The organism is Stenotrophomonas sp. YJH_SMC_133 (genome assembly GCF_059370655.1).
The window spans coordinates 57672-113317 of sequence record NZ_JCAFTW010000010.1 but is presented as its reverse complement, the minus strand read 5'-3'; the positions used below and the strand labels follow the sequence as shown (position 1 = coordinate 113317).

The 55646-nt window shown below is 61.8% G+C and carries 58 protein-coding genes, 1 tRNA gene and 1 pseudogene (2 of these 60 cut by a window edge); 49 read left to right on the top strand and 11 right to left on the bottom strand.

Annotated elements, in window-relative coordinates; all coding sequences use genetic code 11:
- The 13 genes from AC5P78_RS15475 to AC5P78_RS15415 all read left to right on the top strand — a co-directional run.
- Positions 1 to 477, top strand: partial view of a fimbrial biogenesis chaperone gene (locus AC5P78_RS15475; protein WP_107432833.1) — the 3' portion only. It extends 183 nt beyond the left edge of the window; the window shows 477 of its 660 coding nt (coding positions 184-660); its start codon lies beyond the left edge, outside the window; its stop codon occupies positions 475 to 477.
- 3 nt (positions 478 to 480) lie between these two features.
- Positions 481 to 2673 (top strand): fimbria/pilus outer membrane usher protein, encoded by a 2193-nt coding sequence (locus AC5P78_RS15470; protein WP_495217278.1) that lies wholly within the window; start codon positions 481 to 483, stop codon positions 2671 to 2673.
- A 197-nt stretch (positions 2674 to 2870) separates the two neighbouring features.
- Positions 2871 to 5651: a class I SAM-dependent DNA methyltransferase gene (locus AC5P78_RS15465; RefSeq protein ID WP_495217277.1), complete on the top strand. Its 2781-nt coding sequence runs from the start codon at positions 2871 to 2873 to the stop codon at positions 5649 to 5651.
- Entirely contained in the window at positions 5648 to 7753 is a 2106-nt protein-coding gene (locus AC5P78_RS15460; RefSeq protein ID WP_495217276.1) for a DEAD/DEAH box helicase, read from the top strand. Before AC5P78_RS15465 ends, AC5P78_RS15460 begins: the two co-directional genes overlap by 4 nt.
- Positions 7746 to 8939, top strand: coding sequence for a GIY-YIG nuclease family protein (locus AC5P78_RS15455; RefSeq protein ID WP_107432826.1), 1194 nt, complete (start codon positions 7746 to 7748; stop codon positions 8937 to 8939). The genes AC5P78_RS15460 and AC5P78_RS15455 overlap by 8 nt, the downstream gene beginning before the upstream one ends.
- 44 nt (positions 8940 to 8983) lie before the next feature.
- Positions 8984 to 10222: an abortive infection family protein gene (locus AC5P78_RS15450; RefSeq protein WP_495217275.1), complete on the top strand. Its 1239-nt coding sequence runs from the start codon at positions 8984 to 8986 to the stop codon at positions 10220 to 10222.
- A 538-nt stretch (positions 10223 to 10760) separates the two neighbouring features.
- Positions 10761 to 11567 carry a hypothetical protein gene (locus tag AC5P78_RS15445; protein WP_495217274.1) on the top strand — a complete coding sequence of 269 codons (807 nt, stop codon included), beginning with the start codon at positions 10761 to 10763 and terminating at the stop codon, positions 11565 to 11567.
- A 332-nt stretch (positions 11568 to 11899) separates the two neighbouring features.
- On the top strand, positions 11900 to 12115 hold the full coding sequence (locus tag AC5P78_RS15440; RefSeq protein ID WP_495217273.1) for a hypothetical protein: 216 nt from the start codon (positions 11900 to 11902) through the stop codon (positions 12113 to 12115).
- A gap of 30 nt (positions 12116 to 12145) precedes the next feature.
- Entirely contained in the window at positions 12146 to 12559 is a 414-nt protein-coding gene (locus AC5P78_RS15435) for a hypothetical protein (RefSeq protein WP_495217272.1), read from the top strand.
- A 105-nt stretch (positions 12560 to 12664) separates the two neighbouring features.
- Positions 12665 to 13183, top strand: a complete 519-nt coding sequence (locus tag AC5P78_RS15430) for an H-NS family nucleoid-associated regulatory protein (protein ID WP_495217271.1) — start codon at positions 12665 to 12667, stop codon at positions 13181 to 13183.
- 2 nt (positions 13184 to 13185) lie between these two features.
- On the top strand, positions 13186 to 13605 hold the full coding sequence (locus AC5P78_RS15425; RefSeq protein WP_495217269.1) for a hypothetical protein: 420 nt from the start codon (positions 13186 to 13188) through the stop codon (positions 13603 to 13605).
- Positions 13606 to 14036: 431 nt separating this feature from the next.
- Positions 14037 to 14456 (top strand): hypothetical protein, encoded by a 420-nt coding sequence (locus tag AC5P78_RS15420; protein WP_495217268.1) that lies wholly within the window; start codon positions 14037 to 14039, stop codon positions 14454 to 14456.
- 28 nt (positions 14457 to 14484) lie between these two features.
- Complete coding sequence (locus AC5P78_RS15415) at positions 14485 to 16227, top strand: YeeR family protein (protein ID WP_369969262.1); 1743 nt, start codon at positions 14485 to 14487, stop codon at positions 16225 to 16227.
- Positions 16228 to 16374: 147 nt separating this feature from the next.
- Here AC5P78_RS15415 and AC5P78_RS15410 read toward each other — a convergent pair whose 3' ends face one another.
- The 5 genes and pseudogenes from AC5P78_RS15410 to AC5P78_RS15390 form a co-directional block, all read right to left on the bottom strand.
- Positions 16375 to 16689, bottom strand: a complete 315-nt coding sequence (locus AC5P78_RS15410; protein WP_495217267.1) for a hypothetical protein — start codon at positions 16687 to 16689, stop codon at positions 16375 to 16377.
- Between the two features lie 111 nt (positions 16690 to 16800).
- Positions 16801 to 18033, bottom strand: a complete 1233-nt coding sequence (locus AC5P78_RS15405) for an HNH endonuclease (protein ID WP_197613578.1) — start codon at positions 18031 to 18033, stop codon at positions 16801 to 16803.
- 637 nt (positions 18034 to 18670) lie between these two features.
- Positions 18671 to 21421 (bottom strand): annotated as a pseudogene (locus AC5P78_RS15400) (UvrD-helicase domain-containing protein); the annotation flags it as partial.
- Between the two features lie 56 nt (positions 21422 to 21477).
- On the bottom strand, positions 21478 to 21843 hold the full coding sequence (locus AC5P78_RS15395) for an HNH endonuclease (RefSeq protein ID WP_495217266.1): 366 nt from the start codon (positions 21841 to 21843) through the stop codon (positions 21478 to 21480).
- Positions 21844 to 21997: 154 nt separating this feature from the next.
- Complete coding sequence (locus tag AC5P78_RS15390) at positions 21998 to 23119, bottom strand: COG3904 family protein (protein WP_495217265.1); 1122 nt, start codon at positions 23117 to 23119, stop codon at positions 21998 to 22000.
- Between the two features lie 774 nt (positions 23120 to 23893).
- Here AC5P78_RS15390 and AC5P78_RS15385 point away from each other — a divergent pair.
- The 3 genes from AC5P78_RS15385 (at position 23894) to AC5P78_RS15375 (ending at position 25008) form a co-directional block, all read left to right on the top strand.
- Complete coding sequence (locus AC5P78_RS15385) at positions 23894 to 24103, top strand: hypothetical protein (RefSeq protein WP_164263281.1); 210 nt, start codon at positions 23894 to 23896, stop codon at positions 24101 to 24103.
- A 50-nt stretch (positions 24104 to 24153) separates the two neighbouring features.
- Positions 24154 to 24348, top strand: a complete 195-nt coding sequence (locus tag AC5P78_RS15380; protein ID WP_495217264.1) for a hypothetical protein — start codon at positions 24154 to 24156, stop codon at positions 24346 to 24348.
- Between the two features lie 126 nt (positions 24349 to 24474).
- A complete protein-coding gene (locus AC5P78_RS15375; protein WP_495217263.1) occupies positions 24475 to 25008 on the top strand; it encodes a hypothetical protein in 534 nt (177 codons plus the stop codon).
- Between the two features lie 87 nt (positions 25009 to 25095).
- Here the strand turns inward: AC5P78_RS15375 and AC5P78_RS15370 are convergent, their stop codons facing one another.
- The gene (locus AC5P78_RS15370; RefSeq protein ID WP_447610550.1) at positions 25096 to 25395 is read right to left on the bottom strand and encodes a hypothetical protein; all 300 of its coding nucleotides are present in this window, start codon (positions 25393 to 25395) and stop codon (positions 25096 to 25098) included.
- Positions 25396 to 25457: 62 nt separating this feature from the next.
- Between AC5P78_RS15370 and AC5P78_RS15365 the strand changes: the two genes are divergently transcribed.
- From AC5P78_RS15365 to AC5P78_RS15350, 4 genes are all read left to right on the top strand, one after another.
- Positions 25458 to 26072 carry a hypothetical protein gene (locus tag AC5P78_RS15365; protein WP_495217262.1) on the top strand — a complete coding sequence of 205 codons (615 nt, stop codon included), beginning with the start codon at positions 25458 to 25460 and terminating at the stop codon, positions 26070 to 26072.
- 223 nt (positions 26073 to 26295) lie between these two features.
- On the top strand, positions 26296 to 26664 hold the full coding sequence (locus tag AC5P78_RS15360) for a hypothetical protein (RefSeq protein WP_197613575.1): 369 nt from the start codon (positions 26296 to 26298) through the stop codon (positions 26662 to 26664).
- The gene (locus tag AC5P78_RS15355; RefSeq protein ID WP_495217261.1) at positions 26645 to 26833 is read left to right on the top strand and encodes a hypothetical protein; all 189 of its coding nucleotides are present in this window, start codon (positions 26645 to 26647) and stop codon (positions 26831 to 26833) included. The genes AC5P78_RS15360 and AC5P78_RS15355 overlap by 20 nt, the downstream gene beginning before the upstream one ends.
- Positions 26830 to 27027 carry a hypothetical protein gene (locus AC5P78_RS15350; protein WP_049419577.1) on the top strand — a complete coding sequence of 66 codons (198 nt, stop codon included), beginning with the start codon at positions 26830 to 26832 and terminating at the stop codon, positions 27025 to 27027. Before AC5P78_RS15355 ends, AC5P78_RS15350 begins: the two co-directional genes overlap by 4 nt.
- A 162-nt stretch (positions 27028 to 27189) precedes the next feature.
- On the opposite strand, the gene AC5P78_RS15345 is transcribed toward AC5P78_RS15350, so the two are convergent.
- The gene (locus tag AC5P78_RS15345) at positions 27190 to 27582 is read right to left on the bottom strand and encodes a hypothetical protein (protein WP_495217260.1); all 393 of its coding nucleotides are present in this window, start codon (positions 27580 to 27582) and stop codon (positions 27190 to 27192) included.
- A 358-nt stretch (positions 27583 to 27940) separates the two neighbouring features.
- Here AC5P78_RS15345 and AC5P78_RS15340 point away from each other — a divergent pair, with 358 nt between their 5' ends.
- Entirely contained in the window at positions 27941 to 28438 is a 498-nt protein-coding gene (locus AC5P78_RS15340) for a hypothetical protein (protein WP_141098664.1), read from the top strand.
- 46 nt (positions 28439 to 28484) lie between these two features.
- Here AC5P78_RS15340 and AC5P78_RS15335 read toward each other — a convergent pair whose 3' ends face one another.
- Positions 28485 to 28844, bottom strand: a complete 360-nt coding sequence (locus tag AC5P78_RS15335; RefSeq protein ID WP_495217259.1) for a helix-turn-helix domain-containing protein — start codon at positions 28842 to 28844, stop codon at positions 28485 to 28487.
- A 106-nt stretch (positions 28845 to 28950) separates the two neighbouring features.
- Here AC5P78_RS15335 and AC5P78_RS15330 point away from each other — a divergent pair, with 106 nt between their 5' ends.
- The 13 genes from AC5P78_RS15330 to AC5P78_RS15270 all read left to right on the top strand — a co-directional run bounded on the left by AC5P78_RS15330 (position 28951) and on the right by AC5P78_RS15270 (position 37045).
- On the top strand, positions 28951 to 29811 hold the full coding sequence (locus AC5P78_RS15330) for a hypothetical protein (RefSeq protein ID WP_495217258.1): 861 nt from the start codon (positions 28951 to 28953) through the stop codon (positions 29809 to 29811).
- A complete protein-coding gene (locus tag AC5P78_RS15325; protein WP_495217257.1) occupies positions 29808 to 30170 on the top strand; it encodes a hypothetical protein in 363 nt (120 codons plus the stop codon). Before AC5P78_RS15330 ends, AC5P78_RS15325 begins: the two co-directional genes overlap by 4 nt.
- Before the next feature lie 59 nt (positions 30171 to 30229).
- Entirely contained in the window at positions 30230 to 30712 is a 483-nt protein-coding gene (locus AC5P78_RS15320; RefSeq protein ID WP_495217256.1) for an ABC transporter permease, read from the top strand.
- 291 nt (positions 30713 to 31003) lie between these two features.
- Positions 31004 to 31402 carry a hypothetical protein gene (locus AC5P78_RS15315; RefSeq protein ID WP_495217255.1) on the top strand — a complete coding sequence of 133 codons (399 nt, stop codon included), beginning with the start codon at positions 31004 to 31006 and terminating at the stop codon, positions 31400 to 31402.
- Positions 31403 to 31724: 322 nt separating this feature from the next.
- Positions 31725 to 32228 (top strand): hypothetical protein, encoded by a 504-nt coding sequence (locus AC5P78_RS15310; RefSeq protein WP_495217254.1) that lies wholly within the window; start codon positions 31725 to 31727, stop codon positions 32226 to 32228.
- Positions 32229 to 32249: 21 nt separating this feature from the next.
- The gene (locus AC5P78_RS15305) at positions 32250 to 32609 is read left to right on the top strand and encodes a hypothetical protein (protein ID WP_495217253.1); all 360 of its coding nucleotides are present in this window, start codon (positions 32250 to 32252) and stop codon (positions 32607 to 32609) included.
- Entirely contained in the window at positions 32602 to 33090 is a 489-nt protein-coding gene (locus AC5P78_RS15300) for a hypothetical protein (protein ID WP_495217252.1), read from the top strand. Before AC5P78_RS15305 ends, AC5P78_RS15300 begins: the two co-directional genes overlap by 8 nt.
- Positions 33091 to 33333: 243 nt before the next feature.
- On the top strand, positions 33334 to 33660 hold the full coding sequence (locus AC5P78_RS15295) for a hypothetical protein (protein ID WP_495217251.1): 327 nt from the start codon (positions 33334 to 33336) through the stop codon (positions 33658 to 33660).
- Between the two features lie 161 nt (positions 33661 to 33821).
- Positions 33822 to 34076: a hypothetical protein gene (locus AC5P78_RS15290; RefSeq protein ID WP_495217250.1), complete on the top strand. Its 255-nt coding sequence runs from the start codon at positions 33822 to 33824 to the stop codon at positions 34074 to 34076.
- 25 nt (positions 34077 to 34101) lie between these two features.
- Positions 34102 to 34575, top strand: a complete 474-nt coding sequence (locus tag AC5P78_RS15285) for a hypothetical protein (RefSeq protein ID WP_495217249.1) — start codon at positions 34102 to 34104, stop codon at positions 34573 to 34575.
- Positions 34576 to 34838: 263 nt separating this feature from the next.
- Complete coding sequence (locus AC5P78_RS15280) at positions 34839 to 35279, top strand: DUF6573 family protein (protein ID WP_495217248.1); 441 nt, start codon at positions 34839 to 34841, stop codon at positions 35277 to 35279.
- Positions 35280 to 35369: 90 nt separating this feature from the next.
- Positions 35370 to 36287 carry a hypothetical protein gene (locus AC5P78_RS15275; RefSeq protein WP_495217247.1) on the top strand — a complete coding sequence of 306 codons (918 nt, stop codon included), beginning with the start codon at positions 35370 to 35372 and terminating at the stop codon, positions 36285 to 36287.
- Positions 36284 to 37045, top strand: a complete 762-nt coding sequence (locus tag AC5P78_RS15270; RefSeq protein WP_495217246.1) for an AbiU2 domain-containing protein — start codon at positions 36284 to 36286, stop codon at positions 37043 to 37045. Before AC5P78_RS15275 ends, AC5P78_RS15270 begins: the two co-directional genes overlap by 4 nt.
- Before the next feature lie 103 nt (positions 37046 to 37148).
- On the opposite strand, the gene AC5P78_RS15265 is transcribed toward AC5P78_RS15270, so the two are convergent.
- Entirely contained in the window at positions 37149 to 38723 is a 1575-nt protein-coding gene (locus tag AC5P78_RS15265; protein WP_495217295.1) for a type 4 pilus major pilin, read from the bottom strand.
- A gap of 295 nt (positions 38724 to 39018) precedes the next feature.
- Here AC5P78_RS15265 and AC5P78_RS15260 point away from each other — a divergent pair, with 295 nt between their 5' ends.
- From AC5P78_RS15260 to AC5P78_RS15245, 4 genes are all read left to right on the top strand, one after another.
- Positions 39019 to 39192 carry a hypothetical protein gene (locus AC5P78_RS15260; protein WP_495217245.1) on the top strand — a complete coding sequence of 58 codons (174 nt, stop codon included), beginning with the start codon at positions 39019 to 39021 and terminating at the stop codon, positions 39190 to 39192.
- Positions 39183 to 39647 (top strand): hypothetical protein, encoded by a 465-nt coding sequence (locus AC5P78_RS15255; RefSeq protein WP_495217244.1) that lies wholly within the window; start codon positions 39183 to 39185, stop codon positions 39645 to 39647. Before AC5P78_RS15260 ends, AC5P78_RS15255 begins: the two co-directional genes overlap by 10 nt.
- A gap of 114 nt (positions 39648 to 39761) precedes the next feature.
- On the top strand, positions 39762 to 40358 hold the full coding sequence (locus tag AC5P78_RS15250; protein WP_046272106.1) for a ParA family protein: 597 nt from the start codon (positions 39762 to 39764) through the stop codon (positions 40356 to 40358).
- Positions 40359 to 40393: 35 nt separating this feature from the next.
- Entirely contained in the window at positions 40394 to 40963 is a 570-nt protein-coding gene (locus AC5P78_RS15245; RefSeq protein ID WP_235318840.1) for a hypothetical protein, read from the top strand.
- A 224-nt stretch (positions 40964 to 41187) separates the two neighbouring features.
- On the opposite strand, the gene AC5P78_RS15240 is transcribed toward AC5P78_RS15245, so the two are convergent.
- Both AC5P78_RS15240 and AC5P78_RS15235 read right to left on the bottom strand, forming a co-directional pair.
- A complete protein-coding gene (locus tag AC5P78_RS15240) occupies positions 41188 to 42069 on the bottom strand; it encodes an HNH endonuclease (protein ID WP_495217243.1) in 882 nt (293 codons plus the stop codon).
- A 44-nt stretch (positions 42070 to 42113) separates the two neighbouring features.
- Positions 42114 to 43169, bottom strand: a complete 1056-nt coding sequence (locus AC5P78_RS15235) for a hypothetical protein (protein ID WP_495217242.1) — start codon at positions 43167 to 43169, stop codon at positions 42114 to 42116.
- Between the two features lie 766 nt (positions 43170 to 43935).
- Here AC5P78_RS15235 and AC5P78_RS15230 point away from each other — a divergent pair.
- From AC5P78_RS15230 to mobF, 11 genes are all read left to right on the top strand, one after another.
- Positions 43936 to 44337 carry a hypothetical protein gene (locus AC5P78_RS15230; RefSeq protein WP_049419591.1) on the top strand — a complete coding sequence of 134 codons (402 nt, stop codon included), beginning with the start codon at positions 43936 to 43938 and terminating at the stop codon, positions 44335 to 44337.
- A 28-nt stretch (positions 44338 to 44365) separates the two neighbouring features.
- Positions 44366 to 45001, top strand: a complete 636-nt coding sequence (locus AC5P78_RS15225) for a hypothetical protein (RefSeq protein WP_495217241.1) — start codon at positions 44366 to 44368, stop codon at positions 44999 to 45001.
- A gap of 61 nt (positions 45002 to 45062) precedes the next feature.
- Entirely contained in the window at positions 45063 to 46250 is a 1188-nt protein-coding gene (locus AC5P78_RS15220) for a hypothetical protein (protein ID WP_495217239.1), read from the top strand.
- 65 nt (positions 46251 to 46315) lie between these two features.
- Complete coding sequence (locus AC5P78_RS15215; protein WP_049398270.1) at positions 46316 to 46648, top strand: hypothetical protein; 333 nt, start codon at positions 46316 to 46318, stop codon at positions 46646 to 46648.
- 23 nt (positions 46649 to 46671) lie between these two features.
- Positions 46672 to 49665, top strand: a complete 2994-nt coding sequence (locus AC5P78_RS15210; protein ID WP_308304141.1) for a TraM recognition domain-containing protein — start codon at positions 46672 to 46674, stop codon at positions 49663 to 49665.
- 86 nt (positions 49666 to 49751) lie between these two features.
- The gene (locus AC5P78_RS15205; protein WP_495217238.1) at positions 49752 to 50276 is read left to right on the top strand and encodes a hypothetical protein; all 525 of its coding nucleotides are present in this window, start codon (positions 49752 to 49754) and stop codon (positions 50274 to 50276) included.
- 137 nt (positions 50277 to 50413) lie between these two features.
- Positions 50414 to 50617: a hypothetical protein gene (locus AC5P78_RS15200; protein WP_005410159.1), complete on the top strand. Its 204-nt coding sequence runs from the start codon at positions 50414 to 50416 to the stop codon at positions 50615 to 50617.
- A 151-nt stretch (positions 50618 to 50768) separates the two neighbouring features.
- Positions 50769 to 50855 (top strand) — tRNA-Tyr (locus AC5P78_RS15195).
- 113 nt (positions 50856 to 50968) lie between these two features.
- Complete coding sequence (locus AC5P78_RS15190) at positions 50969 to 51727, top strand: ankyrin repeat domain-containing protein (RefSeq protein ID WP_262098907.1); 759 nt, start codon at positions 50969 to 50971, stop codon at positions 51725 to 51727.
- Positions 51705 to 53591, top strand: a complete 1887-nt coding sequence (locus AC5P78_RS15185; RefSeq protein WP_197654167.1) for a helicase HerA-like domain-containing protein — start codon at positions 51705 to 51707, stop codon at positions 53589 to 53591. The genes AC5P78_RS15190 and AC5P78_RS15185 overlap by 23 nt, the downstream gene beginning before the upstream one ends.
- A 64-nt stretch (positions 53592 to 53655) precedes the next feature.
- Positions 53656 to 55646, top strand: the 5' portion of a protein-coding gene (gene mobF / locus AC5P78_RS15180; protein WP_495217237.1) for a MobF family relaxase. 844 nt of this gene lie beyond the right edge of the window; only the first 1991 of its 2835 coding nucleotides appear in the window; it begins with the start codon at positions 53656 to 53658; the stop codon falls past the right edge of the window.

Below are 55646 nucleotides of genomic sequence, written 5' to 3'. Positions count from 1 at the left end.
TGGGATCAGGCCACAGGGCAGAACGTGTTTTCACCCACCACGGAGATCGTGGGGGCGCCCACCTTCGTGGACGTCCCGCCCCAATCCAAACGCACCGCCCGATTGATGCGGGTGGGCGCACTGGGCGAGCGGCGCTACTACCGCGTGCTGCTGATGCAGCTCAAAGACCCCAACGCCCAGGGCGTCCAGTTGCTGGTCAACCAAGACTTGCCCGTGGCCTTTGAAGCCGCCAACGCGCCCGTCCCCCAGGTGACCGTCCAAGCGGTGGCCAAGGGCTACCGTCTGACCAACCACGGCCAAACCGCGGCCCGCGTGTCGTCCATCGGCCCGGCCGGTGGGAAGCCGTGGCGCGACGGTGCATTGGGTTGGACGCTACCAGGGGCCTCGATGATTTATGAGACCCAGCCTGGCCAGCGCGCCGAAGTGCTTTCGATCACCGTCAACGGCCAGTCCGTCACCGTCCCCGTGGGGCGGTGATCCATGCGTGGCCAAGCCTTGGCGTTGTTGTTGGCTGCATCGTCGGCCAGCGCAGCGGTGCCCGATGGCGTGGCGCCCGCGTTTCTGGTGCCGGTCATCGGCGGTAAGGCTAAGGCGGATCCGCTCACGTTCTGGCAGCAAGGCGGTCAGTGGTTCGCCGAGCCGGCCACGTGGCGCGAGGTCGGACTCCAGCTTCCACCGGGTCAAACGGAACCGATGAGCGCCCAGGCGCTGGACGTGGGCTTTGCCGTTGACGAGGCCAGCGCCACGGTCGCTCTGGACCTGCCGGCTGACCGGCTCAAGGCCCAACGCGTGGCCCGTGATCGCACCGAGCGCGGGCCCATCGCGCCGCCCGCTCCCGGGGTGCTGGTGAACTACAGCGTGGCAGGCATGGTGTCCGAGCAGCAGCAGGCGCTTTCCTTGGGGCACGAGGTCCGCAAGGCGGGGCGGTGGGGCGTTGTCAGCACCAGCGGACAGGTCAACACCGACACGGCCGGCACCGGCTACGTTCGCGGCGTGACGCGCTGGCAGAAAGATGATCCCAACCGCTTGGTGACTTACCAGGCCGGCGATGTGTTCGCTGGTCCGTCGTCCTCGCCGATCAACCTGGGTGGGGTGCGCGTGGCCAAGGACCCGCGGGCCTTGGACCCGTTGACGCCCACGTATCCGGTCCCGATGCTCGGTGGCGTGGCGCTCGATCCGGCCACGGTCGAAGTCCTGGCCAACCGCGCCCGCGTGCTGCAGGGCCAGGTGGGGAAGGGGCCGTTCACCGCCGATGGCAGCGCCTTGGGCGCCGGTGCGCAGCAAGCCCAAGTGGTGGTGCGAGACCCCTACGGCCGCGAAACGGTGGTGAGCGATCAGCGTTTCTACGTTGCCCCCACGTTGCTGCGCAAAGGGCTCACCACCTGGGAAGTCGCCGCCGGGCGAGTGCGCCAAGGGGAGAGCGATTACGGAACGTTGGGCGCGACCGGGTCGGTGGCTTGGGGCCTTAATGACCGGTGGACCCTGCGCGGCACCGCCCAAACCTCAACGGATGGGAAGGCGAACGTGGCGGTGGGGGCCACCACGGTGCTTGGCACCTACGGCACCCTGGATCTGGAAGTGGGCACGTCCACCCAAGGCGGCCAACGGCAGGCCATGGCTTACGACTACCGCGGCCCGAGGTTTGGCGTGCGCCTGGAGCACGAGCGCCAGCAGGACTATTGGCGCCTGCGCGCCCCCGATGCGTTGGACGTGGAGCAGCGCACCCGGGGCTCGGTGTTTTGGCGACCCACGCCCCAGTGGTCCCTCCGAGCAGGGTTCTCCGACGTGCGCACGCCGCGCTTTCGCACCGCTTACGCCGACGCCGGGCTGACCTGGCGTGGCAACGGGCACACCGTGGCCGTCTCGGCCTTGCGGGATCTGGAGCGCAAGGAAACCCGGGTGGAAGTGGGCTACAGCTACGATTTCGGCGGGGGCAAGGGCGTGAGCGTTCGGGCCCGGCAAGCCCCCGATGCCACCGCCTGGGCCGTCCAAGGACGCGCCCGTCCCACGGTGTTGGGAACCCCGGTCGGCTTGTCCGCTTCGGTGGACGAGGGAGCGGCTGGCGAGACGGCCAGGGCCAACGCCAACTGGACCACCCGGGCAGGGTGGGCCCAGGTCAACGCCGAGCACGGGCCCAGCAGCACCTGGGCTTCCGGTTCGATGGCCGGCGCTGTCCATCTGGACCGCCAAGGCGTGACGTTCCTGGGTCCGACCGAATCCTTCGCTGTCGTGGACGTCCCGGGCCAAGCCGGGGTGTCGGTGAGGGTGGGCGGCCGCTTGGTGGGGAAGACCAACGCCCAGGGCCGCCTGGTGGTGGGCGAGGTGACCCCAATGGTGCCCACCGAGGTCCGAGTAGACGATCGGGCGCTGCCACTGGGCACGCAGTTGGCCGAGATCGAGCGAACCGCCACCGCTGGCCGCCAAGCCGGCATGCACCTCACCTTCCCGGTCCTGACCGAGACCGCGCGCACCTTCCGCCTCACTGGCCCAGCCATCGAAGCGGGCACGGTGGCCAAGACGGCGACCGAGACCACCCAGGTGGGCTACGACGGCGTGCTCTACCTGGAGCAGCCGCGCCCCGGCCAGACGGTGGACGTGGAAGGGGTCTGCAAGGCCCAGCTGCCTGCGGACCTTGGGGCTGCGCAAACGGTGGCCGAGGTGGCTTGCCGCTGATGGGGAGAGCCTTTGGAAACAAAGGCTTGCTATGTCGCAGGTGCTGCGACAGTGGCCCTGTCTCATGCGCCTGGCCGATACTAGGTGCCTGCCTTACGAGATCGCCGGATGCCACGTTTTTGCCCACCCTTGGGACAGTCCCTCCTCCCCATTGGACTTGCCGTTGACGGCACGGTAGTCCAAACAGGTCGCGTCGCATGAATGCGGTTGAGATTGAGGAGGCCATCTCCGAGTTGGCCATCGCCGACTTTGACCCTGTTGAGTTCCCGTTCCAGTTCCTCGCAGCTTTCGGCAACAACGAAGTCACCCTCAAGCGCCTGCGGAAGGTTGGGTCCGGAGGAACCAACTTCTCCGACCTTCCCGGCGCAGTTCTTCAGCGGAACCACATCCATTTGGCCGTGTGCGAACCCGGCCGCGTGCGCGAAACCCTGGCTGCCTTGAAGGTCAGTCCCAAGAACCTGTCAAACAAGGTCAAGTTGGTCCTGGCCACCGATGGGGACACTCTGGAAGCCGAGTATCTGGACACCGAGGAGCCTTTGTCGTGCTCCGTATCGGAGCTGGCCGAACGGTTTGGCTTCTTCCTTCCGTTCGCTGGCATCACGACAATCCAGGAGATCAAAGAAAACCCGATCGACGTTCGGGCAACGGGCCGGTTGAACAAGCTCTACGTGGAACTGTTGGCCAACAACAAGGAATGGGACACGGAAGAGCGGCGTTCGGACATGAATCACTTCATGGCCCGCCTCATCTTCTGCTTCTTCGCTGAGGACACCGGCATCTTCGACGGGGATGGCCAGTTCACACGCACCGTGGACAAGATGACCGAGCCGGACGGTTCCAACACTCATGACGTATTAAAGACTCTGTTCGACGCGATGAACCTGCCGGCGTCCGATAGGGTTGCGGCCAAGCTTCCGGTCTCGGCTCAGGTCTTCCCCTACGTCAATGGCGGCCTGTTCTCGGGTAACACTGATGTGCCCAGGTTCACTCGCGCTGCACGCTCCTACCTGCTGCGTGCGGGTGAGCTCAACTGGCGTCAGATCAACCCAGACATTTTTGGGTCGATGATCCAAGCGGTGGCTGATAAGAATGAGCGCGGTTCATTGGGGATGCATTACACGAGCGTTCCCAACATCCTCAGGGTATTGAATCCGCTGTTTCTGGATGATCTGCGTGGTCAGCTGGAGGCCGCGGGGGGCAACAAAGCTAAGTTGCTTAACTTGCGCAAGCGCATGGCCCGTATTCGCGTGTTCGATCCGGCGTGTGGATCAGGGAATTTCCTGGTCATTGCCTATAAGGAAATGCGCAAGATCGAGGCGGAGATCAACCGTCTTCGAGGTGAGGAGGATCGAAAGTCCGATATTCCGATTAACAATTTCCGCGGTATTGAGCTCAACGACTTTCCGGCCGAAATCGCACGCCTGGCACTCATCATCGCCGAATTTCAATCTGACGTGCTTTACAGGGGGCGCCAGCAAGCCCTCGCAACGGTTCTTCCACTGGACAGCAAGAACTGGATTCTCTGTGGGAATGCCCTTCAGGTTGACTGGTTGTCCGTCTGTCCGCCTGACGGAGTGGGGGTAAAGCTCCAGGGTAGCGATCTGTTCAGTGGCATAGAAGAGAAGCCTGAAGTCGATTTCATGAACGAGGGTGGCGAAACTTATATTTGCGGGAACCCTCCTTATTACGGTAGCCGTAAGCAGGAGGATCAGCAGAAGCAGGACATGAAGTCAGTGTGTGGTGACTTCATCAAGAAGTGGAAGTCGCTGGACTATGTGGCCGGTTGGTTCCTTTTAGCGAAACGTTACATGGAGTCTGCCGAGGCTGCGTGCGCTTTCGTTGCGACTAGCTCAATCTGCGAAGGCTTGCAGGTGGGGGTGCTATGGCCGCATGTCCTCAAGGATGGCGTGGCAATCCGCTTCGGTGTCCGTCCGTTCAAGTGGAGCAATCTCGCGGCAAAGAATGCCGGCGTTACGGTGGTTGTGGTTGGTATCGCAAACAAGGAGGGGGCTGGCGGGCTGCTCTATACCGATGAAACGGTGCGTCAGGTGGAGGAGGTCAGTCCATATTTGACGGCTGGAAAGTCGACGTTCGTTGATGCGGCGCCTTCGCCAATTTTCGATCTTCCTCGAATGGTTACTGGCAGTATGCCGCGCGATGGTGGGGGCCTAATTTTGAGCCGGTCTGAAGCTGATGATCTGCTGCATAAGCATCCAGAAGCCGCCAAATACGTTCGGCCATACGTTGGCTCAGATGAGTTGATCAACGGTGGGGATCGTTCTTGCCTGTGGATTGACGATTCGGAGTTGAATGGGGCGCGCAAGATACCAAGCATAGAGAAGCGGTTGTTGGATGTTGAGAGGTTTCGAAATGAAAGCCCACTCGACTCAACGCGTGAGTATGCGAGCAAGCCCCATCGTTTTGTCTACCTGGCAGGTCAGTCGCGGGTTCAAACGCTAGTCATCGGGGCTGTTTCATCCGAGCGCAGAGAATATTTGCCAGTCGGCCTCTTAGGCCGCAATACAGTCGTCAGCAATCTAGCGCTCGCCATCTACGACAGCCCGCTCTGGTGCCTCTCTTTGATTGCATCGAAGCTTCATTTGGCCTGGATTGCCGCAGTTTGTGGAAAATTGGAGACGCGATACCGGTATTCGAATACGCTGGGATGGAATACGTTTCCGATACCCATTCTGACCGATCAGAATAAATTGGACCTTACTCGTTGTGCCAAAGAGATCTTGTTGGCGCGAGAGGCAAGCTATCCCAGGACAATTGCCGAGCTCTACGATCCAGATGACATGCCTGATGACCTGCGGCGGGCACATGAACGCAATGACGAGGTTGTGGAACGGATTTACATCGGGCGTAGGTTCCGTAACGACACTGAACGGTTGGAAAAGCTGTTTGATCTCTACACAAAAATGACGGCCGTGTCAGTCAAGCAGGCCAAGCCGAGGAAAGGGGCAAGAGCAAAATGACCATGGAAAACAATCCGAGCAATCGGCACACCGTGCCGTCCGTCTCCATCGCGGTCGCTCGAACTGGCGGGTCTAACAAGGTCAACGTGCTGGGCATGCGGCCCATGCAGGAGAGAGCTTTTGCCAGCCGTGGTGCGCAATTTTTGCTCATCAAGTCGCCTCCAGCCTCGGGCAAGTCGCGAGCCCTGATGTTCATTGCATTGGACAAGCTGGAGAACCAAGGGCTCAAGCAGGCCCTCATCGTGGTGCCCGAACGCTCGATCGGGGGCAGCTTTGCCGACGAAGAGCTGAGCAAGCATGGGTTCTGGAGCGATTGGGTGGTTCGGCCACAGTGGAACTTGTGCAACGCACCGGGCGAAGACAACGGGAAGGTCGCCAAGTCCAAAATCAAAGCCGTTGGCGAGTTTCTGTCCAGCGATGACCGGGTGCTGGTCTGCACCCATGCGACCTTCCGCTTCGCCGTGGACGAGTTCGGTATCGAGGCCTTCGACAACCGTTTGATCGCCATCGACGAGTTCCATCACGTCAGCAGCAACCCGGACAACAAGCTGGGCAGTCAGCTGGGTCAGCTCATCGCGCATGGACAGGTCCACGTGGTGGCGATGACCGGTTCCTACTTCCGTGGAGACACCGTGGCGGTGCTCTCGCCCTCGGACGAGGCACGCTTTGAAACGGTGACCTACACCTACTACGAGCAGCTCAACGGCTACACCTACCTCAAGTCCCTGGACATCGGCTATTTCTTCTACACCGGCCGCTACCTGGACGCGATCATGAAGGTGCTGGATCCTGGCCTGAAAACCATCGTCCACATCCCCAACGTCAATGCCCGGGAGAGCCTCAAGGACAAGCACCGTGAGGTCGAGGAAATCATGTCCCGCTTGGGCACCTGGAAGGGATTGGACCCGGCCACGGGGTTCCATCAGGTCGAGCTGGCCGACGGACGCGTGCTCAAGGTTGCCGACCTGGTGGACGACACCGACGCTGCACAGCGCACCAAGGTCCTGTCGGCGCTGAAGGATCCGGCGCACAAGGACGATCGAGACCACGTCGACATCATCATTGCCTTGGGCATGGCCAAGGAAGGGTTCGACTGGATTTGGTGCGAACACGCGCTGACCATCGGCTACCGCAGCAGTTTGACCGAAATCGTTCAGATCATCGGCCGCGCGACCCGCGATGCACCCGGCAAGGAGCGTTCCCGCTTCACCAACCTCATCGCCGAACCCGCTGCCGACGAGGCCGCGGTCGTGGACGCCGTCAACGACACCCTGAAGGCCATCGCGGCCAGCTTGCTCATGGAGCAGGTCCTGGCCCCGCGGTTCGAGTTCACGCCCAAGAACGCCGGCAAGATGGACGGCTTTGACTACGGCGAGGACGGCTACCAAGAGGGTGGTCACAACGTGGGCGTTAATCCGACCACGGGCCAAGTTCACGTGGAGATTGGGGGGCTGGCCATGCCGACCTCGCCCGAAGCGGCGCGCATCTGCCGTGAGGATCTGAACGAGGTGATCACCACCTTCATTCAAGACAAGACGGCGGTGGAACGGGGGCTGTTCGACAAGGAAAACACCCTGCCCGAAGACCTGACCCAGGTTCAGCTCGGCAAGATCGTGCGTGACCGATACCCGGACCTGACCGCGGAAGACCAGGAGGCCATCCGTCAGCACGCCATCGCCGCGCTCAACGTGACCCAACAGGCCAAGCAGCGACTGGCGGAAGACGATGCCCAGGGGGAGCAGGGCAACACCTCGCTCATCGACGGGGTGCGAAAGTTCGTCAACGTGCGGGATTTGAACATTGACCTCATCGACCGGATCAACCCATTCGATGCCGCTTACGCGGTGTTGGCCAAGGCCATGGATGAGAAAATTCTCCGTCAGGTCCAGGCCAGCATTTCAGCCAAGCGGGTGGCTATTCCTTATGACGAAGCCAAGGCGTTGGCCCTGCGTGCCCGCGCGTTCAAGGCAGAGAAGCTGCGAGCCCCCGACATCAACTCGCCGGACCCGTGGGAGCGAAAAATGGCCGAAGGCGTGGTGGCCTTGGCCAAGCACGTCCAGCAACGCAAGGCGGCAGAGGCTCGAGGCAGCGATCATGGCTGATTGGGACGAAGACGAGGCCTTGTTGGCCGAACTGGGGCAAGATCTGGCCCCGATCAAGGCCGCTGCGCGAACGCCCCAGGAAGAACGGCTGATCGCCGGTTTCGAAGAAATCCTCCGGTTCGTGGACGAGCATGGGCGTTCTCCGCAGCATGGAGAGGAGCGCGACATCTTTGAACGCCTGTTCGCCGTGCGCCTGGACCGCCTACGGTCGCTTGCCGATGCACATCCGTTGCTCATGCCCCTGGACACGCACGGATTGCTCCAAGAACCCCCCACCCTTGCTGCCACCGGGCAAGGTGAATCGGTGGACGATGACGCCCTGTTGGCCGACTTGGGTGTGAGTGAAGGAGGAGCCGAGGACGACATCACCCAGCTGCGTCACGTTCGGTCCTATGAAGATCGCAAGGCCTTGGAAGACATCGCTAGCCGCACGCCTTGCGCAGACTTTGAACGCTTTGCGCCGCTCTTTGAGCGCGTGGAGGGCGATCTCAAGTCGGGGCTCCGGAAGACCTTGCGGTTTGGCCGCGACGCCAGCGTGGAGAAGGGCAACTTCTTCATTCTCGGCGGGCAGATGGCTTACGTCGCCGAGGTGGGCGAGCTGGTGCGCACGCCCAATGGGGAATCCAACGCCAGGCTGCGGGTGATCTATTCCAACGGCACCGAGAGCGATTTGCTCGAGCGCTCCTTGCAGCGGGCTCTCTACAAGGACGACACCGGCCGACGCATCACCGACGACGATTACGGCCCCCTGTTTGGGGATGCTTTGGAAACGGACGACGTGGTGAACGGCACCATCTATGTGCTGCGGAGCCTTTCCCGCAATTCATACGTCCAGGAGAATCAGCAGCTGATCCACAAGATCGGCGTTACCGGGGGTAAGGTCGAGACCAGGATTGCTAACGCGGAGAGGGAGTCGACCTACATGTTGGCAAAGGTGGAGGTCATCGCCACCTACAAGCTCGCCAACGTTAATCCCATTCGCCTTGAGAACATCTTTCATCGCATCTTCCAGTCTGCGCGTCTTGAGCTAACCCTCCGAGATCGGATGGGAGTTCCTGTGAAGCCGCGGGAGTGGTTCTTGGTTCCGCTTCCGGTGATTGACGAGGCCGTCAAGCGCATCCAAGACGGGAGCATCACCGACTACGTCTACGACCCCGCCCAAGCGATGCTGGTTCGCCGGAGCTGACAGTGCTGACGAGCCCTCTCGATGATCAGGTGTTGGAGCGGTGCTTGGGCGCCGCTTACGTGCTGCTCCAAGAGAGCGGGCACACCGACGCGGCAGATCTTCTTCGCACCGCGACCGCAGTGATCCAGCACGATACCTCTGACAACTGGAACGGGGGAACGAACTACTGGAACGTCCTGCTGGAGGTGCCAGCGCCGGAGTTTGCGCGCTTGCGGCCCAAGCTCAAGGACGTTTGCGAACAGATCACCGAGGCATTGACGGAAGCCATTCCCCCGAATGGCCACGACTTATTCGCCGCCCGGTTGATTCCCATCGTGGGCCAAAACGAAGACTGGCGCTCCTCCTCTCCAGTTGTCATTCCCCGTGCCGTTCGCCGGAACATCTTCGATGGGCTCCGATTGGAGCAGGTGAACGTGTTCGGCGCGTTGGACGACACCGAGTTCCTGAGCCGCATCTACGAGCTGCGGCGGTTGCCATCCACCGATTCGCGCTACAAGGACGCCGCGGGGGACATCCACCAGCACCGGGTCAACAATTTTGACTGGGACGATTACTGGATCTTCGACGACGACCGATTCCCGTTGCTCGATGGTCCGGCCGATACCTTCCTACGGTTCCTGGCGGAAATGGTCCACCCGGTGGTGAGGCCTGACCGGCAGGAAGCCGCTACCATCGTTGAGCACCTCAACGACCAATTGCGGCAAGCGGGTTGGCACTTGGTCGAAGTCGAGCGGATCGCAGGAAGGGCCCGGTATGAACCCCGCCCGTTGACCTCCAACGGTCACCGATCCTTTGAGAGGGGGAGGTCTGCCGCCGATTCCTTGGACGCGGGCGCCATCGCCAAGCAGATACAGCGCATGGAATACGCGGTCGAGAAAGATCCGGAGCTGGCCATCGGCAGCGCCAAGGAGCTGGTGGAGTCGTGCTGCAAGACCATCCTGGGCAAGATGGGGGTGGAGATAGGCAAGAGCGACGACATGAACGACTTGGCAAAGAAGCTGGCCAAGAGCTTGGACCTGGTGCCCGAAGGGATCGATGACCAAGCCAAGGGGGCCGAGTGCATCAAGCGCATCCTGAGCAACCTGAACCAAATCGCCGGTAACCTGGCCAACCTTCGCCGCCTCTACGGCACCGGCCATGGCAAAGACGGCAAGCACCGTGGGCTGCAGCCCCGGCATGCGCGCTTGGCGGTGGCGTCTGCCGTGGCGTTTGTGGATTTCGTCACGGAGACCTACCGGGACCGCACGCAAGCACGGCCGGCCAAATCGGAGGTGGATGGGTGACACCTCGATCGGCAAGGAAGCCGAAGTCGGCGCAGCCTTCGGGCAAGAAGGGTCCTGTTGGGCGTTCTCCCAAGAAGCGGGTGTCAAAGAAGGGGCAGCCCAACGGACCGATTGTTCTGACCTCAGCCCAAGAGAGGTTCCTGGAAACGATCATCGTCGAGGGAATGACACGCATGCGATGGTCCCGGGCCTACGCGGAGCGCCGTGCGCGCATCTTTCTCCGCAAGGCCAATTCACCGTCGAAACTGCGCATGGTGGCTGCCAAGCTTGGCATGCTCGACGAAGCGCCGCCTGCACCGAAACCGAAGCCGCTTGAGAAGAAAGTGCCGGGGAAGACAAAGCTTCCCAAGAATCGGTTCAAGCCCCCGACCAAAATGAGTAAGGCTGAGATAGCCAAGCTGCCGTCCGTTGATACCAGGCCAGCGCCCAAGACAGCGCTGCAACGTCTAGAGCGTGCGCTGGGTCCCGACGATGGGAGGCGGCGGCGAAGTGGCAGCCCGGTGGTGCAAGGCGGCAGTCCGGGGCTGGGGAGGCGCCGATGAACGCTACTTTCAACCAAATTCTCATCGTGGATTCCCTCCCGGAAGGCCAACTCAACACCGCAGCTCGCCTGTTCGCGGATGCCCAAGACTGGGCGCGGGTGATCGGCGACGTTCCTCACATCGCCAGCGTTCGTGTTCGTTCCAGCGGTGCTTTTCTCGATCTGTTGGCCCAGCTCGCTCAGCAAGCATCCAGGGACCGCTACGTGCCTTTGCTTCACATCGAGTGCCACGGTGGAGAGGGCGGGCTGGAGTTCGCTGACGGGTCTTGGTTGACGTGGGATGACATGAAGCCGGCGTTCGTAAACCTCAACGTGGCCACGCGCTTGAACCTCATCACGGTGGTGGCCGCATGCCATGGGGGCGCCATCGCCAGTTTTGTTCGTGCTGAGCATCGGGCACCGTTCTGGGCATTCTTGGCTCCCAAACGGCAGATATCGGCAGGAGATCTGGAAACAGCGCTGTCTGCGTTCTATCAAGCTCTGCTGATGACCCGGTCCTCGGAACGGGCCATGGGTGCCCTTCGGGCAACGCAAGCTGGCGACGAGTTCTGGCAGTTGAGCGCGCAGACCATCTATCGGTTGATCGTGGAAGGCTACGCGGAACGCCATCTCACGGACGAGGCCGTAGGCCGTCAGGCCGGACGTCTCCGGGCCCGCGCTGCGGAACATGGCGCTGTTTGGACGCACGCGCAAATCGAGGCCATGATCCGTCACCCAGGAATCTTTGAACGGTTCCGCCGGGAGTTCTTCATGATCGATCTGTATCCGGAACACGAGGAGCGTTTCCCACCTATCGCCCTCTAGTCATTCGGGCATTCCGCGACCTGGTCAACCAAGTGCGGACGGCGGCGAGACGTCAAGGCGTGAGCGTGGCGGTGGCGGTTATGATCCTTGCGTTTCAAGGCAGGCAATGTCGCCGCGTCACCTGCGGACTTGGGCGTGGGACGGACGGTTCTCCTGGCAATATTTTTAGTCCAAATAGCTTGTAGCAATAAAGCTCGAAAATGGTTTAACGTGTCCAAGCCGCCTAGTTCGGCGGTCTACAGGGGACGCATATGCAAAGGAAGAGCATGTGGTTGGCTAATGCTTTGCTAGCCGTTTGTGGTCAGGCTTGGGCGGGTCAGGGGGAGGTGTGCTTGGCAGATAGCCAGAACACGCCCGCTGGCATCATGAAGCCTTTTGAGGACGCCACCGTCTTCCGCTGCAAGACGACCGGGGCGGTGACCGTCGCAGAGCTCTACGCGAAGGGTTGGCGGGTGGTCTCCGTGTTTCCGCAAAGCTCGCTCGATCCATCCAAGCCGGGTATGGCAAGCGTGGTCTGGACCATCGTGGCCGAGAAGGACGAGCGCTGAGCTCTGGACCTCCGGTTGGAATTAGTGTTGATGCATCGATACCAAGAGGTTTCCCAGGAAGATCCATGGGGCTGCGCAGCCGCCTGCGTGGCCTCTCTCATGGCCGTTCCGTATGCGCGAGCGAAAAGATGGCTGGAGAAGGAGAAGGGGCTGTCGGTGTCGGAGAAGCCCTATGGGTTCGAAATCGACGAGATAGCCAACGCTCTGTTTAAAAGGGGAACGAAGCTGATTGCCGACTGGAATCCCTCTTCGCCCGTTCCTGACGGCACCATCCTGTGTATCTACAGCAGAGTTCGCTACCGCGATTTTCATTACGTCCTCAAGGTCCCAGGGGGTTACATGGACCCCTGGTTTGACTTGAAGGAAGGCCAGATGGTCGGCAAGGTGCGTGCCTCCCTACCGAAGGGGACGAAGATCTACGTGGCACTTGTGCCGGCTCTTTGACCCGTGGTTCGCTCAAGGAGCGAGAGGCGTTGAGAGCTGGTGCTTAGGATGGAAGACTTCAGGGGGATCGGCTATAACCTTTGAATTCCCTAATGGAGCCCTCCCTTGGCCCTGACCACCCTGAAATCCCTCAACGCCGAAATCAAACAGCTCGAAGCCCAGAAGAAGCTGGTCGAGAAGCGCGACGGCGAGGTGCCCAAAGCCCTGGCGGTCCTCCAGAAGTATGCGAAGGTCCTCAGCCCGGCCCAGCGGCGGCAGGTGGCCAAGCTCATCGGGGAAACGATCGACGCCAAGCCGGCGCGTGCCGCCAAGGCTGCCCCGGGACCCCGAAAAGGCCGCAAGCTCGGCAAGGTGGCGCCGAAGTATCGCCTTCCAACCGGTGAGACCTGGGCCGGTCGGGGTTTGGCCCCCAGGGTCTTCACCGCATGGGCCAAGTCCGCCGAGGGCAAGGCGTGGGCTCAGGCCAACCCGGGCAGTAAGTTCCCGTCGGCTGATGGGACGATGAAGAAAGCTCCCGCCAAGGTGGCCAAGAAGGTGGGCAAGCCGGTGAAGAAGGCCGCCCAGAAGGCCGTCAAGAAACTTGCGAAGAAAGCCGTCGCCAAGAAGGCCAGCAAGAAGGCCTGATCATGCGCGGCTTGTTCCCCAAGAAGAAGAGCCGGCTCTCGCCACAAGGCAAGGCCATTGCGGCCGCCCATACACTCTTGGACACCATGGAGGGCCGTCTTGACGAAAAGGCGGCCGGGCGCTGGTTGCGAGAAGAAGTCGGGCTTCAGTGGTCAATGCTGACCTGCCTTCAATACCTCTCTGGAAAGGAAGCCCTGGGCGCGATAAAGGCGCTGCCAAACGACTGGTCGGAGCGCGGTCGCACCAAGCAGCACCTCCAAGCCACTTCCATCCTGGCCGCCCATGCCGTCGCAAACATGAGGCAAGACGGGAGAATGCTGTGCGCCAGCGACTTTGCTCACGAATTCAAAGGAAAGACAGTCGAGCAGTGGTTGGCTGAAGCTTCCATTGGCGCTGCGAGCGGCACGGGGCCAAGCGTCTGACAAACTGGCGTCGGAGCGTTGGCAGCGGATCCGTCAGCTCAATCTCCGTCCCTGATCGGAGGTGCCCCCAACCCTGGCGCCTCTAGGCATGCTCTGACCTCGCTGGCGCCCATGGTCACCCATTGTGGATAGAGCGCGTTTGGCTCCCGATGCTTTGTCTTGTTGGCATTCCTTGGGCCGGCAATACCGTGTTCGAGAAGCCCTCTATTTTCAGATCGTTAGCTCCTTCGATCAAGGTCGCGCTCTACCAGGGGATTGCAAGAATCGGTATCTCAAGCTGGGCCCTTGCCGGCCGCTAACCTCACGGACGACCAGGCTTGTGGTGCCAGTTGCGCAAGGGGGCGGGGGCACAAACTATGTTCTCCACTTTCTCAATCCGTGCGACGAGATTTGGTTCCACTGGCGTCCCAACCGACACAAGGAGCTTCAAGATGACATTGGATATTTCGGCCGCCCAGGCGCGTGACAACATGGCCGCGGTGCGCGAACAGTGGGTGACGGCACACTTGGAGCAGATCACTGCGGTGATTTCGGCCGCCTCCGATAGCGGCGAGATGGCAGCTTCGTATGAGCTCCAGGTGGGCGTGAGCGAGGAGGCTGGGCTTGAGCGAGTCATGGAAGCCTTGACGGTCCAAGGATTCTCTGTAGTTCGGCGTGGTAAGCGCACTGTTGTTAAGAAGTCGGCTGTGCGACGCAGCCTTGCTGACCTCGCTGCCGGCAATCCGGTGCTGGAGGGCGAGACGGGTCACAAGGAAGATGTGGTGTTGGATATCAGCTGGGCCGAGGAGGAGGAAGTGTCCGAAGACGCAAGTGGTTTCAGCCTGCCGCTGACCCCGGCGCCGTTGATCTGATCACCTCGCCAAGCGAAAGGAGCTCGTTTTGAACACGATTGTTTCGGCTGCAGACCTCCGCCGGACGGCGCAGCAGCGTTCCGACGCCTGGGCGGACAAGGTGCTGTCCACGTTGACCACCCACATCGATGCAGCGTCCCGCGGCGGGCATGGCGCGCTGCGCTTTGTGATGGATACCCCAGCGATCGCTGGCGGATTGGAGCGGGTGTTGAAATCACTCGATGCTCAGGGTTTTGTGGTCTCCAACGTCGCAGGGGAGGGTGAATCCCCGATTCTGGTGATCCGTTGGGATGAGACTGCTGCGTCCGTGGTCATGGGAACGGTGGCGTTGTCCGATCCGCCCGGTATCGGCAACCTGTATGAAATGCTGTCAACGTCGGCGGTAGCCGTCGCCTTGGAACGCACCCAGATCAACAAGTTCCACACCAAAGGTGGAACGGGCTTCGCCGCCGAAGAGGCAAACGCGTTTGCCGACATCCTTGCTGGCCGTAAGGTTGAGCAGGTTGGCGCGGACAATTCGCTCAATGGCCCGGATCGAATCGTCGATGGCGTTCGGATTCAGACCAAGTATTTCGCGACGGCGAGGGAAACGGTTGGATCGGCGTTTGGAGCGGATGGGTATCGATACGAAGGGCAGTTGCTCGAAGTGCCCTCCGATCAGTATGAGGACGCAATCGAGCTGATGCGCAAGCGCATCAGCAGCGGTCAGGTGCCGGGGATCAGCGATCCGGCGGAAGCCGAGCGCATCATCAAGAAAGGCAGCACGACTTATCGCCAGGCGAGGAACATCGCCCGGGCCGGCAACATCGATAGCCTGACCTACGACATGAAGACGCAGAGCATCGCCTCCAGCTATGCGTTTGCGATCTCCTTCTCCATCAACTTCGCTCGGCAAAAGTGGGATGGACGGACCAACATGGAGGCGCTCAATGGTGCGCTGACCATGGCACTGGAATCCGGTGCAACTTCCTTTGTTTCTGGGATTGCCACCGCCCAGATCCTGCGAACCAAGGCCGCGGCCATTGGAGTGGTGGCGGCCCGGGATGGGGTCAAGTTCGTGTCCCAGAGCGCCCTTGGCCGCAGTGCAATTCAGAAGGTCGCTCAGGTGTCCTTGGGCAAGGCTGTCTACGGGGCCGCTGCAGTCAACCACGTCGCCAAGCTGTTGCGGACCAATGCTGTCACAGGGGCTGTGACCACTGCCGTGATTTCTGGCCCGGACTTCTACCGGGCTGCGTTCAGTCGCAACATTTCTTGGGCGCAGTTCGGTAAGAATCTGGCGGTCAACGGCGCAAGCGTAGCCGGTGGTGCTGGCGGCTGGATGGCTGGCGCTGCGGGTGGGGCTGCCGTTGGTTCGGTGGTTCCGGTCATTGGCACCGCTGCTGGTGGGGTGATCGGTGGCATTCTGGGGGCGCTGGCAGGTGGCACTGCGTCGAGTGTGGCGTCCAAATACCTGCTTGATGGGCTGGTGGAGGACGATGCCAAGGAGATGCTCCGCCTGCTTCCTGGCTATGTAGAAGCCGTGGCGAATGACTACTTGCTGTCCGAATCGGAGACCAACGCGTTGGTTGAGATCATCAAGTCTCGGCTCAATGCGGCATTCTTGAGGGACATGTATGCGAGCAAGGACAAAGCTCGGTTCGTCTACCAAGCCTTTGAGCCGGATTGCGAGAAGATGGCCAAGGCCCGACCAACGATCACGCTGCCGAAGGAGACCGTCGTTCAGGCTTCCCTCGACGAGATCGAGGAAGAGGTGCTGAACCAGGTTGAGTGACGCGGCTGGCCGTGGCCCGGTGAGTTGTCGCCGGGCCACTAGGTTGGGATTGCTGAAAGTCTCATCGAGCGGCCCCTAAGAAAAGACCCAGCGCCTGATCAGGCGCTGGGTCTTTTTTTGCCCCGTTGGCATCTCTGCGGCGCGGTGTCAGTCCTGGTGCTTCTGGCCGCTGTTCTCCACCTTGGTCACTTTGACGATGGTCGCATTGTCGATGTCAAAGTCTCCGGTGATGGCGCAAATTTCGTCGATCTTGCAAGCAGCAAAGATCTTGGGTGCAACGTTCTTGTCTTCCATCTCGAAATCGAAGGTGCCTGCATCCGGCGTTTCAAAGTTGCATATCATCGTCCCGCATCCATAGTGGCCGACGATGAGCTCACCCTTCAGGATTTCCGCATGGGCAAGCGCTGGCAGGGCCAGGGCGGCGGCGAGAGCGAGGGTGGAGGTGCGATAAGAGAGCTTCATCCCGAGTCCTTGAGAAGTTGTCAGTTCGCTTGGGGTCCAAGCATTTACGAGCCAATTGTCTGGCACTTTGGTTTATCGGAGGGACATCGGGAATCTTTAGGTTCTACGTTTTTAGTTCGCCAAACGAGCTCGACAGCGGTCGCCATGTTCCTTCAGATGTGCAGGGTTAGGTCGATTCGTGGCCAGCTGGGGGAGCCGCAAGGGAACGCCCTGCAGGTGGGCGTAGTCCGTCTGCAACAGCGATGGAGCCAAAGCAACGGTTTGTTCCTCGGTAACCCAAAGCAACCCGCAATCGAACAGCGTGTGAAGGTCTGCACGCAGCAGTAAGCCGTTGTCGATTCGGTCAGTGTGGTCACCGCGGTAGGGCAGCACATGGGCTGCTTCCAACACCTCCACGGCTGAGCAGCCAGTGATGGCGCAACGGCCACCGTAGGCGTCCAGCAGTCTGGCGCGGAACAGCGGCTGGCCCCTGCGCTGGGCAACGGCCCTCATGCTCCAGACGCGTGCATCGTGTTCTGAGTCAAGGGGGGGCTGATGTTCAAAGGCTTCTTGTAGCGCCTGCGCCTCGACCATCAACTCGGGAGTCGATGCAATCTTGACCGCAACCCATGTGCCGTCACCGTTCTGCTGCAGGCTCCAATGACCATGCACGTTGGCGTTGAAGGGTTCATACGTCACCTCACGCAACCGTCCTTGGCGGAACACCAGATCCTGGGGATGGCTTGAAGTGGAGCGCCAGTCTGTTCGAGCCTTGTTGTGATGCCTGCGATTGGCATCGTTCACGGTCAGCAGCGTGAGGTTATCGCCGGCGTCAGAGTGATTTTCGGTGGGGTAGCGCTCTTTCAACCAAGCGCGGATGTCCGCGATCGAGGACGGGCCTCCAAGCGCTGTGACAGCCTCGGCCACGTGCCAGTATTTGACCGGTGCTCGGTCACTTCTGTTTCCGTCGCTATTGGGCGCCACGCCCATCCGGTCGAACGTCAACTCAAATCCGTTCGAGCTAAGTGAGGCCACCTGGCCTACCAAGCTGAAATCGGGCTCAAAATCGTTGCGCACACGGGCTGCATTGCCCGCGGTGACTTCATCGGGCCTTTCAGACGTGGCCACCACGACACGGATGGGCAGCCCCTCATCCAGGGCTTGTTGGAGATGGCGTCGGAAGAAATGCTTTCCCTGTCCCTTCCACTGAGACGTATCACCAACGTAGCGCGATCGGTCCGGCTGGAAGTTGTGCGCCCAGAGGCTTACCACCACTTGGCGTGGATCACCCCCAACGGCAGAAGAAGTGAACTGAGGGTTCTTCAGTTCCACGCCATACTGGCGGAAGGCCTCCGTGATTCGCATGCTGAGTTCCTTAGATTCGTTGCCAAGAGGATGTAGGGTCTAGGGCTGCGAGGTAGTGGCCTGCGGACAGCTTTTCGATCGAAGTCAGAAAATGCCGGCGCAGAACGGGGTCCGTCGCGAGCTGACCATGGATTGCAGAAAGGAATGCTTCGCGGTCCTCCCTCAGCCCGTCAAACGACCGCTGGATCGCGGCTTCAAAGTCTTCTTCTGGATGCTGCTGGCTGCGGGAGAACGTTGGTAGCGGGGTTTCCACCCGCGGCTGCGCGTCCTCGGGCTCGTGGCGGTTTGCTTCCAGTGCTTCGGACAGCGATTCGTAGGCTTCCTTGAAGCGAAGGTCTTTCAGTTTTTCTTCCAACGAGATTTCGGATCTCGCCAGTTCCAATGCACTTTCTATCGTGCTTCTTTCAACGAAGATCCGGTGCTTCAAGTCGGACGTCGCGCTTTGCACAGCGCTGGCGCGGGAAACGTTGCGGTTGATCTCTGCCAGCCCATTGTTGAAGGATTCGAGCACGGAGAAAAGCGTTCGCCTGGGAGACGCAGGCTGGGGAACGGAGGAGGGCCGGACGGGCTGGCTCGGAGGCACCACCGACGCGCGTTTGGGGGGCGACGGTGGAGTCGTGGGGAGGGAGCGTGCTGTGCCGCGCCGCCTCGGCTTGTAGCTGCAAACGGGGAAGTTGGAACAGGCGCTAAACTCGCCGTAAGGGCCCGTGCGCACCACCAAAACTCCTTGCTTGCAGGCCGGGCAGGGCGTTTCCTCGACGGCCTCGCCATCGGTGTTGGTGAGCACCACGGCCCCGTCTTCTTCCAGTTCGCGAAGGAACGTCGAGCATTGCCCCTGGGCGGTGAACATGGCCACGGTGCGCCGAGCCCGGGTCAGGGCCACGTAGAACAGGCGGCGCTCTTCGCCCAGCGGGAACGTGTCTCCTTCGGGCATGGCCAAGGCCAACACTGGATCATCGGTGCGGGTGTTGGGGAAACTGCGCCGACGCGGGGCGCTGATCATTTCCGGGAGGATGACGTAGTCCGCTTCGCTGCCCTTGGAGCGGTGGATCGTCAGGAAGGATACGTCCACCCAACGGTTGAACCGGCCTTGCCTCATCGGCACATACTGCCGATCAGCGTTGTAGCGCCCCAAGACGTAAACCGACACCTTGCCGTTGCGCCCCGGTGGGATCGTGCCATCGCGCACGCCTTCAGCCAGCTTCACCACGAATTGGTCGATTGCATCGGCCAGTTTGTCCTTGCTGTCCACCTGGAACGCTTGGAGCACTGGGCCGTGGGCGGGGGTGGCCGAATGCACGCGCTTGGCGATCTGCCCAGGGTTCTTGGAGACAAACGCACTGGAGACGTCGCACAGCGCCTGGGGGCAGCGGAACGTTTGCTCCAGCTTGAGCACCTGGCCGTGGCCAAACCACTGGCGAAAGCCGGTCATCACCGAGACGTCCGCGCCGGCAAAGCGGTTGATCGACTGCCAATCGTCGCCCACGGCGAAGAAGAAACGGCCCTTTTCTTGGACCAGGGCGCGGCACAACCGGGCCCGGGCGCGCGAGGCGTCCTGGAACTCGTCGGCCATCACTAGGTTGTAAGGCGATTCCACGCGTCCGCTTTCCAGGTGGCCAGCGGCGAGGTTGAGCATGTCCTCAAAGTCGATGCCATCCTCTGCTGCCAAGGCTTCGTCCCACGCCGCCATCACCGGAGCCGCAATGTCCAGGAACATCTGGTAGCGCAGCTTGAAGGTGTCGGCCGGCATCGCGGCCAGCCGCTGCTGCAGATCCGACGTGCTCAAGCCGTTGCTCTTGGCGTGGCTCATGAACGTGCGCAACAGCCCAATGAGCTCGACCGAGGCCATGGGCTGCTGGCCGTCCTTGGGAATCTCCCGGTCGGGGTTGGGATCGAGCACCAACCCACGGGCGGTCAGTTCGCGCTCTAGCCGATCAAAATCGTCGCTGTGGCGCAACCCGTGGCTGGTGGTTTCAAACAGCTCGGTGCCTTTGTCCGCGTGGAGTTGCCGCTTCCAAATCACTCCTTCCAAGTAACCTTCGAAGTGCGCTGGTGGCACGCCGTTGGCGTCGAGCGCGAAGTGCTCGTGGAACAGGTTCAAGTCGGGGTAGTAGAAATCGGGCTTGTATTGACGGTGCGTTTCGTCGGCGGTTCGGTGGGGGTAGGGGGCCTCGTAGCGGTAGTTGACCCCGTTCAAGAAGAGCAAGTTGGCGATCATCGCCTCTTCCACGCTCTTCACCCGCTCGCCGCGGTTGGTGACCAGCGCGCCCTTGCCCTGGGCGTCCCACACGTCCGACGGCTCTGGTGCACCAAACGCCGGAAGGTCCTTGCCAAAGACAAAGCGGAACAGGTCCCACTGGCGGCGGAACGCGGGCGACCGGTCTTTGAGCTGGTCCACGATGTCGGTGAGCTTTCGCACCCCTCCGGCCGCGTCGGTGGCCCAGTCAGGAATGTCGGGTTTTTCCCCGGTGGCCTTGCCGATGAGGCGCAAACCCAGCGCGTGGAAGGTAGACGCCTCCACGGTCACCTCCGCCATGCCCAAGCGCTGAAATGCCAAGGTCGCGCGCTCCTTGAGCTCTTCGGCGGCCTGCTTGTTGAACGCCAGCAGGACGATCCGTTTGGGATCCACGAACCCGCGTTGGATGGCGTAGGCCGCCTTGGCCACCATTGTGGAAGTCTTGCCCGAGCCGGCCGAGGCCACCACCTGCACGCGGTTGTCGAAGCACACCACGGCCCTGGCTTGTTCCGGGGTGAGCGGCTTGCTCTCCACCCGGTCCAGCAAGTCTTTGCAGGCCACCAGCTCGCGTTCCACGTGGGCAGCGTTGAGCGCGGCCCAAGCAGGGCGGTGGTCCGCCTCCCACGCGGCCAGCGAGCGCTCGATCGCCTGGGCAGCCGGTCCCAGCCGGATCGCCACGCCGGGCTTCTTTAGGCGAGATCGGAGGACGGCCGGGTCAACCGTGGGGCGGGCCGCCAAGACATCTTCCTGCTGCTCGTGGGTGAACCAGCGGCGCTGTTCGAAGCAGGATCGCTCTTGTTCTGCCTTGTGGTCCAGCCATGAGTCGATCGTGCCCTGCTGGTCCTTGAGGAATACCACCTCCTCGCGCAGGCGCTTCTCCGTCAGCGCCACGTTCAGCGCTTGAACCAATGCGGCGCCTTGGGCGTTGGGCAACCCGTCGGCAGTCACTTCTCGGTGCTGCCCCGGGTGGAACGTGATGTCGGTCCAAAAGGTGCCGGCGTTGACGCGGTAAGTGGCCTCGTCCTCGACGTTGACCCGATGGGTGCGCCCGTCCAGCGCCAGGGTGAGCTCCAGGCCCTCCAGGCGCAAACGCCACTCCGATGATCCTGTGAGGCGCTGGCCCACCCACGACGGGGCCCATTCCTTCGCCATCTTTTTGCTGTCCATGCCCCGCGATCATCCAACGCTAAAGTGAGAAGCCGATCACGTCATGATAAAGCGTGAATGCCTGTATGGGCGGCCACCTTGGCCAACCCCGGGTGCCAAGTCCCCTTGGCCATGCGCTGCTGGACGCGGGCGCGATATGCATCGGGTGAGGGGGCCGGAGTGGGGCGCTTGTGGCGCCGCAGGTTGCACAGGTGGCACGCGGCCACGACATTGCCCGCCACGTCCTTCCCACCGTCCTGGCGGGCCAGCAGGTGTTCTGCCGTGCATCGGAAAGGGGCGGCCGAACGGGGGCGCAGGCCCAACTCGTCGGGCGAGCACAGCCACATCGGGCCGCTGCAGTAGTAGCAACGGCCTTGTTGGGCGTGAAAAGAACGGGTGCGCAGGGTTTTGAGGGTCTTCGTGCTCAACTGTGGGCTCCGGAATCGAAAAGGATTCCCGTGCCCCCATTGGGTGGACCTCGGGCACCCGGAGCCTATTGGCTATGCGGGCACAACACCGACGCTTTAGCGACCGGCAGGGGGTTTATACGCCTTGCCACGGGCCTGAGCAAGAGGGCGCCACTCACAAGTGGCCGTAGTCTCTGTTAGAACAACCCCGCTGAATCCAGGTGGTGATGTTGGCCTGGCAGAGATCCTCGTCCTGTCCGTCCACGTTGGTCATGCCCGATGGCGGCGCGGACCACATCTTCTGCAGCACGTAACGAGGCTCAACGCCCATGCTGGTGAGGTAGCCAAATATTTGCCGGTAGGGCTGGCTGTCAAAGGGGATGGCATGACCATCGGGTGTGTAGATCTGATGGAATCCGAGCTTGGGATAGGGCGACCAGTTCTGCCGTTCAACCCCAGCCATGAAGACCAGAGGGCAGGCGGAGTAGCAGTTGTTGTAGAGGGTGGTGTCCAGCCGCTTGCGTCGAATGTAAGCACCGGCCTTCATGGCTTCATCGACGTAGCCCCCGCCGCTTCCCAGCATCACCACTTCTACCGTGGGGTTGGCCTCGATGGCTTCTTCGATCTTCTGTGCAAACCCGGCCTCAATATCACCCAACACCTTCAGGGCATGGCCCTCGTTCGTCACCACATAGAACGAGGATTGTCCCTCCTGCTTGATGTAGGCCTTGGGCAGGCCAAGCTGGCCGGCACAGTCCAGGTTCCAAGTGATCACACGTTCGTCGTAGGGCATGCCCAGGATGTGCTTGGCGACGCTGGCGAAGTTGTGGAGCGAATTGCTCATGATTCGCAGGTCGGAGGCGTTCTCCGTGGTCTGCGTGTCGTAGTCGGGTTCGTAATCGATGGCCAAGGGTCTGACCAAATCGGCTTTCCCCAGCAACTGGCCAAGCACGTAACACTTGTGCTCGGGGATGTGAATCTCGTTGAAGGCCGTTCCCGCGTGGGTGTGGCCATCGATCGCCACGCCGGCGTCGAAGACCTTGGAGCCCAAGGCGGATCGTTCGTCGATGAGCTTGCGCAGCCGGGCAACCACCGCTGGATCATCGACGTGCCCGCTCGGTTCATCGGCGGCGGGAGCAGGCTCTTCCACCGGCGCCGGCTTCGTTTCCGGTTCGGGAATCGGCTCGGGTAAGACCGGAGCGGGAGTCGGTGCCGCCACGGGCGGCGAGGGTGGTGTGGGCGCGTTGCATCCCGCGAGCATGGCCGCGAAGGCCAGGCCAATGATCCGTTGGCTCATGGTGGTGTCTTCCCCTGTCGGGAAAGGATACCGGAAAGAGATCTTCACCACTTTTCAAATGAAAACCCTTGTGCTGCAAGGGCTCTTCGGTTTTTCGGATTGGTGGGCATAAGTATTACGTCAAGCCCGCTCGGCTTCGACGTTAACTTATGAGGATTTCAATTATGAGCAAACCAACTCTAACGCTGTATCGAATGACCGCCGACCACACCGGCGAGCACCTCCACGTCCTGTTCCAGGACGACCATCCAACGCTTCCATCGCTCTTGGGGCCATTGGAACCGGTTGAGGTGGCAGCCGACCATCCCGTGAGGATGGTTGAAAGAGAACGCTGGCTGCATCGATGTAACCTGATGGACCGAGGATGGACCGTGCTGGGGTCAGAGCATACCTTCGGATGAGAAGGGGCCTTCGGGCCCCTTGTTCGTTGTGGCGCTGGTCTTCGACGGATCGAAGTCCCCGCCGATGGCTGGCAACGATCGAGGTCTAAGGGGGCGGGCCAGCTGCCTGCCCAGTGGCACTTGTCGCCAAGCTCTCCACCAAACCACGAGGGGAGGTCGTTCTGAAACCGGGCCACTTCTCCATTGGGCGCGGTTGCCGGGTGCGAAACCTTGGGTCCACGCGCCCGAGCGCAAGTGCGTTGCACTCCTCCACGGTGTTTCGGCCTCTCTGGCCTCCTGCGCTGCCGCTCCGTTGCTGCCGAGGTGCTGCACGGCCTTTCGTCTCCCCGGATCGGTTCGCGAGCAATCCGCTCGAACCCAACGGAGCAACACCATGGCCAAGAAGAATCCCCAGCCCGCCACCGACCGCCTCGACGCCTTTCTGGTAGAGGAATACGAAGTCCAAGGCGAGAAGCGCAGCAACTGGTCGAAGATCGGCGCTGCCTGGCCGCACCAGGATGGCAAAGGTTACCGCCTCGTTCTCAACGCCCTGCCAGTCAACGGGGTGGTCGTGCTCCGCCTCCCGGAGCCCAAAGACGCCTGAACCCCACGGGGCCCTTCGGGGTCCCTTTCATTTCCTAAGGGAGAACGCCCGTGACGACCATCAACGCCCAGTGGTGCACCGCCTTCAACGCCGCTCTGCAAGCGCACTTCGCCCTCACCATCCAGGACGCCGGGCTTACCGACACCGAGTTGTCCCGCTACAGCGACCTGCAGCCCAAAGAGGCTACCCTCACCTTTGGCGAAGACCACGATCTGGATCGCGTGGATCGCGGGTGGTTTGGCTAGCCGCTTTGGCTGCCATGCCATGCCCGACGGACGCCACTGGGACCAACTTGGCTCGGGCAGACTGTGAGGTGTGTCACGCAATCGGTAAACTGTGCCCGCGCCAAGGTAGGCGCTATCAGGGGCACCATGAAAAAGTTCGTTCTTCCTCTCGGCTTCTTGCTGCTGTCAGGCTGCGCCACGTTTGCGCCAGCGCCGCCGCGGCAGGTGGCTTTGACCACCACTTTCGATCCCAGCGAAGTTGCTTGGTTCTCTGAGAAAGGCACTGGCGCCATCAACGGTCAAGCCTTCTTCCAAACCCGGGGTGGTCAGCCCAGAACCTGCGCGGGGTTGGAAGTCTCCTTGCAGCCCAAGTCCGGCTATGGTCGCGAGCGCCTGATCGCGCTTTACGGCAGTGCCGAGAGCGGGTATACCACCGTGAGTTCGGCCAACGTGCAGTTCATCCCTGACAGCGCCGATTACAAGCAGGCGCGTAAGACATCGGTTTGCGACGCCCAAGGCAACTTCAGTTTTACTGGGCTGCCTGCAGGAGAATATTTCCTGACCACCGGCATCATGTGGTCCGTTCCCGGTCAAGAGTTCATGCCTCCTCAGGGTGGACTTTTGATGCAAAGCGTCAAGCTCTCGGATGGGGAATCCACGCGAGTCATCATGACCCGTTGAGGTTGGCCGCCCCAAAAACACCACGCCTTCAGCCGGCAGGTGAGTGAAGTGGACTGAGTGGGGGGCATTGCGTGCCCCCCAAGTCAGTCAGCCAAGAAAGTTGGATGCTTGGTCGCGCCCTTGCCCAAGGGCATTGAATTGTTGAGTCAGCGCCCGCAGCCCCTGCTGCAAGGCCGTGTTGTAGGTGAGCGTCTGGTGGCCGGCATGGGCGTCGGCCACTCCAGCAAGAGCCATGTTCCAAGCGACAGGCAGTAGTTGGGGGCTCGGGTGGCTGGCAATGATCGTTCGGAGCCCATACTCCAACGCCTTGAGGTATCCGCGATGGGCTTCCAGATCGACTTCGCAGGCATCCAATCGCGCTGCCAGCTCTTCTAGGGTTTGGGCCATGATCGGGCTCGACAGGGGGGAGATGAGGCCCGATAGTGGCAGAAAGCCGCCAGACTTTTGCGATGAGCATCCTCAACGTTCTGCTGAGTGCCAACCAGCTGGTTGTGACCGTGGACACATGGGCAGAAGACGCGCACAGCGGACTAGCTTCGGCCGGAGCCAAACTGCTCCTCATTCCCCAGCACCAACTGTTGCTGGCGACCCGTGGGTCAGCCCAGTTCTTCCTTCGCATCTACCAACTGTGCCTGGAGGCAAGTTTTCGGGCCGATTTCACGATGGAGCAACTGAGTGCTGAGCTCGGGCTCGTGATCGATCAGCTTTGGCCCAACTACATGAAGGCCGTTGCCGAGGCTGGGTTGCCGGCGGAACACTGCACCACGGAGTTGGTCTTGGGTGGTTGGTCGCCCAAGAACGGCCGGATGATGGCCACGGCCTATGCCAAACACAACTTGACCGTTCCAGCGGTTGTCCAGCCCATAGGAGGACAGCTGGCGTCGCCCGGCGACCCGCTCAGGGAGTGGCCGCCCAGCATGGCCACCCAGGACCTGCTGGTGGCAGCGCAGCTCCAGGCTCGATACCTCAACGCCAGCATGGGGCGGACCGTCGCCGGCGGACGGTTGCTATTGGGCTTTTTGAAGCCTGGCCAGGCGGTGGTCAAAGACTTGGGCCCGATTTAGCCCTGCCAATTTGGTCACTCGGACCGTTCAAAGCATTGCCCCAGTCGAGCGTCGGCTGACGGGCAGGTGCAGCCGCGCCTGCAGGGTGATCGGGCTTTTCTCCCATTTTTTAGCTTTAGTCAAAATAGCCCCCTTGTGGGTTTCGCGTGTCGGTGTATCCCAGACGTATGACGTTCGTGATGCGTGCGTCTGACACCGACCAACGAAATGCAAAGGGGGAGAGATGTTCATTGGATTCAGACTGACGAAGCGGCTTGTCGTCAATGCCGTGGTTGCCCTGGTGCTGGCGCGATTGCTTTTCATGGGCATGGACGGCTTGGACCGGTTTTCCGACACGTGGAACCGCACCTTTGGGGCGAGCATGCCCAACGCCAGCGGGTTGCGCGGCGCCGTCAACGGCGCACGCCAGGTGTTCCCGTCGGGGCTGGACGAGTATGCGCGCCAAGCCGAACGGGACGCGGCCCAAAGCACCTCGCTCAAGGACGTGTTTGCCAGCGTGTTCGGACGCGTGAAAAACGAGGAGGTCATGTTGCCCTCCGCCATCAATTCCGCTGGAGGGGAGGGCTCGATCTATGACCGCTACGACCATTGACTTTGAGTGGCTGTCCATTCTCTCCGGGTGGTCATTGCTCAACGACAGCGCGGCGCTGCTGCGCACCCCCGGCCAGCGCTGGGCGGTCTTGGAGGGATTGCTCATCGGCTACGGCCTCATCGCTGGACAGTGGTTCGTCCTGGCCACCATGGCCGGAGCGCTGGCATGACCACCGTGGGCGCGGTGCTGGCCGCCATGTTGGCTGCAGCGTTCCTGGCCGCTGTCCTGGGCTTGGCCGGTATCCATTGGGTCAACGCCCGGCATGCCAGCGGGGCGCTTCGTGTGCGTTACCGCTTGCGTGCCCAGATCCTTGCCGGTTTGGCGTTGGCGTGGGTGCTCACCCTGGCGAGGCTGTCCACGTGAGCCGGGCACCTTACGTGCAGATGGCCGTTCGCGTGCCACAGGAGCTGAAAGACCTACTGGAGCAGGTGGCTGACCGGGAGGGAATGCACGTCAGCGAACTCGTTCGCGTGCTGCTGTCTCAATCGTTGACGGACAACATGTGGAGAGCGCAGGCCATACGCCTTAAAGAGCCGAAACCCCCTCATTCCGGATTTCCTTGAGCTTCGACGTGACGGTCTGGGCAATAGCCTTCAGTTCGATCACAAGAGCAGTTCCGTTTGCCTGTGCCAAGTGATCGGCCAGGTGCCGTCGTTCCTCACCCACAAAGACCATGTATTCCTGGAAAGGTGGCCAGCACATGACCACGGCATCTGTGGTGATGCTGCCTTCCCTGAAAAGCGAACGCATTTCTTCATTCGAGACGATGGAATTGGCCTGATCAAAGCTCAGTCCCATGTCGACCAGCTGCTTTGCCAAACGCATGAGGCAGAGGTCTGTGAATCCAAAGCGCTTCCAAGAGGCGCGAACCGCACTCTGGTCTGGGGCAGGCGAATCCTTCGAAACCAATGGGGGCATCAGTCCACTTCTACCTAGCAGTCCTCGCTTTAGGTAGCTCCGAAGTCCCTCATATCCAATGCCTATGATTGCAGCTGCGCGGGACGTGGTGACTGCTGTCTGCATGGCCTCAGCCTTGAAATGGTCTTGACAGAACCGATCTTGAAGCTTCCCAGAATCGGTGTCAACAGGACCGATCTTTGCATTGTTGGCCATTGGCACCCAAGGAGGTCGCAGAATTCGCCGCTTCAGCACCGCCATGAGAGCTAGCTGCGGCGTGGAGACGTTTAAGTCGCGGCCTTAGTGCGATGGGATGCTCAAGCTACCCGTGCCTCCGGCCGATTGGTATAACGATCCACCACCCAAGGAAAGGACGGTTATGAGCGAAGAAGCAAACACAACACCGCTTGAGGAAATGAGCTGGGAGGAAAAGCTTGAGGAACTTTTTCGAAACGGGGTGCAGTTGTCACGGCTCAGGTTGATGCGATTGCCGGACGAAGTTCAGCGCTATGGGAATGTGTGGGTAGAGGCAACAGAGGCTGCGCTCGCCTCGGATAATTTCCTTCGGGCGTTGGCATCTGCATTGGACGGAAGGGAGGATGCTCCGGCCCTGGCTAGGGCGCTCCGCACTGAGGTTGATGCGGTTATCGCGTTGCAGCGCCATGCTCTCAGAGTCGTTGGCTCTTCTCCACCCAGCGAGCCTAACGGCAGGAAAGAATGGATTCGCCGCTGGATTGGACCAGGGAAACGAGCAGGCGACGCCACGCACTCGATTTCTGGAAGCTTCCGTGAGGCTTTGGGTGACCTGTTGCCAGATTGGGCAAAGGGCACTCTGAAGGTTGGCGAGGAGCTCTGGGAAATTTACGGGAAAAAGTAGGACAAGGTCGGCCAGCAGCCCTGATCGACTGATCGGTGCTGCGGGACTACGTCTTGGTTGCCCGTTCCGATAGCTCCAAAGATTCCGCGAAGTTTCTCACCCGCGCCAGCAATTCACGCTGGCGTTCGGGTGGGAGCCGGGAGACCACCAAGATCACTTCCGCCATCACGTCGGACGCGGCGTGGAAATAAGCCACGGGGAGGCCCAGTTCCTCGGCCAAGCGTTCCATGGTTGTTTCGTCGGGCATGCGCTCCCCTCTCTCATAGCGAGAAATGCGCGGTGCCGCAGAGTTCTGGTCCTCCAATCCCAAAGCTGCCCCAAGGTCTGCCTGGCTCAGCCCTCGGGCCAAGCGAGCCTCACGGAGGCGGCGGCCGTAGGTATTGGACACAGGAAGCGGAGCTGGCATCGGTCGGAAGCTGAACGCATGGATCGGCCCGCCAGTGTGATGCTTCCAAGCATCGCTTGCATTTGCCAAAATGGCAAATAGAAGTGCGCATCCGACAGGGGGAAGTATGAAGAAGGTGCTGTGCGTAGCTGGGGCTGTTGCAATCTTTTGGTGCACCGCTGAGCAGGCCCGTGCCGACTCCGATCTGCTTAGCCAGATCGGCCGAGCCATCCAAGGCACGCCCAAGGTGGTCAGCGATAGGGCAAGGAGCCCCTACCTCGAGCCGGCCGGAACTTACTGGGATCTGGACCAAGATGGCTTGGAAGGGGGTCCGCACCTGCGGGCCGGGGTGACGGCTGTCGGGGGCGGGGGCGTGGACACCTGCGACATGCAGTTGCTCGCCATGGCCCATTCGTCGTATCGCATCGACGCCGACAAGCGCCAGTGGTGCCTGCGGCAGTGGTGGTTGATGGACACGAAGGCCCACGGCGCCAACGGCATCTCGGGCAATGATGCGGCCGCCATCGAGCGCCGTTATGGCCCGGCTTTCGACGCGCGTCTGGAGCGCTTCAAGGCCATCCGGCGGTTTGCCATTCGTCCCACCTTCCAAGCCTTGGGCGATGTTGCCTACCGGGCCGACCGTGGGGTGCTGGAAGGATTCATCCCCATGCCTCAGGTGTCCGCGGCGGGACAAAGCGTCACGGGCAAAGGCTTTGTGCCCTGGGTCCACCGCACCTCCACGGGGGTGTCCAGTCCACCGAACGCCGGCCGCTTCCACCTGCTGGTCCGAATGGACGCCCAAGAGGCTGCCAACCTAGCGCGACAAGGTCGCAGCTACCGAGACGATGTGGTGGTGTTCTCCGTCAACCGGGTCTGGGTGGAGGGCACGGTGCCAAAAATGGACGTGACGATAGAGAGGGTTCGGCTCGGATACCGCGACGAAACGATCGACGTTGATTTGACCCACACGCAAGGAGCACCGGCATGAAAGCAACCCTCGTTTCCCTCGCCCTGATCACCGCAGGGTTGGCTGCCTGCAGCAGCAAAGCGGATTTGCCCACCATCGAACAAGTCGCCCACGCTTACGAGGCGCATGCCAACGCCAACCTTTCCAGCGAAATGGGCCAACGAATCGAGGTTCGAGGTTGGAAAGACCTCACCGCGGATTGCACCTCCAGTGGTCCTCAGCGGGCCACGTGCGTGACCGGTGGAACGTTGGACGTGGTCGGCTTCCAGGGCGGGCAGCAGTTGAAGCCCGATCCCGTTCCCGTGCCGCCGGCTTACGACTTCGTCTTTGAGAAGCAGCCCACCGGCTGGGTGCCGGTCGGAGCCCAGAAGAAGGGCTGACCTTGCCAAGGCGCGGAATCGCGCTATGCATTGAGGAAACACCACTTCAAGGAGGTCCCATGTCTTACAACGCTCACCACACCCCCGGCGGTCACCTGCAGTGGGGCTTGCTGGCACCGGCCACCGTCATCCTTGGGGGCGCGGGCCTGCTGTTTCTTGCCGGGGCCCAGGAGATCGGCCAAAACGTGGGCTACGGCTGGCAGGCCGGCCTGGCTGCCGCTGGTGGGGCAGCCGTGCTGCTCCTGCTGGCCTTGCTCTACGTGTTGAACTGGCGCGCGGCCCGTGTGCGCGCGGCAAGGGCCAGCGGGCTGCCGGTTTCGCCGCGCAAAGGTGGCTTTGGAAAGGGAGCCTTGGTGGGCTTGCTCTTCGTCGTTGCCCTGCAGCTGGCCAGCGTCGCGATCGGCTTGCTCTATCCGGGCTTGGAGGAGAGCGAGCGCAATTTCTTTACGTCCGTGCCCCCCATGGCTCTGACGGCGCTCATGCCGGTGGCCCTCATCGTCGGTGGCATCGTAGGCAAGCTTTGGCGCTCCACCAGCCTGTAAGATCAATCCATGTCCTTTGGGGCCCCCGCGAGGGGCCATTTTTGTGCAAAGAACAAAGCCCAGAGCCACCGCCGGTCGCTTCGCGCCGGCTTCTGTAAAAGCGGTGGTGGGAAAAGAGCGGATGACGCCTTCGGCGCGAGAAGTGATGTTAGGAATGATTGCGGCCTCAGTTTCGCAGTTTTTTATTTTAGTCAAGATTCTGTCCACCAAAACCGTGGACAAATTTTCGTGGTGATCTACCTTGGATACATGGGAAGGCAATAGTGCCAACCGACAAACAAGGATCTCGCCATGAACCACACGATGCTCATCACAAAAGACGCCATCACCGTCAAGGAAGCTCACGAAGCTGCGCATGCCGCTGCCAGCACTTTGTTTGACCAGTTGTCTGGGTATACCTATTCGACCGGCGCGGCGGGCTATCCCGCGTTCCAGTCTTCCGCTGAAGACGCATTGCTGGCTTTCCTGCTGAACCGCAGTTGGGCAGAGCTGGGACGCGAAGACGACGAGCTGCTGGCTGAGCAAACCGTCTCTGTCAATGTGCAGCGTCAAGAGGACGGGGAGCTCCTCTATGAAGTGGGGTTCGACATCGAAGGGTCGGATTACGGCACCAATTGCAAGGTCAAAGACCTGGCGACGCTGAACGAATGGTTCGATGAAGAATGGATCGACGTGAAGTGCGCGGAGTGAGAAGTGCTGACAAAAACTGATCGCGTAAGATCAATCCATGTCCTTTGGGGCCCCCGCGAAGGGGGCTTTTTTTGTGCAGAAAAAAGCCCAGAGTTACTGCGGGTCGCTTCGCGCCGGGTTCTGTAAAAGCGGGGGTGGAAAAAGAGCAGATGACGCCTTCGGCGCGATAAGTGATGTTAGGAAAAAGTGCGGCCTCAGCATCGCATTTTTAACTTTTAGTCAAGATTTTGTCCGCTGTAGCCGTGGACAAATCTCTAGGGCGATCTACCTTGAGTTTGTGGATGGGCAATGGCGCCCTCCGAAAACCAGCAAGGAAATCAACATGAAAATTCATCACCTGGTCAGCGACGGAAACCAAGCGGTCGCCATCACGCAATCGGCATCGAGTGGTGGTGGTTACGCGCACCCGGTGAAGCTCTCCGCCATTCGCTTCAACGTGCAAGACGCTGAAGCGGCGCTTGGCGAGCTCAACAAGTCTGGCCACCGTCACGAGAAGGCGTTCGAAGTGATCGAGCGTTGGGACGTCGATGCTCGCAACCAAGGGCCAAAGTCAAAGTTCGGCCGAACCCTTGCCGCCCTCGTGGACGAAGCGCAGGGCCACTTGAAGGGGCCGGTGATCTACGAAGCCAAAAGCATGGAGGAGGACACCGCGCGTGCGCTCAACGCCATGGCGAAGCAAGCCAAGCTTTCGCAGGTCCTTCCTGCTGCAGGTGGTCCGAGCATGATCATCGGTGGGCAGGTGTGGAACCCGCGCCAAGAGGTGCCGAACCAAGCGCCAGCTCCGGCGGACGCTCTGGAAGCTCCCCGTCAGCGCGTGCGTCTGTAACCGCCGTCCAAGGAAAGAGAAGTGCTTAAACCCGTCCCTTCCCCAGACTTGGCCACCCTTCCGTCGTCCCGGGGCTACTCCCGTGATCTGGAGCGCTTGCAGGCGGCCGCCGCGCGCGTGCAGGTCACGCGAAACGAAGCCGTGCGCCAAGTGCTCGCCATGTATGCCGCCAAACCTTACCCACTGAGCAAGCGTCGGCTGGGTGGGGAACGGGACGTTCGGCTGGCCTACCTTCCGCTGCAGCGCAGCGTCTTGGAGGCGGTGGAGCAGGGCGCGGTGAACGCGGGGATTTCCACCGCAGAAGCGGTGCGCCAGATCATCCGAGACTACGTCCAAGGACATCTCATTCGGAACCAGGTTCGGGGCAGCCGCTATGGCTGACCGCCGCCCACCACCGCCAGGAAGTCCGAGCGCTGAGCTGATTCACGCGTGCGTCGAGGGAAGCCTTTTCGGCGTTCTACAGGCCTTGCGGCAGGGCGCCAACCCCAACGCGTGGCGCCTCAATGAAGGTCCCGCGCTCCATTCCGCACTTGCCTGGCCCCGCATCGTCGAAGCCCTCCTGCAAGCCGGGGCGCACCCTCAAGAGAGGAACCATTGGTGCGAGCGCCCGCTGGAAAAGCTGTCGGCGGACTACCGGTTGAGCGACGACGCCGACGAGCGCAGCCGACTTGAACAGACGGCGTTGCTGCTGTTGCGGTTGGGCGGCAACCCTCACCGGGGCAGCCCGTTCTGGAACACGCCATCGCTGAAGACGGCGATGCCGCACGTGGTGGCATCGGTGGAAGCCGAACAACGCGCGGTCCACCTGGAACAGGCGTGGGCAGCCCACGGAAGTGTCAGCGCAAAGCGGGCGAGGCTGTAGAGCCAACGGCCCAACGCCGCCACCGGTCGCTTCGCGCCGGCTTCTGTAGAAGCGGCGGTGGAAAAGAGCAGGTGACGCCTTCGGCGCGAGAAGTGATGTTAGGAATAACTGCGGCCTTAGCTCCGCAGTTTTTACTTTTAGTCAAGATTTTGTCCACTAAGGCCGTGGACAAATTTCCACTGTGATCTACTTTGAATTCATAGGGAGGCAGCAGCGCCGACCAACAATCAAAGGGGTTTGTAAATGAGCACCAAGACCTACACCTACGCCGAAGCACTCCGGGTTGCCCGCAAAGAAGGCGTCGTCAAGCTGGAGGAAGGCGTCTATCTGCGTTCCCGGAAATCGATCCTTTCCAACACTTACCATTACTGCCCCTACAGCGGGTCATACGGAACCGATCTCTACGATTACAAGAACGAGTTTGTGGACTTCAGGCAGGCTCCGTTCTGGATCACTACCGACTACCGCCCGGGCCCTTACGTCTGTGAGGTCCAGCCCGTCTTCGAAGAAAACGACCTGTTTTACGTTTTCGAATTGCTCGCATACTGCGAGCTCGCAGAAAGCGAGTAAAGCCACAACGCTTTTCCCACCGACTTAAACTGGAACCGCCGACATGACCCTTTCTCTTCTCGCCATCACTGCCCCCATCGCCCTTCCGTTTAGCGTCTGGTTGGCCCAGCGCCTTGAACGCTACGTCGATCGTGCCCTTTGGGCGCACTGAGGGAAACGCCATGACCACGCGTGCCGCCCGCCACCGCTATTACGCATACGAGCGCCGCGATGGCTCTGTGTGTTACCTGCCAAAGCTGTTGCACGAGGGGATTCAGCGCTACCCACGAACGATTGCGCACTACCACCTGGTGCAGTGGCTGGGAGTGTCCAAGTTGCTCAGCAAAGACGAATACAAGCAAATGGCGTGGCTGGGTTCACAGCGGGGCATGCTCCGAAACACCCATGATTCAACGCAGGCTCGTCTCACCGGCTGACACCCAGGCAGGGCAAAATGGTTTCATGACGCACGCCGCCGCTCCATCCACCCTTCAAGCCCCGGCCTACGGCCTGCTGCTCGGCCACACCGAGTGCCATTTCTGCCACGCGCCGACGCCCACCGCCGCGATCTGGGTGCCCTCGTTCGAGGAGCACGACGACGAGGACCTGGTGGATCAGGGGGAGGGTGCCGTGCTGCGCTACATCGAGCGTTTGGACAAGAAAACTGCCGCTTTCGTGGCGGGCCACGCGCCCTGGCTTCGCTTCGCCACCACCCTGACGTCAGGGCAAGCCTACCTGGCCCATCACTGCACCACCTGCGGGGCCCTCCAGGGGGACCACTTCGTGTTCTCGCCGGATGGTCCCTACTGGCCCCAGAACGATGTCGAGCTTGCACGCCTGACGTTTGTCCAGGGCCTTGGCCCGCTCACCGCTCAAGCATCGGCAGGACAGAGCGCCTGGATGGACCGGGTCCCTCTGGCCTGCGCCCAGGCCTGACGGTATTCCCAAGTTCAACCCCGAATCGGTGTGCCGCTCGCGGCAAGCCATTCAAGCCCCTTGCGCTCCGCGCGGCCCCAACGCCCGGCTTCTCCGGTCAAGGGCCATTCCAGGGCCCGTGTCCTCGCTTCTCTGCGGGCCGCGCCAGCCCTTCCATTTCCTCCCCTGACCGCGCCGAGCGGTGGGGCGGTGGGTTTCCCATTCCAAGACATCCGGACCGGATGCCCTGGACCGGGCCATTACTCACCAAGCGAGGAAACAACATGTTCGAGCCTTCCGACCTCATCCATTCCTACAGCCGCGCCCAGGCGATCGAGGACGGCGTCTTGGTGGACGTGTCCGACGTGGCCAAAGAAGCCGGTTTCAAGTTGCCCGTGGCCATCACCCGCGCTGCGTGGGCACGCTACGTCGAAGTGCCCAGAGGGTTGGAACTGCGCGGCCAGTCGGTGGACGGCCGGCTCTGGGACGTGCTTTCCATGCTCCACGTTGCTATCAAACAGCAGCAGAGCGACGGTTCGGAGCTCCAGTTCCAACTCCACGTGGCTCTGCCCGATGCTGGCGACTGGTTGTCGAACGAAGCCCACCCGGAGGCCGGGTCTGGCCTGACGCGGTCGACCCATCGCCTTGTCACGTTGAAGGCCCGGTGCGGGCCCGGGGACGCCCAGGAACCGGTGGTCACCATCATGTTGCCCAACGAGGATTGAGAAAGGGAGAGGGGCGGGACACCGGCCCTCATCGTTTTCCCGTGCTGGTCCCGCCGCTACCATAGCGGGACGACAAGGGAGGGGTAGGGGATGGAAAAGTTCGATTGGTCGAAGGTGGAGTTTGCACGCACACCCTGGAGGAGCCGGGTTATCCCGGACGCGCTGCCCATCCTCATCCGGTGGGCGCAGGAGGGCGAAGCTCATTCCTACAGCGACCTGGCCCAAGAGCTGCACGACACCTTCGGACACGAGATCAAACCCCGCAAAGACCTCTACGGAACCGTCGCCGGGGGAGTGGCCCAGGCCCTGCAGTGGCTCAGCGAGCAGTGGAAGGAACCCATCCCGCCCCTCCACGCAATCGTCGTCAACAAGAACACGAAACACCCTGGCGAGGGGGCGATCACCATCTCGCCAGCTTACTTCGCGCGGAAGAAGCTGGACACCGAGGAAGAGCGCCGCGCGCACTTGCGAGAGGCGATGGAAGACGTTTTTACCTATCCCAATTGGGACCGGGTCGCCCGCGCTCTGGGAGCCACCATGCTGACCCCGTCCGCCGGGGCGGTTGAAGAGCTGGCAGCGGATGCGCCTCTTCCCCTTCCTAAAGTCCGGGAGGGTGGCAGGCCAGAAAGCGATGAGCACAAAGCGTTGAAGGCGTGGGTGGCCAGCCATCCCGAAGAGTTCGTGGACTTTGGGAGCTTCCCCACGGGGAGCAACGAGAAGTTGTTGAGCTCGGGTGACCGACTGGACGCGCATTTCGATAACGGAAGATATCGCCTGGCGTTGGAAGTTAAAACCAGCAAGTGCTCGGAGGACGAGCTCCAGCGAGGCGTCTACCAAGCGGTGAAATACCGCGCCGTTGTGCGTGCCGAGCAGAAGGCGATCCGCCACGTGCCCAACGGGGAGGCGGTGCTGGTGTGCACGCGCGCTCCGAACGCGGAAACGCGGGCGCTCATCAAGCGGCTGCAGGTGCGGTTCCAGCAGGTGCCGCTGGAGGCGGAGCAAGAATGAAGCCTGAGGAACTGGAACAACGCATTCGCCAAATCGATGGATTCGTTCGGGTGCTCACGCAGGAGTGCCACATCCTCGACGAGCGCCGGCACATTCTGTCCCCACTCATTCAAGATCCCGCGATCCAGGCAGGGCTCAAAGCCAAACTGGACATGACCTCTGGTGCCAATGCCTGGAACCACCTGGCGCCGCTTCTTGGACAAGACCTGGTGCGCGATCAGTCACGGCTTTTTCTGGATAACGATCCCAGGTCGGGTAGCCTGACCAACCTATGGAGAAAGCTGCAAGCAGATCCAGCCATCAAGGTGCACTACCGGGAGCGCTACGGTCGCGTGTTTGATCACTTCCACGACGAACCGATCAGTGACCTGCCGCCCGAAAGCTCGGCTGTTTTCCAGGAGAAGTTCAGAAAGAACGATCGGGATGAGAACTACTCGCGCTTCGATAGCGGTTGGGAAAAGGTCTCCAATGAAATGGTGATCCTTTCGGCTGATCCCGTGGCAGCGAAAATCAAGACCCTACGGGACAAGCACCATGCCCACCTGGAAATGCGCAAGCTGGACGAGGAGCCTGGCGCGTTTGACATCAACACGCTTGGGTTGACCTTCAATGAGGTCTTGGCTTTTGGCGATCGCTGTCAGGCCATCGTGGCAGAGCTGGGGCTGCTGCTGACCGGGACCAGCTGGGATCCGCAGCAATACGCATCGGTTCACGAAGCCCAGGGCAAGGCGATGTGGAAAACCTTGGCTGGGGTTTGACTTCGAGGCACAACAGCGAAGAGTCCAGCAGCCGCCGCAGGTGGCCAAGCCACCTGCCTTCTGAAAAGCACCCTGGGCGAGTAGGTGATTCGCCTTCGGCGCGTTATGGAGGAGAGCAGAGGGGTCGCTTCTCCCACCGGTAATCGTCCCAGCCCCAGAATTCTCCCATCCCTGATTCCCACCCGCTTTGCGAGCCGCTTTCGGTATACGTATCCCCCAGTAGCGCTTGGGCGGCCCACTGGGACTGTGTCAACACGCCGTTGACGCCCGCGCTGCAGTCGCCAGACCCCCGCACTCCATTGTCGCGGCGGCTGGCCGAGCAGCCGCCCCAAGACCCGGCCAACGAATAAGAGATGCTGTAGTAGGCGTCGCTGGCGTCCAGCGTGCCGCTGTTGCTTTCGGTCAAACACGCTTGGCCCACTGGGGCGCAGGTGTTTGTCTCGTCCCTCCGACCGCCAGTGTCCGCCCAGGCGGTCCATGACGTGAATGACGGGCTGGGCAGCGACCACGTGGTGGCCGGGCAGTTGTATGACCCAGTCCTCGTCCGCCGCTGTTCGGCCTGCCACGTGTGCGATCCACTCTGGCCCGCCGGGCAAGCGCCCGCCGTGGTGACCCACTGGGTTTCGGCTTGTGGGAAAGGCGCTGGGCAAGCCGTGCAGGTGGTATTGGTCTGCGTCCAGGCGCTCCACGAGCCGGTGCCCGTGCATGAGAAGGTCCGCTGCTGGCCGATCGCGCCAAACTGACCGGCAGGGCATCCCACGATGCGCGTCTCGGGAGCCGGGCACGGCATGCAGGTGCTGCTGGTCGTGGTCCAACTGCCGGCCGTCGTGAATCCCGCCCACGCTTCGTAAACGTTTGGGTCGGTTCCGCAGTGATGACGGCGGTTCTGGATCATCTGGCCCACCTGGCCCGAGGGGCAGGCGATCGTCCGGTTCTCGCTCCACTCCTGACACGGCGGCACCGTGCTTGTCGGCGGTGGTGGCGCGGTGGGCGGTGACGTGGGCGGGGCCGGAGGCGTCACGCTCACCGGGGGAGCCGGCGGCGTGACTGGTGGGGGCGTCGTGGGAGGAACGCTTGGCGGCGGGGCGGTTGGGGGTGACACCGGCGTGGAAGGCGCGACTGGTCCTACGGGCCCTACCGGGGTTCCCACGGGCGGAGAAACGGGTGGGGTGACAGAGGGCGTGGCGGGCGGCAATACCAGCGGCGCCCCGGTCCATTCGCCCCCCAACAATCCGCTGTGGTAGACGAAGACCACGCGCGATTTGTCCGCACACGTGCTACCCAGCAACCCCACGTCGAGCTGCCCGCCGGTGTTTCGAATCACCGACACGTCCGACACCTGGGCGTCCCAGACCCCGCCCGCGTTGGCCCCGACCAGGTCCACGCAAGCTTGGCGAGGAAGGCCGGCGTAGCTCACGGAGAACGAATCACCGAAGCGATCAACGGTGTAAGGCTGAACATTCACTGCGCCGCCCCACGCGTTGGTCAAGACGCTTTCCCCGGCGCCGAGCTGGGATTCAGGGGCCAATCCATCGACCACCACGGCCGTGGTGCTCACCCCGCGGAACGTCCCCACCACCCCAAAGCTGCTTTCAAGACGACGGGACAGCTCGCGCAGGTTGCGCGTCTCGCTGCCCACCTTGGCCTTTGCATCGACCTGGCCAAAGAACAGGAACATCGCGCCCGTGGCGGCGGTCACGGCCCCGAGCGCAAGCAAGGCCTCGGTGAGGGTGAAGCCCAGCGCGCTGCGCACGCCCTTGGAAAGGCGGGTGAGGGTGGGCGAACAACGGGGGCGGGTTGTGTGCGTCATGCATTCAGCATGCGATGCACCTGGGATTCCGCAAGCCCCTGTTTTTAGTCAAAAAATATGGATTTTTCATCTTGACATTGCGCGGCGGTCTGGTTGCATGGGTTTAAGGGAGTGGGGCGACCTACTCACGAAATAGCATCAAACAATCCAAGAGATCGCCACCATGATTGAAAACCCCATCCGCACGGCCCGCCCCATTGCTGGCCTTCCTTTCGCGCACATCCCTCCCACGGTTCCCCCGTTCGTGCTCGAAGGCAAGCTTCGCCGGCAAGCCCGCCTGGCGCGCGAGCAACGCCACTTCGAGCGCCAGCTGCGCAAGGAGCTGAAATGGAAATGACCACCGACCGGCGTGCTCAACGGCTTCTGGAGGCCATCGAGCACCGCAACCCACAGGCTTTGAAAAGAACCATTGCGGCCATCCGGGAGGCACGTCTGAAGGCGTGGAGGGGCTTGACGGCTTTCCCGTCCTTGGACCACCCGGTGGGGCCCAACGGAATCACCGCTTTCCACGTCGCTTGCATGGCGTGGCACGTCAACCAGGACGACCCGGCCAAGCGGCAGTGCTACGACAAGATGGCCGGAATGCTGGCTGAAGCCGGAGCGGACGTGTTCGCGGAGTTCGGTCCGGCAAAACAACGCTGGACGATCATCGAAGCACTGCATGGCGCCGCGCCACCGTCTGTCAAAGCATGGATGGCCTCTCAGCCGTTCGATCTGCATTGCTCGGCGTCAAACACCGCCCACACGCTGCGGTGGGACTGCCGTCGTCCAGGCGCCTTGTCGGAAGGGTAGAAAAGAATCCAAGGGCTGAATGGCTAAAAAGGGTTGCAAAAACATGCACTTGCGCAACGGTGGCATCGGGGTAGATTCGGGGGAAACCCCTATCTACTCACGAAAGGATGCTCTATGCGACTGTGCAACTTCTCACTCAAGGGTGGCGTCGGCCGCACGACGCTGGCCCTGAATCTTGCCGGGTGCTATGCCCGTGATCCCAGCCTGCGTGTGCTGGTCAATGACCGGGACCCCCAAGGCGGGGCCTGCGCCTTTGCCTCACTGTCGGACGAAACACCGTTCAGTGTCGGGCGCTCGCGCTCCCCTGGCTTCGACGTGGAGATCACTGACACTCCACCACGCCTGCCGGACAACGAAGTGATCCCCGAGGCTGATCTCTACCTGGTGCCCACGTTGCTCGATGGGGCCAGCTTTCTCATCTTTCTGCGAACCGTGGATGTTCTTGAAAAGAAGGGAAAGCACTACCTGCCCATCGCCAACCGGGCCAACGAGAAGCGGGCAGCCCATCGACGCCGCCTGGAGCACCCCAAGATGTCGGGCGCTATCCTGGTGCGGGATCGTGCGTTGTTTGCGGACTGCTACGAGGAGGGAAAAACCGTGTTCGACGCCAACGGCCGCTGGGCCCGGGTGGCGCAGGAGGAGATCCACGCTCTGGCTGTCCGGGTGCGCGATACCTTGGCCGCTGGTGCAGGCCGGAGGGCTGCGGCATGATGGAGCTTCCCTTGGTTTCCCTCCCAGACCTACCCATGGCCACTCGCAAAGCTCCTGCCAAGAAGGCTGCCACGAAGAAGGCCGTCAAGCGCACCTTGGATGACGTCAAGGACGTGACCCATGCCAAGCCCCGCCGGGCCAGCAAAGCGGCAAGCGTTCCGATTGCCCGCATCCCGGAGCACCTGTTGCTGGGGCCGGGCGACTACCCGGAGCGCAAGTCCTACTTTGACTACGACGACAGCCAGAAGGCGGGAAGCGTGGGAGGCAAGCGGGTTCACATGGTCATGCCCCGATCGGTCACCCTGCACGACTACCGCCGTCGGGAGGACGGGCTGCGCCACCACCGGGCCATGGTGACGATCCCGCCAAAGCTCCGCGAGAACATCGCCAAGCTGTTTGGCTTTGACGATTCGGAGGACGCCGGCAGTGAAGTCGCGTTGACCACCGCCATGGTGGCGTTGGCCGACTACGCGGCCGCGTCGCTCATCCAGGACAAGACGCTGTTGATCGTGAGCTCGCCGATGGACGAGCACGCGGAGGACCGCAAAGCCGCCAGGGTAGCGGTGCGGAACTTGGGGATGAGCAAGAACGGAAAGATCTACTGACCCTCACAATCAGGGGGACGAAGAAAGCGGCTATGGCCGCTTTTTTTTGTCTGTGGATCATCCCGTGGGCAGAGCAAAAGCAGCTGAAAAAGCGTCCCCTGGCGGGAGCAGGCATACGCCTACGGCGCGAAGAACCGTTGATTGAACTTCCGGATCCACGCGGAGGGCGTTTCTATCATGAGCAATGGTTCGATTTGTCCGATCAGCCGGAGCTTTGGGTCGGCTCATTGGGGAAGGCTGGCAACCTCCAGGTCGGACGATTCATTGCCCGCCAGTCGCCGCCGCAGGGCCTCTTTGGACATCTTGGGCGGAGCGTCCAGCGAGAGCTCCTTTCCGTCCAGCGAACGGTAGAACGGATCGTCCACCCCCGCGCTGACGTAAACGACCAGGTCCGGCCCGATGGTTAACAGGCCTGCATCGAACAACGCGTGGATGTCCTTCCGTAGCAGTAAGCCATTGCTCAAAGCATTGGTGGCTGCCCCGTTGTAGGGGACGATGTGAGCGGCGTCGATGACGCTTGCCAAGGCGGTCCCGGTGACCATGCACACGGCTCCGTAGTGAGCGACTAGGCGTTTACGAAACTCGGCTTGGCCCTCTCGGATCACCCGAAGGACTTGTTCCACCCGCTTGCCCTCGGCCACGACGGCTTCCGCCGCCGGGGGCAGTGCCTGTTCCACTGCCAACCGCCCGCTCTCTTCCAGCACTCCCAGGAGTGCTTGGATGGCGTCGTATCCAAGCAGCTCTGCCGCCGGGCGCAGCTGTGGGTCAATGCCGGATCGGTGTCGGATGTGGGCCAACAGGAGGGCGGCGTCTTCGAGGTAAGTGAGCTTCTCTCGGCGCATGCTCCAAAGCTGGTTCAGTTCGTCCAAGCCCCAGGTGTTCAGCGCCAACTGGACCTCACCGCTGCTCATCCGGCGGGCGAGGTTGCCCTTGGCTAGGTTCTGCCGGACCAAGTATTCCTTAAGCTCGGGCGGATCGGTCAGCTCATCGTCATCGATGGCAAACAGGCTTCTGTAGGTCCGCGTGGCGGCTTGGCTCTTCTCTTCGTGGCGTCGTCGTTGTTTCTCCGCCCGCCACTTGGCGATGCGTTCCTTTTCGCTTTCCATGCCGGATGGTGTTCGAAGTTGGGTGCGAAGCTAATGGTAGTGGATCACGGCCGCTGAGAGCGGCCTTGCACTTTCCGCTGGCGGGCCTCCAACCACGACGACGCTAGATCGTCCACATCGGCCTGCATGGCTGCCCGCTCCCCGGGCAACCATGCCCTCAGCGTCCCACTTGCCACGCCTGCGTCTCGCTTCGCCAAACGCCGCCTTGCTTCCAACCACTGGGCCTTCGTTTCCCCCTCACGTGTGGCTTGACGCTGGGTCCGCATGCGAACGGCGTTGGGCCTGTCGCTGTAAGCCGGGATGTGGTCTTTGGCCTGGCTAGGCCACGGTGCTTCGTGCGTGCCCTGTCGCCGCAGTCGGATCTGGCGCAGGCTTGGATACCGGGCCATCCACCGGTTCTCAAAGGAGCGGTCGGAAGGAGTGTCAGTCCCCAGAGGCAGGGGGACGACCAACGCGTGGAGGGCGATCAGTTGCCACGCCGCCGATTGAAAAACATCCTCGGTCAACCGGAAGGCGACCACCTCGGGGTGTTCCAGCCATTCGCCTTGGTGCACGTTGCGCAAGAGCGCGGCCAAGTCGTTTCGCGTCAGATGGGCACGCTGGGCCAGTGGCCACCCCAGCATCCAGCTGTCCGAATGCCGCTCGACGTGAACGACGAACCGGGGGTGTATCCAGCGCTCTTGAAGCTGGGCAAGGACGGTGGCCGGCTTCGCAAAGCGCCCCACCTCGACCAGGTGGTTGTCGGAGCGCTGCAGGACAAACAGCCGGTCGGCCAGCAGGGCATCCAGCATGGCTGGGGGCAACCGTTGGCTCAACTCGGGCCAGGCCAACAGGTCTCGGCTGCCGCGTTCAGCGATGCAGCGTTTGCAGGCCATGAGCAGATTTTCGGTGTCCGCCGGGCCGCCCTGGTTCAACGGAACGAGGGGTGAAAGCCCCCAGGCGTGGCGACGGTCCACCTTCAAAGGGGCGGTGCAGAAAGCGCACGCAGGGTTCTCGGAGCGGCGGGCCACGTCCAGCGCCCAACGTGGGGTGGCCGGCCCACGGGCGGCATGGAAGGCCATCACGCGGCGGGCAAACGCGTCCACGTCAGCGGCGGTCATGGGAGCGCTCCTGAAACGAAAGCAGACGGATCCCTGATGGGCCAATGGCGGTGAATGAAGGCCATGGCGCGCACCCTCGTTTGACTAAAACGAAACGCGGCGAGGGATCTGCGATTTCCTTCCAGGGGTTCTTTGGCTACCCACTTGTGATTCGGAAAACACGGTGGCGGTGTATCCAAGGGCACTGCACACGTTTGACTAAAACCAACGTGGCTTGGGTGTCGTGGGGTGGTGCGGCGGGTGGGCGAGGGCAACCTGTCCTGGGGATTCGAGGCAATGCGAAACAGTGGGCTGAGAAACTCCGCACGGATTCCCGGGGTGGGGCATCGGTGGGCGTGAGGGGTGGAAGAGCGGGAGCGTTGCGTGGGCATGGCGTGGGCGGTGGTCCTGTGGGGCGAGGGGGCGTAGACCACCAATAGCGCACCTGGGGCAACACGCAAGGGGCCGCCAAAAAGCAACTGCAAGAGCCCAACGTGGGTAGAAGCATTGTCGGCAATGGCAGAGAAGCAGGAGCCCGGACGGTTCCCCAGAGTCGTCATACACATGACGCACTGAAGTGGGAGTGCGTTTTTCGCCCAAGAATCGCTGTAACGCCAGCCGAAACCTCAATGCAATCAAGGCCTGACCATGTCACCACCGAATGGAGACAGTGTCAGTGCTTGTTAGCTCGTTTGGCCCATGTTTTTCAGGCTCCTGACGTGGGGCCTTGCCAACTCCGAGATTCGCGGTATCGGTGGAGTAATCCCGAAACGGAGTTACTCGACCGATGGCGTTCGTTCGTCAAAACGTAAACCTCGACCCTCGGCAACTGAAACTTGCTCAGCGGCTCGCCCGTGAATCGGGCAGCGCGTTCAGCGCCTACGTGCGAGAGGCGCTGGAGCGACACAACACCGCCACGTCAGTGGTGAGCGTGTTGGAGAACGCCAACGCTCAGCTGGAGCGCCTCATCGACGATCTGCGGGAAGAGAACGCGCTGTTCCGGAGTGCGCTCCAGGAAGATCTGCGGCGGCTGCGAGACGAAACGAAGGCGGAGCAGGACAGCGCCATCCAGCGCTACGAAGAAGCGCTTCGCAAGGTGGTGACGGCGGCCCTCTCGCAACCCTCTCCCAAAGGTTCTGGTGCGGCCAAGGTGCCCGCAGCCGGACCCATGACTGCTCCACGCACCTAACTTTCCCCCACAGCAGGAGATCCATCCCATGAAACGTTTTTCCCTTCCTCTCACTCTCTGCCTGGTGGCTTGCATGCCGCTTCAGGTTTCCGCCCAGGCCACCCCTGATGCGGTGCATGCCGCGGCGGACGATGGCAAGCCCAAGGCCGATAAGAAGCGCCTGTTCAAAGCCGGTGGCATCGGTTGCGTGGCCGGCGGAGCCATCGCCTTGCTCATGGGCAAGAAAGACAAAGCCCTGGGTGCTTGCGCCGCGGGTGCTGCAGTGGGTGCTTCGGCGTCTTACGTGACGCAGCAGCGGGAGCACGCCGAGCAGGCCGCCGACGCCGCCCGTGCGGCTGGCATGAAGGCTGAAGTGGTTACCAAGACCGAAACCGTGGAGGGCAAGCAGGAAGCCGTCCTGGATTCGTTGCGCTTGAACTACAACCCCACCGACATGAAGCGGTTGGACAGCGACACACGGGCCTTCCTCGACAAGTTCGCGGGTCTTTTGAACAAGTCCAGCAACGGTTTGACGGTGGTGTTCCAGGGAGCTGACAAGGCCGCCTGCCAAGTGCCCATCGTGGAGCTGGCCAAGCGTGGCGCGCTGTCCAAGGTCACGGTGGACGACCGCTGCGGCAGCGGTGAGCCCGTGATCGTCGTTACCCCGGTGCCTGACGTCCGCTGACGCCAATTGCCCGGGTGTCTTGCGATGCCCGGGCTTCCTTCCCCCATTCCCAGGAGCCCACATGACCCCAGAAGAAAGAATCCAGCAACGCAAGCGCGAAGAATTGCTGAAGCGTGCCAACGCAACCCCGACCGCTTCGCCCACGCAGGAAGAGCGGTTGGTTTCCGACGGCATGAAAGAAAACCTGAAAGCTGCCAGTCACTGGGCCGGGGTGATCAGCAGGCGCACTGCCGAGTTGACCCAGAAGGGCGTTGCTGCCGCTGCAGAGAAGGCGAAGGAGGTCAAGGCGACCGTAGACGCCAAGCGGGCAAGAAGCGCAGAGGAAAGAGTTCAGGCAACAGAAGCCGAGTCTGGCCCCACCGTCCAGCCGACCGAAGCCGAGGTGGCGACAAAGTCTTTGAAGGGAGAGGACGCGGGTTCTCTCGTGGTTGACGGAATGGCTCAGGACCTTGTGCTTGTTGATGGGGAGGTGGGGGAGGGCAAAGCACCCTTCGCCGAAATGGCAGCCGAGGACCTGGTCGATGCGTTGTCCGCCCGGGAGCCAGCGGCAATTGCCGTCGAAGCCGAAGCGGTTGGCGTGAGCGAAACGAATCTTGAGCCAGGAGTGACGGAACAGCGGCCTGTCGTGGAAGCCGCCAGATTTGCACCGGAGGCGGACGCCCCTTCGTATCAGCCAGCAGATGCTGTCAAAGAGCCGCAGGTGACCGATGACGTTTCGACAGGGCAGGGAAAGTTGGCCGCCACTGCCGCAGAGGAGCTTGGCCCCTCACCCGACGCCCAGGCTCCAGAGGCAGCGCAAGCGTCACTGCATTCCACGCCCCGCTCTCGTTGGCCCTGGGTCTTGGCCGGCGTAGTGGCGGTGGCATTGGTCGTGGGGGCGATCTACTTCTTACTTGGGAAGAGCGATCAGGTGCCGCCGAGCACACCGCAGCCCGTGGCACCGGTTGCCACTCCAGCCGCTCCCGAGCAGTTGCCCGAGGTAGTGGAAGCCCCCGTGGTTGTGCCTGCTCCAGCAGTGCTTCCAGAGCGGGCCGAGCCAGAACCTGCGATAGAGAAGCCAGATCCGGTCGCCACTCCCGATGCGAAAGCGTCAGCTCCGATTGCGACCCAGCCCAAGCCTTCGCCGAAACGTGCAACCGCCCCGTTGCCGAGGAAGGCACCCGCACCCGCCGCCGAACCGCGGAACGACTGGCAGCAAAAAGCCAATGCAGACCTAGACGCTTGGGCGAAGAAGTCGGCGATCGACTGATCCCCCTTGCGCATCCGCGGATTCGATCTAGAAAGAAGTGACCTACTCACGAATAAGGGGGAAGCATGTTCAAGTGGCTGTTCACGCAATACCGGGAGCCCGGAAAACTTCATTTCGGCTCAAAGTGGCTGAACCTGCACGGGCAATCGTTCCTCGGCAGCCCTGAATCGTTTGGCATGGGCCACCTGAGCGAAGGCGTCCGCCGCACTTTCTACTACTTGCGCGCCGATCGCAGGCCTCCGGTCAGAGACGACGCCGCGTATGACGCATGGACCAAGGATCGGCTCTACGCGAGCAAAGTTGAGCAGGTCGCAGAGCGCTGGGTGGCCAAGGCGGGCTTTCTGGCGTGCGCGCCGCTTTGCTTGGTGCTTGCCGTCTTGGCGCATTGGCTTCGTTGATTTGACAGGGGAGGGAGACAGAGATGACTGCAATCAGTTTGTTCAACGTTCTGGACTGGACGAGCGGCTTGGGCCGCAAGTTCCGACGGAAGAGCGGCGAGCCTTCGGGCGTGAAAGAAGAAATCATCGTCAAATCCAACGAGGAGTATGAAAACCTAGTGGGGCGCTTTGACGTGACCGATCGCGTTCGCAGCCGAGAGCTCGATGTGCCGGAGGCTGACCGGGATTTCGCACAGGAATGCGGCGCCGTCTGGGACGAGAACGCCCAAGTGTTCAAGGTTCCCGACGGACGCAGCGAGGACGAGTTCCAGGAGTGGTGGCCAAAGGTTCCGGAGGATTTGCGCGACACCCAATCGCGGATCATCACGACGAAGCTTGCGCGGCGTGCCGAGGGCTTCCTGCAGGGCAACGACATGGGGCAGGGCGGCGACAGCCTGGCCACTCCCTTGATGTATCTCGCCTTTCCCGTGATCGGCGTTCTGGCGACCTTCCTAGTGAGCCTCATCGGCTGGGCAGGCTGGGCAGCTCTGTTGCTGACCATTCCTTACTTCATTGCCCTCAAGCAAGGCGAGGGCATGAAGGAGGCACTGAAGGCCCTGGTGCTTTTGCAGTGGGTTCCAATGGCGCTTCAGTTCATAGTTGGAGACAGCAAGGGCGGCACCGAGGTGGCAATGCAAGCCGGCGGCATGGCTGTGTATGCCCAGATGGCCAAGACCTATCTTTGGTGGGCCCTTGGCTTGGCCTTTGGCTTTGTGGGCATCCTGTTTGTGGTTTGCTTTGTGTCCGCGGCCTCGCACCCCCACCGGGGCGTCATCGGCGGGACGGCCGCGCGCTTCATTCAAGCGATGAAGTGGGTGGGGCTCATCTTTGCCACCTTGGTTGTCGCCAAGGTCCTGCCGTTTGGCTTGGGCGAGGCGGCACCTTACGTGCTGGCGTGCATGTATGCGATGCAATACGCCGAAGGCAACTTTGTCCAGAACGCCGCCCGGCTCTACCTGCAGAACAACGACAACAACCTGGCCACCCAGGGGGCGTTGATCAACTCACACGTCAAGGCCCGTGAACAGCAAGCCGAGGCGGCCCTGCGGGACAAGACCCCGCTGATCACCATCGGGCGCGCCACGGGGCACCTGTCGGATAAAGGTTATGGCTACTCGCCCGACCTGGGCACCGTGATGATGTTCTCATGGCGCGATTGCCAGCAGGGCCTGCTCGTGTTCGGGGCCATCGGTTCGGGCAAATCCTATGCCGCGCTGCGACCCATCGCTCGTCGGTTCCGTAGAGCCGCGTTGGCGATGGCATGTGTGGCGCCAGGCCACGCGGATGCAAGGGAGCGCTTGAAGCAGCAGAAGCTTGCCGGCGGTGGCGCGCTCATCGCCGACGGCAAAGACGGGGCGATCATCTCGGACTTGGAAGGATTGTTCGATATCGTCGTCAAACCCGGGATGCGGGTGGCGCCATACGAAGGGTTGGCGCCAGATCAAATCGTCCGGGCATTGCGCGGCGCATCGGGTGGGCGCGTGGACGAGAAATCCAAGCTTTGGACGGATGGTGGCGATGCGTTCCTTTACCACACCGGCATCATTCTTCGTGCGCTTGTGGATCACGAAATGGCTTACAGGTCTTGGTGTTCGGCCAAGCTGGAAGGGCTGGAGCGTGCACAGTTGGACGCGGAGCTTGAGCTGGTCAAACAGCGCAAGCTGGACGAGGACGTGGCCGAGACTGAGGCTTTGCTCGAGCGGATCGCCGAGCAGATCGCCATCCATCGAATCCCTGTGAGTGATGATAGGCAATGGCAATACACGCCATTCCACCACGCCAAGTTGTTGTCCATTGTGGAACGCGTGATTCCCGCCAGCCCCGCGCCTCGTGCCAATGCAAAGCTGATGGAGGTGGTGAAATACTTGGGCCTGGAAGAGGCGGACACGAGCCATGACGAAGAAGGGCGGCTGGCCTACGCGGCCTACCTGCAACAGCACCGCCTTCGTCAAGAGAGCGCCCCGCAGACCATCCACCCGGATCTCTTCCGTCCCATGTCTCAGCTGCAGAGCTCGCTGGAATGGGCGTTCCTGGAGATTCCCGCGATGCATCCGGAACAGAGGCAATCGTTCACGCTCAACTCACGAGGGCTGCTGGAGAAGCTCTTGCGAGGCGAAAAGCTGCGTGACAGCAAGACGGACATGCCTTGGCATTCGATTGAGACGGGCGAGGTGGATGTGTCCGACGCGCTCTATGGAGCCATGGTAGGCCTCTTCTTGCCCCCGACCCAATTCGGTGAAGCGGGTGAAATGATGATGCGCCTGCTCAAACAGCGGGTCATGAACGGAATCAAAGCGCGTGGTGCATTCGGCGACAAGTGGCGCGAAGCGTTGCCTGGGCAAACTGAAGTGATGTTGATGATGGACGAGGCCCACCTGCTGTTGACGGCCGATGACATCAACCTGTTCTCCGTTTCGCGCTCGCTGGGGTTGATGCCCGTGCTTGCAACGCAAGGGTTTGAAAGCTTGGTCAACGCCTTTGGTTCGGTCAACGAGGCGGATCTCATGGCCAATACGATGCAGTCGGTGATCGCGCTGAAGTGCTCGCACAACACCCACGAATACCTGGAAAAGCGGTTCGGACAGGCAACGTTGACCACGTTCAAACAGCGCACCCGGGGCATCGACTACCAAGGCGGCATGAACAATTGGCGCCACTCCGTGCTCAACGACCCGGATCATGCCTACGCGTCCGCCTACGACAAGATGCGAATGGAAGGGGCCGGGCGGTTGACGGCCTCGCGCATCGACGCCGTGACGGGCCGCCGCTGGCGGATTGGGTCGGAGGACACGCTGGGCCAAGACGAGATCGCGCGCGACATTGACATGCCCACCGGGGGCAAGCGCGAGGTGCAGCCGCTCTTCCTGCAGGAAGAATACTCCGCCCTTCTTGAGCCCCGTGGTCACGCCATCGTGGCGCTGAACCGTGCCGGCATCAAGCGAATCGACTTGGCGGAGCTGCTGCCCGATGCGGATTGATGCGGATAGGCAAGGGGGTTCGCCCCCTTGCCAAACCTGCGGATTGATCAACGATGAACCTATTCACCCCAGCGGAGGAAACAAACATGAGCGACCCCCTTTCCCAACCCATCGAAGAAGTGACCGAGTTGCGAGCACTCCAGGCGCAGCGCAATGAGCGGCTTCTGGGCGATCGCCCACCGCCCAAGAAGGACAGTGCAGCGCGGGCCGACTTCGAGCAGAACGTGGCCCAAGAACAAGACGCCATCGAGCAACGCCGACAGCGCGTTCTGGATTGGGCAGAGAAGGCCTCGCCCGATCAGATCGCCGCGCTCCAGGCAAAGATCCAGGAGGCCGACAAAGCCGTTCGTGATGCAAAGCCGGACGACAAGCACGAGCAGGTGATTCATGCGACCGTTGCGCAGTGGCGGCAGCAACGCAGCGTCCAGCGGGAGGAGAACCCTCCCATGTTGACCCGTGAGCAGCGGGCGGAGAACGGGCCCGGGCGCCTGGGATACGCCGATTACGCCCGCAGTTCGTTGAAGGAGGCGGCTTTCATGAAGGACTACGCTGCCAATTACGATTGGGAGAAGCACCAGAAGCAGGCCCAACCGAACGTCTTCCGACAGTAATTTTTCATCGATGTTCAAATCTGCCCGGTTCTGCGCAGAATCGGGCATTTTTGCGTCTTGACGTCCAGTTTGATGGTGCTTTACTGGTTTTGTAAAGAGTAGGTAGACCTACTCATAAAGCCAAAAGGAGAGCCACCATGTCCACGTTGTTCAATGCCCTCAAAGACTTCGCTTTCGAAAACGCGGTTCCACTGCTGACCAGCTTGTTCCTGCTGACCGCGGCCTTCGCAGCGGCTGTTCTCGTCTACCCCCCGGCCGTTCCGGTTCTGCTCAAAGTGGTGGCCATGGCGGTGGCGGGCTTTGTGACCATCGGGGTGGTGGTCCAGAGTTCCTTCCGGTGAGCAGCCGGCGCTGGCTCAAGCTGCGTGCAAGGTGCAGGAAGCGTTGGCGCCGGTTTGACTGGGAGGGGTTTGATTTCTGGTTCTATCCCGCGCTGATTTTCTACATGTTGGGTTGGATCGTCTTTGGCCCACCCGACAGCGTTTAGCGATCGGGTCAGTAGTCCGGTAACGAAGCCGGGGCAGTCTGTAAAACTGCTGGTTCACTCCCCTGCGGGTTCAAGTCCTGCCTGACCCACCATTTCTGCGTGTTGGCTTGACGGCCAGCGATTCAACGCTACAACCATGGGGATGGACACTCAAGAATCCCTGTTGCGCCTTTTGCGTCCCCTGGACCTCCAACGAGCGGAGGCCTTGGCGGCCGCGCTCGCGCGCGAAGCCGGCGCATCCAAAGGGCTTCACGATTCGCAAGTGTTGGTGCGTGCCCACGCACTGAGCGTTGCCCCTGTTGAGGGTCGGTTGGGCGATCTGGTTTGGCAGGTGCGCCAGCGGGAGCACGATGATGTGCCCCAAGTGGACCTGCGCTGGGGCTTGCATCGCCTGGGGTTCGACGCGCCCACGCGGGCCTCCACCCAGAACCTGGTGCGTGCTTACGAGAGGCGCTTGGCAGACCGTGACGAGCCGATGGTTTACAGCACCTTGGCAGAGAGGGTGGCTGGGTTGTCCATGGCAGAGCACGTCTCGCTCTTCCAAGGCATGGCGATGGCGGTGGAGGAAGCGCGGGCACGGCAGTCCGATGCAAACCGGTTGCGGGAGAACGCACCGTGGCAGGGCTGGCTCGTGGGGGCGTCCCGGGCGGGCCACGAAGCAGCACTGCTGGCCTGCATCGGCATGGGCGCAGACGCCCGGCTGCCCGATGCCAGCGGCAACACACCACTGCATCATGCGGCCCGGTTTGGTCACTTCTCGCTGGTCACGCCTCTGGTCGAAGCCGGCGCCGACGTGGCGGCCCTCAACGCCCACGGGTGGGCGCCGCTCCACCTTGCCGCCCTCCACAAGCACGCCCGGGCCTGCCTCCACCTGATGGCCCACGGCGCCAATCCTGAGCAGCCAGGGTGGCGAGGGCGGACCCCAACGCGCATGCACCGACATGAGCAAACCCAAGCCCTTTGACGCGCTGGGCGACGTGCCCGGCAGCGTTGCGCCTTCCCAGCCGGTCCGATACTGGCACCGCGCCGTTCTTGCCGGTGCATTCGTTTTTGGCTTGGCCTACGTGGGGAGCATGGGCGTTGCCTGGCTCTTGCCGAATCCCGATGGCTCGCTCATCCGTTTTGCCGATGCCTTAAAAGGCGGACTGGTGACCGCCTACCACTTCCTGACCGTCGGCATCTCGGCTCGGGCTCCGGCACGGGAGTTCATCGAACTGGTGTCCTACCACCACCCAGTGGCGACGTGGTCCCGGATCGGGGTGTCGCTTCTGCTGGCGGTGGGCCTTGGCCTTCGCATGTTCCTCAAGGCAGCTGAGCCGATGAGCAACACCTGGCACCTGTCCGGACCGAGGTTGCTGGAAGGAAAAGAGGCCGTGGACGAAGCCCGGCACCGCTCGATGACACCCAAGGAAGCCGAGGTGGACCCCTTTGCTCTGTCCCTCCACCCCGATCTGTTGCTGTCTAAAAAGCATTGGGCGCGCCACGTCCTGATCACCGGCTCGGTGGGTTCGGGCAAGAGCGTCATCCTCAAGCACATCCTGGAACAACTGACGCGAAAGAGGGGCGCAAAGCTGTTCCTTTACGACATCAAGGGTGATTTCACGTCGATTTTCAAAAGGCCCATCATCGTGTCGCCCTTCGATGCGCGGTCCTACGTGTGGGACGTCGCCGCCGACGTGCGGACCCCGACCCAGGCGGCGGCGTTCGCCGCCTCTCTCATCCCAGAGGGCGACGGGAACGCCAAATTTTGGAGCATGGCCGCCCAGGACTTGTTGATCGGGTGCGTGCGCGAACTCCAGAACAACCGGCCTAGCCAGTGGGGATGGCCCGATCTGGCGGCCTTGGTGCGTCGCCCGGCCGCGGAGATGGCCGCCGGCATGCGCCCGCATTACCCCCGCGGCGCGGCACTGGTGCGTGATCCGGAGAGCCAAACCACGTCCAGCGTGCTGTCTTCCCTGGGGGGCTTCACCCGCCTCATCGACGATCTGGCCACCGCATGGCCCAAGGTTGGCAAGCGCCGTTTCTCGATGACCGAGTGGATACGGGACGACTACAACGGGCGCACGCAGGTCATTGTTCAATCCGGACCGGACACAACCCTGACGAAGGCCTACATCGCCGCCATGATCAACGTGGCTGTGCCGGATCTCATTGGGCCGGGCTTGCCGGACAACGAGGGCGGGCGTGGGCTCTACTTCGTGTTCGACGAGCTGACCAGCGCTGGACGGCTGAACATCGACCCATTGTTGGCGTTGGGGCGCAGCAAAGGCGTGGTGGCCATCATGGCGGTCCAGGATCACTCCCAGATTGAGTTGGTCTACGGGGACAAGACTGCGCAGGCCTTCTCAGCGCTGGTCGGAACCCACGTGGTGTGCCAAGTGCAGATGGGGGCCACCCGGGACAAGCTGGCCGGCCAGCTCGGCAAGCGAAAAATCGCCTGGCGTGGGCACGACGACAAAGCTCAGATTCACGAGGAAAGCCGCGCCTTGGTTTCCAGCGGTGAGCTCACCGACCGACTGGGTTTCCGAAAGGGCAAGCGCTACGGTCCCGAGGGGTGGGGCATCGAGGCGATCGTGCAGATGGGCGGGGACGTGCTGTTGCTGACATGGCCCGGCAAGAGCCATCCAACGGTTCGCGAGGGGCAAGTGGCCGCTGCGTGGACCACCAAGCCAGCCGGACCGGTGGCCGAGGGTGAAGGGCCATCTCCAGCCGCGTCCCCTGCAAGCGCTGGCGTGTCGCCCTTTCCAACCACCGCCGAGGGCATCGATGCGGTGCAGCGGGTGCTGACCATGACACCCGAGGAAATCGACGCGCTTTTCAAGCGGTGATCGGCCTTGCCAACTCTCCGTTTTCTGGGACCTTGGAACAGTCAACGTTCTTTAGGGGAGCCCCATGATCAATCGCACGCCCATCAATGCCAAGGGCCAGAACTCGCACAGCGCAAACATGTTCGATTACATGTTGGCAACCGAGTGCCTGACCATCGACAGCGCTGTGGCCTATTACGCCGGCAGCGGACCCGATCCGCGGCAGACGCTCAACTGGGGCGGCAAGCTCGCCGCCGAACTCGGCCTGGAAGGGCAGCCGGTCACCCGCGAGGTGATGGAAAAGCTTGGCAAGGGCTTTTCTCCCACCGGAAGGCCATTGTGCAAAAACGCGGGCAAGGAGCCCCAATTGGTCATCAAAACGGATCGCTGGGGAAACGTGCGGTTGGATGACGACGGCAAGCCGATGGAGAAGTGGGAGGGTGGCCATCGGGTGGGATTCGATCTGACCATTTCCGCCCCCGGGGACGTGAGCGTGGCGTTCGCGCTCGCGGATGATCGCGAGAAGCTGGCCATCCTGGAGGCCCACCGCCAGGCCTGCGCCGTGGCGATGCGCTACATCGAGAGCAAGGTAGAGACCCGGCGCGGAGAAGCGGGCGTAGACGTTATAGGCACGGCGGGATTGGTTTGGACAGCCGCCGATCACGTCAGCAACCGGAACGTGGAACCCGACCTACACACCCATCACCTGGTCTACGGGATCTCGAGGGGCGAGGACGGTCGGTGGGGCACCTACGACGCAATTGAGATCTATCGTCATACCCGCGCCGCTGACCACCTCTACAAGGCAGAGCTCTACGCCGCGATGAAAGCGCTGGGCTATGGGATTCAGCGTGAGCGTGAGGTGGACGTGATGGGGCACGAGACGGGCCAGATCCTCACCAGGGTTGCCGGCATCGACCGGGAGCTGGTGCTTAAGACGAAGACCCGCCGCCAGGAAATCCTGGACTACGTCAAGGAGCACCCTAACGCCAGCCACGACGAGGCCTGCAAGGCCACCCGCAAAAAGAAGGAAGAACCGCCCTTCGAGCAGGTGGTCAAGGACTGGCAGCAAACCTTGTCCAACATCGCTAAAGAGCACCCGGATCTGGTTCCCACCACCCAGTCGCTCAAGAAGACGAAAGGCCAGCACCTGGACCCGCATACGTTTGACGAGGTTTTGCAGCGCATGCACGAGAACGAGGCGATGTTCTGCGAGCATGACCTGGTCCGTGAGTTGGGGATGGAGTTCGCCGGACAAAAGAACTCGGAAGAAATTCTCCAGATGGCGAAGGAATTCACCGAACAGGACGATCTGGTGCGCGTGAAAGCCGAATACCTTCACAAAGACGACCGTGGCGATACGCTGGCACGAAGGCACAGTGAAGACCGTTTTTCCGCCACCTGGATGGTCGAATTGGAGGCCGAGATCATCCGCCGCTCAAAGGAGCGGGAGAATGAGACGGATCTCAAGCTGTTCCGCTCCACCGTGGATCGGGAGATCGCCGCTTACGAAAAGCGCAAGGGCTTTGCCCTCACCAGTGAGCAGAGGGCTGCCATCGGCTACCTTACCTTTGACACGGCCGGCGTGGGGGTCATGTCGGGGTTGGCTGGCACCGGCAAGACCACCGTGGCCGAGGTCTACAAGCAGTGCTTTGAAGCCGAAGGCAGGCGGTTGATGGGACTGGCGGTGGGGGGGCGGGCCGCTGAGAAGTTGGAATATGAGTCGGGCATGCCCAGCATGTCCGTCGCCAGGTTCTTCTCCCAAGTGCGTCAGGGCAAGATTGCTCTGACGAATAAGGACGTGGTGGTGCTCGATGAAGCCGGCATGGTGGCCACCGATGACACCCTAAAGCTGATGACCTACTGCCAGGGAGTGGGCGCCAAGCTGATTCTGCAAGGGGACAGTGACCAGCTCCAGCCCATCGCTGCGGGCAACGGCTTTGAGCTTGCGAAGATGGCCTTGGGGGACAAGAAACTGACCGAAATACGCCGGCAGAAGAACGCTGATGACCTGATCACCGCCAACAGTTTCTACGAGCGGGACAAGGAGGGGAGGGTCAAGAACATGCGCCGCGG

Coding starts and splice junctions, on each gene's coding strand:
- AC5P78_RS15225 (WP_495217241.1), top strand. CDS start 44,366: ATGAAACGTTTTTCCCTTCCTCTCACTCTCTGCCTGGTGGCTTGCATG.
- AC5P78_RS15230 (WP_049419591.1), top strand. CDS start 43,936: ATGGCGTTCGTTCGTCAAAACGTAAACCTCGACCCTCGGCAACTGAAA.
- AC5P78_RS15200 (WP_005410159.1), top strand. CDS start 50,414: ATGTCCACGTTGTTCAATGCCCTCAAAGACTTCGCTTTCGAAAACGCG.
- AC5P78_RS15205 (WP_495217238.1), top strand. CDS start 49,752: ATGAGCGACCCCCTTTCCCAACCCATCGAAGAAGTGACCGAGTTGCGA.
- AC5P78_RS15315 (WP_495217255.1), top strand. CDS start 31,004: ATGAACCACACGATGCTCATCACAAAAGACGCCATCACCGTCAAGGAA.
- AC5P78_RS15270 (WP_495217246.1), top strand. CDS start 36,284: ATGAAGCCTGAGGAACTGGAACAACGCATTCGCCAAATCGATGGATTC.
- AC5P78_RS15215 (WP_049398270.1), top strand. CDS start 46,316: ATGTTCAAGTGGCTGTTCACGCAATACCGGGAGCCCGGAAAACTTCAT.
- AC5P78_RS15235 (WP_495217242.1), bottom strand. CDS start 43,169: ATGACCGCCGCTGACGTGGACGCGTTTGCCCGCCGCGTGATGGCCTTC.
- AC5P78_RS15340 (WP_141098664.1), top strand. CDS start 27,941: ATGAGCGAAGAAGCAAACACAACACCGCTTGAGGAAATGAGCTGGGAG.
- AC5P78_RS15320 (WP_495217256.1), top strand. CDS start 30,230: ATGTCTTACAACGCTCACCACACCCCCGGCGGTCACCTGCAGTGGGGC.
- AC5P78_RS15465 (WP_495217277.1), top strand. CDS start 2,871: ATGAATGCGGTTGAGATTGAGGAGGCCATCTCCGAGTTGGCCATCGCC.
- AC5P78_RS15245 (WP_235318840.1), top strand. CDS start 40,394: ATGGCCACTCGCAAAGCTCCTGCCAAGAAGGCTGCCACGAAGAAGGCC.
- AC5P78_RS15290 (WP_495217250.1), top strand. CDS start 33,822: ATGACCACGCGTGCCGCCCGCCACCGCTATTACGCATACGAGCGCCGC.
- AC5P78_RS15420 (WP_495217268.1), top strand. CDS start 14,037: ATGACATTGGATATTTCGGCCGCCCAGGCGCGTGACAACATGGCCGCG.
- AC5P78_RS15375 (WP_495217263.1), top strand. CDS start 24,475: ATGAAAAAGTTCGTTCTTCCTCTCGGCTTCTTGCTGCTGTCAGGCTGC.
- AC5P78_RS15470 (WP_495217278.1), top strand. CDS start 481: ATGCGTGGCCAAGCCTTGGCGTTGTTGTTGGCTGCATCGTCGGCCAGC.
- AC5P78_RS15355 (WP_495217261.1), top strand. CDS start 26,645: ATGACCGCTACGACCATTGACTTTGAGTGGCTGTCCATTCTCTCCGGG.
- AC5P78_RS15260 (WP_495217245.1), top strand. CDS start 39,019: ATGATTGAAAACCCCATCCGCACGGCCCGCCCCATTGCTGGCCTTCCT.
- AC5P78_RS15410 (WP_495217267.1), bottom strand. CDS start 16,689: ATGAAGCTCTCTTATCGCACCTCCACCCTCGCTCTCGCCGCCGCCCTG.
- AC5P78_RS15265 (WP_495217295.1), bottom strand. CDS start 38,723: ATGTTCCTGTTCTTTGGCCAGGTCGATGCAAAGGCCAAGGTGGGCAGC.
- AC5P78_RS15220 (WP_495217239.1), top strand. CDS start 45,063: ATGACCCCAGAAGAAAGAATCCAGCAACGCAAGCGCGAAGAATTGCTG.
- AC5P78_RS15390 (WP_495217265.1), bottom strand. CDS start 23,119: ATGAGCCAACGGATCATTGGCCTGGCCTTCGCGGCCATGCTCGCGGGA.
- AC5P78_RS15445 (WP_495217274.1), top strand. CDS start 10,761: ATGAACGCTACTTTCAACCAAATTCTCATCGTGGATTCCCTCCCGGAA.
- AC5P78_RS15350 (WP_049419577.1), top strand. CDS start 26,830: ATGACCACCGTGGGCGCGGTGCTGGCCGCCATGTTGGCTGCAGCGTTC.
- AC5P78_RS15310 (WP_495217254.1), top strand. CDS start 31,725: ATGAAAATTCATCACCTGGTCAGCGACGGAAACCAAGCGGTCGCCATC.
- AC5P78_RS15460 (WP_495217276.1), top strand. CDS start 5,648: ATGACCATGGAAAACAATCCGAGCAATCGGCACACCGTGCCGTCCGTC.
- AC5P78_RS15295 (WP_495217251.1), top strand. CDS start 33,334: ATGAGCACCAAGACCTACACCTACGCCGAAGCACTCCGGGTTGCCCGC.
- AC5P78_RS15240 (WP_495217243.1), bottom strand. CDS start 42,069: ATGGAAAGCGAAAAGGAACGCATCGCCAAGTGGCGGGCGGAGAAACAA.
- AC5P78_RS15425 (WP_495217269.1), top strand. CDS start 13,186: ATGCGCGGCTTGTTCCCCAAGAAGAAGAGCCGGCTCTCGCCACAAGGC.
- AC5P78_RS15365 (WP_495217262.1), top strand. CDS start 25,458: ATGAGCATCCTCAACGTTCTGCTGAGTGCCAACCAGCTGGTTGTGACC.
- AC5P78_RS15455 (WP_107432826.1), top strand. CDS start 7,746: ATGGCTGATTGGGACGAAGACGAGGCCTTGTTGGCCGAACTGGGGCAA.
- AC5P78_RS15360 (WP_197613575.1), top strand. CDS start 26,296: ATGTTCATTGGATTCAGACTGACGAAGCGGCTTGTCGTCAATGCCGTG.
- AC5P78_RS15285 (WP_495217249.1), top strand. CDS start 34,102: ATGACGCACGCCGCCGCTCCATCCACCCTTCAAGCCCCGGCCTACGGC.
- AC5P78_RS15325 (WP_495217257.1), top strand. CDS start 29,808: ATGAAAGCAACCCTCGTTTCCCTCGCCCTGATCACCGCAGGGTTGGCT.
- AC5P78_RS15370 (WP_447610550.1), bottom strand. CDS start 25,395: ATGGCCCAAACCCTAGAAGAGCTGGCAGCGCGATTGGATGCCTGCGAA.
- AC5P78_RS15255 (WP_495217244.1), top strand. CDS start 39,183: ATGGAAATGACCACCGACCGGCGTGCTCAACGGCTTCTGGAGGCCATC.
- AC5P78_RS15250 (WP_046272106.1), top strand. CDS start 39,762: ATGCGACTGTGCAACTTCTCACTCAAGGGTGGCGTCGGCCGCACGACG.
- AC5P78_RS15385 (WP_164263281.1), top strand. CDS start 23,894: ATGGCCAAGAAGAATCCCCAGCCCGCCACCGACCGCCTCGACGCCTTT.
- AC5P78_RS15300 (WP_495217252.1), top strand. CDS start 32,602: ATGGCTGACCGCCGCCCACCACCGCCAGGAAGTCCGAGCGCTGAGCTG.
- AC5P78_RS15210 (WP_308304141.1), top strand. CDS start 46,672: ATGACTGCAATCAGTTTGTTCAACGTTCTGGACTGGACGAGCGGCTTG.
- AC5P78_RS15330 (WP_495217258.1), top strand. CDS start 28,951: ATGAAGAAGGTGCTGTGCGTAGCTGGGGCTGTTGCAATCTTTTGGTGC.
- AC5P78_RS15405 (WP_197613578.1), bottom strand. CDS start 18,033: ATGCGAATCACGGAGGCCTTCCGCCAGTATGGCGTGGAACTGAAGAAC.
- AC5P78_RS15185 (WP_197654167.1), top strand. CDS start 51,705: ATGAGCAAACCCAAGCCCTTTGACGCGCTGGGCGACGTGCCCGGCAGC.
- AC5P78_RS15435 (WP_495217272.1), top strand. CDS start 12,146: ATGCATCGATACCAAGAGGTTTCCCAGGAAGATCCATGGGGCTGCGCA.
- AC5P78_RS15275 (WP_495217247.1), top strand. CDS start 35,370: ATGGAAAAGTTCGATTGGTCGAAGGTGGAGTTTGCACGCACACCCTGG.
- AC5P78_RS15280 (WP_495217248.1), top strand. CDS start 34,839: ATGTTCGAGCCTTCCGACCTCATCCATTCCTACAGCCGCGCCCAGGCG.
- AC5P78_RS15345 (WP_495217260.1), bottom strand. CDS start 27,582: ATGCCCCCATTGGTTTCGAAGGATTCGCCTGCCCCAGACCAGAGTGCG.
- AC5P78_RS15335 (WP_495217259.1), bottom strand. CDS start 28,844: ATGCCAGCTCCGCTTCCTGTGTCCAATACCTACGGCCGCCGCCTCCGT.